This is a genomic window from Vulcanisaeta sp. JCM 16159 (genome assembly GCF_001316265.1).
Classification (GTDB): domain Archaea; phylum Thermoproteota; class Thermoprotei; order Thermoproteales; family Thermocladiaceae; genus Vulcanisaeta.
In genome coordinates this window covers 1-52,111 of record NZ_BBDN01000007.1, presented here as the reverse complement: position 1 = coordinate 52,111, position 52,111 = coordinate 1, and the positions used below count along the sequence as shown (strand labels likewise).

Here is a 52,111-nt window from a genome sequence, read left to right as displayed (position 1 = left end):
ACCATTACAGTTAATGGTTGACACCCTAAACGTGGGTATTGACTTATCAATAACCGCCACACCACTTAATGCCGTATTTACTTCATCCTCCGTGGCAATATCAACCTTATTCACAAGCAAGAGCAGCGGTATACCGCCAAAGCTGTTTCGCACCTCCCTCAACAAGTTTAACTGCCCTGTTAATGAGTAACCACTGTGGCTTGTTGGGTCTAGTATGAATATTATGACCCTCGCCAAGTACTTCAGCGCCAGTACTGCCTGGAGCTCGATCTTATTGCGATCACTTAACGGCCTATCAAGGAGACCTGGCGTATCTATTACTTGGACCTTCACGTCATTGAGAACGGTGAAATGACCAACATGGAGCTCCTTAGTTGTGAATGGATACTCAGCCACCTTAGGCCTACCGCTACTCACGCACCTAACGAAGCTACTCTTCCCAACATTGGGCATTCCAGAGACCACGATCGTGAACAGGCTTGGGTCTATGTTCGGTAACTTATCGAGTTTAGCCGCGGCAGCCTTTAGGAAGTCAAGCTCCGGCTTTAAGTCCGTGAGTAGGTCCTTAATCCTGGCCAGGAAGTTCCTCCTAGCCCTAATTATGTCATTGCCTGTCGTGGCGGACCTAATGGCGATCACGGCATCCTTATAGATTGATGATAGGGCCTTCGTGGCATGACCGACCTTTGCCAGGGAGTGCTTGTACGTGGCTCTATCAATCATTAACTCAATCAATTCCCTATAGAATGGATGCAGGGAATCGAGAAAGGGCATCCCGAGGGCTACATCGCGAAAGGCATCGCTCAGGTACTTCCTAACCTCCCTAACCCTCTTCAACTCAAGTCTCCTTAGCCTATCAATGCCAGGTTCAATGCCTGGGTTCCTGGCCTGAAGGCTAAAGTAAACACCAACCACGGCATTCCACAACTCCTCACTGGTCGGTACATGGGGCGCCCTAATCACGTTAACGACCAACATCAATAAAAGTATCCCCTTAATAAACGTTAGTGAGATAATATATAGAATTTACATAGAGATAGTCATTATTAATTAAAAATAGCTACGAAAACTTGATGAATAACAAGATAAACCAAGTGAAAATAGCGGGTTTGCTAATAGACATAGGTATTGCAGAGTTCCTACTATCAATGCTAGTTGCTGAAGCCATTTACCCAGGGTACTCAGTATCGCGGAACTACATAAGCGACCTGGGTGTAGGCCCTACCGCAATAATATTCAACACATCAATAATAGTGATGGGACTCCTACTAATAATAGCCGCGGTACTCCTCTATAGGCTCAATAAGGTATTCGCAATAACAATAGCCCTAACGGGCATTGGAGCCGCGGGGGTGGCTTCGCCCCAGAGACCGTGCACCCATTCCACCTAATCTTCGCACTAATAGCCTTCCTATTCGCATCAGTATCATCATACCCAACAATAAAGCTCTCAAAAACTCCAGGCAAGATCTTATGGCCGATACTAGGCACCATGGCCTAATCGCCCTAATATTATACATAATGCACGTGTACCTAGCCTAGGCCCAGGCGGGATGGAAAGAATGATAGTATACCCAAACCTAGTCTGGGCACTGGCCTTCGCTGCAGAATTAATGAATCAGTAGTCGCAATAACTTAAATCAAAACCACTAAAAACTTAAAACCCCACAATAAACAGAGACCATGCCCCGGTAGCTCAGCCTGGTGGAGCGCTCGCTTGGTAAGCGAGAGGTCCCGGGTTCGAATCCCGCCGGGGCTCCAGTTATTTTTCCAATTCCTTCATATGTTCTGTAAAAATAATTCTAGGGTTACTTGGCAAAAATGAGAGGTCCTTGCATCACATATTCTTCTTTGGGTTTATATTGGCTTGTGTTTTCATTTCCTTGCGGTATGTTGCGATGCATAGTCATTTATTCAAGATATCATGTGTTCTTTGTTAAATGGTTCTTGGTCTCTTTTTCAATTAAACAATAACTTTTTATATTTCCTAATGTTGATTTTTACTGTGATGAATGCGCAGGGATTGAGCAGAGACGGGGCTCGCCGGGCTACCGTGTGACCAAGTTGCCGTACAGAGTTAAGGTTTACCTGAATAATCAAGTCTTGATCCCTGCAAGTTTGGTTAGAGTTCTGGGTATTTCTGGGCTTAAGTACGCGATCATCACCATTTCCTACAATGGCATCCCAATCACTATTAAGGGCGTTAAGTTACTGAGGACTAGGCACACGGACTCCAGGCAGTTCACGATACCGAGGGACGTCAGGGAGGCCTATGGCATAAGGCCTGGCGATGAGGTTGAGATAATGGACATAAAGCCCTTCAAGTTCTCTTAACCACAGAGCGGCCCGTTTATTATGAATTGTCTAATTAATACTGTCGTGTTTACGACATAATTGGCATACATCGTTATAAAAACGTTCTCGTAATACCTGTTATACATAGTAATTGATACCTGGTCCCTATTCGTTGTTAGGTCTATCATGTGCCCATTAATTTGTAGATACGCCAATGTGGTATTTAATTGTCTCAGGTATTCGGGACCTACCCACGAGTATGTTATTGTCATGTTGTATTGCCCTGGCAATAACGTTACATTTACCGTGAACCAAACACCAGGTGCTTCATTGGGTGTGTGAGCTATTTCCCCGTTTATTACCTGTCCATTAGTTATGGAAACCACGCTTGGCGTTATATTTAGAATTATTGGTTCACATATTATTGGCTTACCCGTGTAGTTTGCCCTTAAGACCAATAATGAATTCCCAATCACCATATAGACCCCGTAGCCCTCCATTAATGCCGTATTCACATACTCATTATATGGCGTACCCCACCAGGTAAACCAGGGACTATCCGGCTGGGCCACTATGTATTCGGGCTTAATCCATGGGTACCACTGCGTGTAGGCGTTTATGTTGTTTGAGAATGGTGGGTATAGGTTGTTCTGGACAAGCACTGTGGCGTTACTTGGTATTAACTTTAGTGCGGTCCAAATCTCGTAATCAGACTTAACCAATTGATACTGGAAGTGGATTAGCGGGCTAACGCCGAGAAACACTATCAGTGTTGATATTAGGACCAGCACAGCAAATTTCTTCTGTTGCTCGGTGGGTATTTTTGACGCGGCGATTAGCGATGCCATTACTATGAACGGTATTGAGAATGAACTGTACTGAAAGAATGGGCTGTAGTAAATGACGTCGCTGGTCAGGAAGGATGCCAGCGGCCACGCGAGTGATGGGAGGACCAGTGGGTCTAGGAAGGCTGTGAATGCCGTGGGTGCGTAAAGCTCCAGGAAGTATAGGAATTTCTCCGTACCATACACCGAGTACAGCCTCGGTATTAATAATGGGTCCTTAATGACTGAGATAAGGATGCCAAAGCTAAATGATGATGCGTATTGCTCGGGCAGTCCCGAGAGTGGCGAGGCCGTTGTTGGGCCGAGTGGGTTAAGTATTGCCTTTGTCCATAGGGCGATTAGTAGGATGGCAATTGATACGGCGATGGTTAAAACACCATGCGTTAGCTCACGCCTCTTCCTAATGTTTGTAATAACGTAGTACAGGCCAAGTAATGCCATGGGTATTGGTGCGAATTCGATTGTGCCAAGTGTGAGTAGCAGTGTTGGGTAGTAAATCCTCCATCTCCTCGTTATTAAGAAGTACGTTGAATACAGGGCTAGGGGCATGAATATAGCCTCCATGTGAAAGTCAAAGGAGTTAATGCCCTGGACCAGTGGGTTAATGAGGTAAATAATTGCGAAGAATGCCCCTAACCAATCCCTGCCCAGGTACTTACCTAGCCAATAAATCGGTAATGCCCCAAGGGCTATGAGTATTGTCTGAGCACAAGCAGCGTGGCTGGGCTTGGGTACGCAGCGTATATAGCAGGAATAGGAATAGCGTTGGTGAGAAGTGGACGTCCAGGAAGCTATAGCCTATTGGCCCTGGCTTGGGTATTATCGCCACGTCAACACTCTCATAAAGCAGCCTATGGTAATACAGCGTCGACGCCAGTGCCTGGGCGAAGATTCCGAGGTCTGCGGCGTGGGTGTGGAATGTTAAGTATTTCAATAATGTATAGTATGACATTAGCACAATATATGCCGCAACACTGAGGTAAACCACCAGACCACTAGCACTAACTAGTCTCCGCATTCACTGAGGACATGGTTAAGGACTTATTAAGTAATTACTTCATGAAATCAAGTATTGAGGGCCCACCACCCCTCTCGTACTTAACCTCCTGACAATCAATACTTATTGACCTTAACCCGTCACTACCGATCTCAAGTACTATCGGCTTCCAAATATTTGTAAATGCTGCATTAACTATATAGGAATTACCAGACCTAACGCACCTAACCACCGAGTTATGGGCATGGCCATGTATTGCAATCACATTATTGCCAAAGACCGTGCTCTCCAAATCCCTAACCCCAAGGCTCGGCCAAATTCTTGGGTCCTCACCCTGGAGTGTCTTAAATGTTGGTGCGTAGTGTATTAGTAGGATTGTTAATTCCCTCGATGAGTTAATGGTTTTCTTAAGCCAATCAACCCTACGCCTATACGTATCCGCTATGTGGGGTATGTGCCTCAACTGCCATGTTGTTGGCCTCTCCAGAGACCCCTTCGAACCAATTATCCTGAGCGTTACATCATTTATCGTTAACTTAATCACCTCATCATCAAGCCACTTAACGACATCGAGCTCCCTGGCCCTTGGCATGACCTCTTCATAATCCTCATTACCTGGTACTGCAATTATCGTATCGCTGAGCCTCCTTAATTCATTGATTAATATTTTCAATCCCTCAATCCTCCCCTCCTCCATCAAGTCACCCGCTATGAAAACAGCATCAAACCTGCCAAGCCCTTAACGGCCTCCCTAAACCTTGGGAAGTACTTCGGCGAGTGAATATCTGCAGTGGCGAGTACCCTAGCAACCATTCAATAAGTGATTAAGGCATATTTTATTAAATTACTTTTCCAGGTCTATGGTAAATGAATAGCGGCTTTGAATTACGGAGGTGCGACCCAGACAATGATATGGACATAATAGTGGGTCTCGAAAGAGAGATATTCAAGCTAAGTGAGCAGTACACCCTCGGCTTCATTAATTGGCTATGCAGAAACTGCACAAATTACTCCTACATAGCATTCATGGATGGTAAGCCCGTGGGCTACATAATATCGTGCATAGAGGGCCTTAGCAGAGGTCACGTAATATCAGTAGGGGTCCTAAAGGAGTACAGGAGGATGGGTATTGGCAACGCATTAATGTGCAGGTCAATATGCTCAATGGCTGAGAGGGGTATTGACCACGTGATACTCGAGGTCAGGGTATCAAACACACCAGCCATAACACTCTATAGGAAGCTCGGCTTTGACGTGCGCGACATATTAAGGAGCTACTACAATGACGGTGAGGATGCATATTTGATGATACTCGAGAATGATAAATTTAAGGCATTAATAAGTAAATGCTGCTCAGTAGCCAAACAATCTTCTTAAGTACGTCTGCATCCAACGATCCTTCTGCACAGTGTAATCCCTCTTAGGCTCAGGATCCTTACTCGGCTTTGGTGGTTGCTGTGTATAGTCAAAGCCGAATTGAACGCTAACGGTCTCCAACCTACCCTCAACATTACCAACATAAGCCCAACCAACAAATGCATACTGCACAGACACCCCCTCATTGCTGCCAAGTCCTCTAGGATCTTATTTGTTGCAAATAATGCACTTTCGAACGCGATCTCCTGGTTCTTTGGATATGGCAGTTTCGCCACATCACCAGCGGCGAGTACATCATCGAACTTAGGACTTCTCAGGTCTGTCGGCGACCTAACCTCAACCCAATCAGTGCCTAGGCCGGTATCCCTAATGAATGACGGGGCCCTGTTGGTTCAAGCATTGCCAGTAGGTCGTACCTATACCTCTCGCCGCTCCTTGTCACGACTTCCCTATCGTTCATTTCAATTATTTCCTGGTTAGTGATTAATTCAATGCCCGCCTTATCATAAATCACCTTAACAACGTCAGCTATTACAGGCGGTTGCGTCTTATCATTCGCATCAATGTGTATTATCCTAACCTTATCCCTAACACCTCTGTACTTGAGTATCGTATGAATAAGCAATGCCGTTTCCGTTGGTGCAGGGGCGCATCTATAAGGAGCCTTTGGTGCGTATACAACCACAGTGCCCTCATTCATGCTCCACACCCTATTTTTAAGCACATGAACCCTGCCTGGGTCGTAAACGTTCGCGTTCACGTACCAGTACTTATCATAGCCGTTTATTGACGAGCCGTCAAAGACCACGCCAGGCGCCAGTACCAGGTAATCATAGCCTATGCTCCTTACTTTATTGCCGAGTAGGGTTTCGGCGTAATTAACGACCCTATTGCCAGGGTCAATACTAACCACGTCACCCGTAACGACATTAACACCCTTCAACCCAACCTCCTCATAACCCCTGATGATCCTGCCATACTCCTCCTCGTTAGTCAGTAGTAATGGTCTCGTGGGTCCACCCACGTAGTGTCTATCCCTAGTTATCACCGTGACCTCGACTAAGTCCTTAGCCCTCTCAACCAGCGTATTCGCGATTGTTAACCCAGCAATCCCACCACCAACAATGACTACCTTCCTACGGGGCGTACTCATCAAGGCATGGCTAAGCCACGTGAATATAAAACAACGCCCTAAGTCAATGGCATTTAGAAGGGAGATACCAGTTCAGTTAAAATATCACTTCCTCGACCTTGAGACGATCAGTTTATTACCCACGGTATCAATAGTTAGTAAACCATCGTCAGTCAGCCAGGCAACGTATGAGAGCAGCGCGGAGCGGTTAAGTAGGTAATTATGTGGTGAATCAATGCTTATACCTAGCAACGAGAATATCTTCACAATTAAGTCCTCAAGCGCCACGGAATCATTAATGCTATTGAGGACAAGTTCCCTCAACCTATTTATTGCATTAATATTTTCATTAATTACGTTAATAGCATCCTGAGCTTCAGTATATCGCCGTGGGCCGGCACGACATATTCATATCTACTCACACCCTCAGAGAGCTTCCTAAGGCTTTTAAGCGCAAGACCAGCATTTAAGTGGTATGGCGCTCCATATTTTCGAATAACGTCTAATGGGAAGAATGCATCGGCCGTGAACAATACATTACCGTAGGATATCCCAGCCATGCCCATCGTATGCCCTGGTAGTGGTATTGCTTCAAATCCCACCTCCTTACGTATGTCATCCAAATCCCTAACCGGCACACCCTCAGCCTCGAGGAGCTTAGTCCTAAGTAACTTGGGTGGGAAGGAGCCGAAGAGGTAGAGTGGCTCAAGCACGGGCCTCTCTATGAAGGTTTATCCTCAGGTGTTGCGTAGACGGCGGCACCGCTCCTTTTAACGATTAATGCATTACCGCCGATGTGGTCTGCATGGTGGTGCGTATTGATTATGGCCCGAACCCTCAGGTTTAGGGGCTTAATGGCATTGAGTATTCTACGCCCTGAGTCCTCATCAATTCCCGTATCAACTATCACGCACTCATTATTGTCTATGACTAGTACACCGGCATTCGTCCTACCAGGTACTACGTATACGTTGTCTGAAAGTTTTTGTAGCCTCTGTGTCTGCATTACTGATAATGCACTGAATGGTTTTTAAGCAATTCAGCGTGCTTATTGGTTATGAGCAATTACCGAAGGTTAATTCATAAAATTCATAATTATAAGCTCTATGGTATTTCACGTTTAACGAGAGAGTCTTAATATTCTTTTGTTAATTTTCTAATAATTCTTATGCCTATTATGGCAGTAATGCGAGCGCTGCTGTTAGGGTTATTAGGGCTGCGGTTGTGAAGGCCCACTGCACGGTCATTGACGTTAAGGGCAATACTAGGAAGGCCCCTGTGAGTCTCCCAGACTCTCCCACAACGGCTTGTGGAGAATACCCCAGGTAATGCATCCCTCCTCCACCTGAGTTGTATGAATGTTGTTATGGCTGTACCGAACATGGCCATGAAGAACCAGCGGGTTAAGGCGAGGGCCCAGGCAATTATGGGATTACTTACAACACCCATTAATCCAGTGGCGGTAGCCATAACAATCACGGAGACGATGGCAATTATTAACTCACGCCCTAGTTTCAATAACCTACGGCCAAGGAGACCGCTGATTACACCACTTACTGGTGGTGCTGAATATATTAGGGCTAACTCGTAGGCGCTGCCCCTGGACCACATGGCCATGAGTGTTGGGGTTAGGCTATAGCTATGCCCAATAGAAATGAGATAAGGTAGACCAACCTAGCCTCGGAAAAGATGAGCCTCTCGCTTCCCTTATACTCAAACCGTGGGAGTAACATCGTCAGCAGGTAGAGGGGTATTGCTAGATAAAGCCAGGTGGGCTTAACAATCAGAGCCATCGCAACACCCACTAAGTCACCCAGCGAGCCCATGATAACCCTCTCCGAGTTTACACGACTAAGTCTCTCCTTATTAATTAGGCCTGGCAGCACTGAGGATATGTGGACGCTTAACATACCCATGAGTAGTGCTGCGATGAATAGTCGTAGATCGAGAAGGTTAATGATAAGAAATAAGGACGTAAAGGAGTAAAGAGCCCTGGCAACCCTGAATCAGCATAAAGGTGGCGAGATTTGATAGTGAGTAGGTAATTGTTAATAGGAATAACCTAAACCCACTGGTACCTGAGGTAAATAATGCCCATAAAAATATGTACGTAAATAAAAACCTACTCAAAAATGATAACAAATAGATTATAGCCATTACATCGTACCTCTCACTTACTGTTTGGTCACGAAAGGCCACAACTAAGAAGTGAATTAACTTTAAACTTTTTATTTAAGCATGATTAAGCGCCTGGCTTAGGTCGTTAATTATGTCCTCGGGGTCCTCAAGGCCAACACTTAGTCTCAGTAGGTTGTCCTTAATGCCCGCCCTGGCCCTATCCTCGGGGCTCCAATGCGCGTGTGTTGTGCTTGCTGGGTGTGTTATTATGCTCTCGGTGCCCCCGAAGCTTACGCTTGGTATTATCATTCTCACATGCTTATAAACGGCCATTGCCTCCTTTAGGCTGCCCTTTACCTCGAAACTCACAATACCACCGCAATTACTGAGTAGTTTCTTGGCTGTTTCGTACGTCTCGTGATTATCGAGGCATGGGTAGTAAACTCTCTCGATCTTTGGGTGATCCATTAGGAACTCGGCGACTGCCTGGCACTCTCCTCGTGGGTCCTCATCCTAATGTGTAGTGTTTTCAGTCCCCTATCGACTAAGAATGCGGTGAAGGGCTCCATGATTGTGCCCAGGAATCTTCTCCACTCCCAAACACCCTTAATTCTATCATCACTGCCGATTATGAAGCCAGCAACAACATCATTATGTCCACCAAGGTATTTAGTGGCACTGTGTATTACGAAATCAACGCCATGGTCTATCGGGGTTAACCCTATTGGTGTGGCTAGGGTGTTGTCGACGATCACGACGGCGCCAACCTCGTGGGAAGCCTTAACTATTTCAGGGATATCATAAACCCTGAGGAGTGGGTTCGAGACGGATTCAATGAATACTACATTGATCCCGCCCCTTAATGATTTAATTACGTTGTCGGTACCCGGGTCTGTAATCACAGTTCTAACGCCAAACTTACTCAACCTCTCCATGAGGACCAGCGTTGAGCCGTAGACGTCGAGGGGCATGAGCACGGTGGAGTCCCTGGAGAGCAGTGACATAATTAGTGTGGTTATTGCAGCCATACCACTGGAGGTCCCTAGAGCGTCCATGCCATGCTCGAGCTCGGCCACCTTGCTCTCCACGGCATGAACAGTCGGGTTATCCTCCCTACTATACTTAAGTGGTACTACGCCGTGTAAGGACGGCCTTTGCTCGGGCTCCCTATAGTCGAAGAGTGATGTTTGGTAGATGGGCTCGATTATGGAGCCAATGCCATCATTAACATGCCTAACACCGCCACGTACGCTCTTTGTGCCCTTCCCCACGGGGTTCATGAATTTTGACAGAGGTATTAAGTATTGCGTACCTACTCACTGATTTTTGACCTAATGCTCATTTCAATCTCCTGACTAATCTCACGTCCCCTCCTCGCGGTCTCCTCAATCATCCTCATAATCAAGCCCCTAAGACCACCCTCCTCGGCAACCCTGATACCCCTAATGGTGACACCGCCTGGTGTCGTAACCTCCTCAACGACCTCCCACGGCTTTCTAAACCTAAGTAATTCGGCACTCGTCTCTAGGGTACCCACGGCCAACTCCCAGGAGATGTCGGTCGGTACGCCAAGCAGGAGCCCAGCCTCCCAGAGAGCCTCGAGTATCAACGCCATGAAGGCAGGCCCTGAACCACTAATGGCCGTTATCGCATCCATATAACGCTCATTAACGACGATGCACCTACCCATGGAACCAAATAAGTCGCATGCCCTCTTAACATCATCATTGGACGTTCTCGAGCCAGGCGCAACGGCGGTCACGCCCCTCTCAATAACAATGCCTATATTCGGCATGGCCCTAATCACCTTAGAAGGCACAATACCCTCAATAACACTGGTGGTAACCCCAGCAACCACGGAAATGAGTAGCTGATCACTACTGAGGACGTTACGTATTGGCATCAAGGCATCGAGGACTTGATACGGCTTAACAGCCAGTATTACAATGTCTGCATCCTTAACAACCTCCGCATTGTTCGTGGACACAAACACGTCGGGTAATTCATGCCTAACCCTACTAACGCTCTCAACTCTCCTAACACTACCACTTATACTAGCAGGATCAACACCAGACTTTATTAGGGACTTGGCTATGGCGGTCCCTATTTTACCAAGCCCGATTATTGCGTACCTGGCAATAAAACCACCCAACGCCTTGCAATGAATTACCTATTTATAAGCATTGCGTGGGTTATAGATAATATAGATTGATCAGCCCGGTGATCCACTTCATCATATCCAACGGCTAGGATCTCATCACTAAAGCCTTAAAACTAAAGCCCACTTTAAACAATTATTGGTGATGAGGTTCAAGGGCCACGAGCGATGAGGATAAACGGCGGAGTACTGACCATTAAATATTAAATAATGCACGTTAAATAAACGCATCATGAACCAAGTGGTAATTACGGCATTACTAACACTGGGACTAATCATTGCATTGATGATTTACGAAATGCCATTCACGTACAGCAATGCCCACGTGGCAACTATGGAGTTGAACAATGACCCATTAATAATCGCCATATCAGACCTACACCTAGAATCAAATAGGAGAGACCTGGGCTGCATTGGTAATTACCTAAGGAGCTTAGGTAAGGATGGCATTTACCTTGTTATTAATGGAGACCTATTTGACAGAGCGCATGGGCAAGTACTAAGTCAGAACCATATTCATGAATTGATACATCGCCTAAACCTGGCGGGCATTAATGGATTGAGGGAGGTGATCTATGTGATAGCTATGTATGATCACGACCCGAGAATTAATCATAAGGAGGTTAGGTACGGTATTGATGGCGTTAGCGTTAGGGTAATTCATGGAGTAATGAAGCTGGTCATAGGCAGTAGGGCCTTCTGGTTCCTGCATGGCGATTACGTTGTTAAGAACGGATTAATTGCATCACTAATGAATAAACTACTTAATGGTTCATACGACAAGTTGGTTAGGTTCATACTGAGGGCTGGGAGGGATGATTGGGTCGTGATTGGGCACACGCATGTACCTAACATAAATAATGGACTACGCATAGCCAACATGGGTTCGTGGATAGACCGGTTCATAAACGCCACAGACACCGCAATAATGATTAATGGATTGGGTAACGTGGAACTAATAAGTATTAAGTGCAATTCCTAATCGCATCACGGCTAAGTGAAACCATAGATTTAAATTTAAGGATGTGAAGCATGACCCGTAGTGTCGCTGGCCGAGGAGATCAAGAGGGTTTTGCTGGAGAACCCAAATATCTTAGTTGAGGTTCTCGTTTCAAGGCCCGAGATTATTTACCAAGCCCTCGCCAAATTAACGCCATGGCAAAACCTAGCTACGAAGCACGATATCGAGGAATTGAGGAAGTACGTAGATGATAAATTCGAAGAATTAAGGAAGGAGGTACAGATGATTAAGGACACGATGGTTACTAAAAGGGATGTCGAGGAACTGAGGAGGTATGTTGATAGTCAGATTAAGTTCCTATCCATTAAACTTGATGCCCTTGGTGCCCGTTGGGGCGTGGTTAATGAGGACGCCTTTAGGGATGGCGTGAGGGAGATCCTTAGGGATGCAGACTACACAGTTGAGAAGTGGCTGTACTACGACGCAGACGGCTACGTCTATGGTACCCAAGCGAAATAGAGCTTGACGTAATTGTTAAGGATAATATCACCATGATTATGGAAATATCATCAGTAATAATGAGGAGTGACTTAATAATCATTAAGCGCAAGGCCGAGCTCTACATGAAGGCCACGGGCAAAACAGTTGATAGGGTACTGGCAATAACGCCATACATAGGCGATAAGAACCCTGACTACGTAAGGGTCATGGCGGAGAGGATGGGGATAAAGGTAATAACGCCAGAGGGCATGGCGGGGCAAGGGCAGTAATCATGGATTCTTAACCTCAGTAGTTAATAATCCAATATTAAAGAGATCCTTCGACCAGGGTCATAGTCATTAATGACTACAGTGTCTATTGTTTATCACGGTTCATTACCAGTCTTATGTGAATTAGGAAATCCAATAATCATGACAATCAGTTCATCACACTATTAGTGAACTGTACATAATTATACCTCCTCAATTAACGCTGTTAAAATATCCTACGGGTATGTCATATTAAACACAAGTATTGGAAATATAGCAATACCACTATCTAATTATAGCTAGTTTTTCTTCCCTGATTCCTAGGCATTATATAATGCTTAATTTAGAATTCCTAGCCTTTTACCATTGATATTAATTCATTAAACGCCGTTGTGTTGAAGTAATTCAGTGTGTAGTTTATTAGTTCAGATCTGCCTGCATAGTTGTATACGTGACTACGTTTGGTGATAACTTCGTTATTGCTGTCTCATTAAATATCGTAATGGCTGGCAAACCATTAGGTAATATGCATGTTAATGAGGTTAAAATAGCAATATTACGATAACCCTGTGCCGCACTTTGTGCTAAAGTTATGTTGCTAATTACCTGGAAGCAGTAGATTGTTTGGCCGCTCCATTTAGTGGTATTTACATAGTGAATATGCGTAATCACTGAGTAATTAGCGCTGTACCCGCTGGTGACTAGGTTGAATGTGGCATTGCCCAGCAACTCGTTAAACGGCATGAAAACCCTAAGCAGTGGGTATGTCCCAGGAGGGTAGCAATTGATGATTTCCTCACTACGGTTATTCACCATTGAGTATACTGCAAAGCACATGCTCGTTCCGTTAGTCCAATAAGCCGATTCCGCCGTGGGTAGAATGGGTATGTTAGAGGGCGTGCATGAAGTCTCCTCGGTGTTGATGAAGACCCTATCGCCATTAATTGACCCAATGCCATATTGCGTAGTTTCATTGCACTGCGCGGTTCGCTGATAGCCATAACTTGTTTTTATCGTCTCCATAAAGCTTCTATTATACGTTGCAGTGAAGGAGCCATTAATCAGTAGCTCCTTGAGATTATTAACGTAACTCATAGGCGATGCAGATTGCATTGATAATCTTAATACGGCAATTGCTACAGCTATGATAATCACGGTAATGACTAGTGCGGTTATCACAAATGCTCTTTTCATCACTAAGAATGCTTTTATTAATTTTATAAGCCTTTGTTATAAATCTTTGTCAATTTCATCACGGCACTATAGGAAATTCCTGGTTTAATATTTTTCGTAAATTCACACAACTTATATCTTTATTTCTATCCTTAATGATAGGTTTGGGCATTGATGATTCTTTGGAAAAGCATGGAAGTATGAGGTAATACTAAGTAATTCATAAGGATGATAGTCACCTAGGCTTAAATTATAACTTTAGGTATTATAGGTATTAATTGCTGTAATGCGAGTATTCCTGTCTATGCGTGACTGAAATAGAGTCCTGCGTGAGCGGGTGCGGGCGCGCGCATTGGGCTATGGCATAAATACTATATGTATAATTATTGATTAATTAAATAGTTTATTTATTAATTAAATACTCGATGACCTGAACCGTAATTTTCACGGGATATATAGACCGCAGCCAGATGCAGTGATTTAGGCACTCTTAGCTTGCTTACACTGTGTTAGGTCTATGAATTCCTCCTTAACTAGTTCCCGATATATGGTTGCCATGTCACTTAGAAATTTACAAATGAATTCCCTGGCATCATCATCGTTTCTAAATACACTGAATACGCCCTCCCTGTCAGGCCCATTATACTGGTACCTATGCAATTCAAGGGACGCCAGGGTTAGGTATGGTATCATGGGATTGAGGGTGCTAAGTATCTTTGATACTTCAAACATCCTAGTCGTTGGCATGAAGCAATAACATACAGCGCCTCATTAATCCTTTCCCTCAATCCCCTAACCTTAACCCTACGCCTATACACCTTGCTCAATTCATTAATTTCGCCTGTGGATATTGCCGCGAGGAATGATTTCCATGCCTGAAACGCCTTACCAGCGGCGTTTCTAACTAATCCCTCTCTAAGCATGTTAATCGCTATCTCAGCCTCGTACCTAGTCTCAAGAAGTCTCGTCCTCCTATAACCATCAATGTCAAACCAGGGCTTTGGAAGCTCCATGGCTAGGCATTAATTAACTTCATGAACTAATAAACTCTATGCAATGCCAGCACCAGTTATAGTGTCTGGTCACTCAATCCGCGTTTATAACCAGGTCCGTAGAAGCCATGAATAATGCACTATAGAGTCCTGGGTAGTACTGGCATTAAGGTTTCGGAGGTTAGCTTCGGCGCTTGGGTTATTGGTACGGGCATGTATGGAGTGCATGACCGCGACCACGACATGGCCCTAATAAGGAGGGCTTTAGACCTAGGCATTAATACGTTCGATACCGCGGACATGTATGGCGATGGGCTTAGTGAGAAAATACTTGGTGAAGTCCTCAGGGGTTATGACGTTAATGTATTCACTAAGGTTGGTTATGAGATTAGTAAAATAATTAATGGTAGACATGTCCAGAACTTCAGCGTTAATTACATCGTTAATGCTGTCAGGGAATCCTTCAATAGGCTGGGTAGGAAAATAACACTCCTTCAACTCCACAACCCACCAATCAATGTAATTAGGGACAAGGAATTACACAAAGCCTTACTAAAGCTTGTGGAGGATGGGTACGTCGAGCACTTGGGCGTGGCCCTCGGTCCAGAGACAAACGTTCTCGGTGAGGGTCTGGCCGCCATTGATGAGGGTTATGAGTCAATAATGTTCGTGTTCAACATTCTGGAGCAGGAGCCTGGCAGGTCATTGATAAGGCGTGGTGTTGATAGGTCAGTCGGCTTGATAACCAGGGTTCCACATGCATCAAACGTACTAACGAGTAGGCAGGACATAAACTTCGGACCAAATGACCACAGAAACCTAAGGGATAGGAACTGGTTAATTAAGGCACTTGATTTCACGAATACGAGGATTAAGCCCATAGCCCAGTCCCTCGGCATGGACCTTGAGACCCTAGCCATTAAGTACGTGCTTTCCTACCCAATTAGCACGGTAATGATTACAGCAACAAGCATTGAGGAATTAACGAAGTACGCCGGCGCCGCTGACGGCAATTACCTAAATGACAATGCTATAAAGACCCTGGAAAAATTATATGTACAATTCACGGAATCGTTAACAACAAAGTAGATCAAGAACCCAAGTTCCTCATCATTTACGGTCAGTCATGGCGGTCATCTTCACACAGGATAATAATCACGACCGCATTTATATCCATTTCTAGCTAATGCCGTGAATTATCACGCGCCACGGCATCAACAAACTCCTTAAAACTAATGGCGCTACTCGTTGACTTAAGTATTTGTTTATCCTCAGTTACCAGTGTCATTCCCATACTCTCCGCGGCATATACATAACTTGCATCGTAAAATGTCAATCCCTTACTTAACGATAATCTCAACACCTCAGCGAGTGGTGGGTCAGCGAGCATGTTAATCTGCTTAAGTATTTCCTGGACTATTTCGGCGGTTCTGTGGGGGTCCCTAATACGTTTGAGCACGTGCGCCTCCTTCCACAGTACATTACCTATTTCATATATTGTTAAATGTAGTATATAGATGTCCTTGATAACCGCCGTCCTAGTGATGATGTCACCTCGTTGGAGCAGTAAAAGTAGGGCTGATGCGTCGAATAAGTACTTACCTCGCATCCCTATCCTCCCTTATCAACCTAACAACCTCCTCCCCACTAATGCCACCAAGTAATTCCTTAAGTTCATTCGCCATCTCCCTAAGTTTCTCCATTTCCCTCTCCTCAATTGCCTCCTCAAGTGCCCTCTCGACAACCTCCCTAATATTTATACCTAGTTGCTCGGCTTTCTCCTTCAATTCTCTCCTAACCCTAACGGTAAGGATTACGGTAGAGCCCATATACGTAATACTGAATAACATAATATAAATTTTTCGTAATATTAAATCACGTAATACAAATTCATTACCATCACTCCTCCTCAGAGCCACAGACCTCATCAATAACCTCGTTAATACTGCCAACAGCCTCGATACTAATTACCTCGGGCTTATCGCCATTAAGCAGGGCGTATGCCATGCCGTCATTACTCAGTAGTATGTATGTGCAGGACTTGATGAGAATATAATCACCAAGCTCGACATAACCCATTGTATAGAGGACCTTCCTATAATTATCCTCAACAAACCTAATAAGCTTCATGAAGGACTCTGCATCACCATCCTCAATACCAATCAACAAATCCTCAATCGAATCCTCCACAGGCTAAGCTCTATGTGGTCAAATAAAAAAACTCACCTTGCGCTGTTAAGTAATGAAATTAAGGGCGCAAAACATTCTTAGGGTTTATTGATTAATGTTTTTCAAAATAATATCCAAGGAAAATAAAATTAATAGATAACCATGATCAATCCTGCTCGCTTCATTATTAAGAACATCCGAAGTAAAAAAAGCCTAGACCAGAGATTCGTTAATATATGAAATTAATGAAAATACATCGATGGTTACCCATAGCAGCACTAATTATTACCATACTAATACTAACTCACGTGAATTACGCCTTTGCGATACAGCCCACTGATTTTGGTTGGGTATGTGAGCGGGGACCATGGCTGCTGAGGGTGTTTTATGGACACCGATAATACTACTCAATTCTCCATACGCCGGGTATGCGAGTGCCACCCAGGGCCTCACTTACACAGCGACTTACACGTTCACTTCAGGCCCGGTCACTCTGACAAGCCAGGTCTTAACACAGTTATCTCAAACCATCTACGCAAACAACGGTCAGGCAGTCGGTCTCTTTAGGCTCGATGTTTGGGCGATTTACAGCACAGAGATGGTTGCAGTTCCTTACCCGGCTTATGAGCCGTGCACTCAGTCATACGTGGCCCAAGATCTAGGTCCAGCATTGGTGAACAACGCGCCGTATTATAAGGTCATACAGATATTACCACCGGGGACGACCACGGACCAAAACGAACCTAATCAAGTGTATGCAACGATTTATAATGGGACTGGTTACTACTCCGTAACCTTTAATAATGGCTTTAGCAATAATTTAGTGGGGACATACGATATGTGCAGCGCTAACGCACTTATGACTTTGTTTGTTTCAAGCACATCAACAACATTACTAACCACTGGCGTAGGCATTTCGATAAATGGCTATAGCAGTAGCGGTTCTGCCACAATACAGACAACCACAACAAATGCCTGGACCTACACATTGGAGCCAGGTTATATATACATGATATCTAAGGCAGGCGGTCAGGGGCCGGCATACGCCTTTGAGGCTCAGCCTGTAATGGTTAAGGGGTGAGTGATCATGCCACGTACAATTAAAATCGAAGTTAGCCTTGATCTCTTTCTCGTCGTTCTATTTGGCGTCCTTATTATTGCTGGCCTACTAATTTATGTTGTGAATACGTACTACATGGATGATGTAGTGAAGATGCTTGGTTATGTACCTTGTAAGGCTCCATCACTTCCAGAAAGTATTACCTTTTACCCAATACCGGGTAATGAGGATTGGTTATCCCGCAGTGTGGCTGGTCTCGGTATTTCTGACATGAGTGTATTTGTCCTCAACGGTACTTATTATATAACCAGCGAGTTTTACCTTGAACCCGGCATATACGTGTGCATAGCCCCCAGGGCCGCGGCCGATATATTATTTCTCGGCGCCACAAATGAGAGCTTCATCCCCAAGAATGGCTACGGCTATATAAAGTGCGTAACGGGTAATGGACCAACATGGCTTAACGTAACGTTAGGACCTGGGGCATACGCATTCGTAATTGCGGTATACGGTACAAATCAGACGGGTAAGATATTAACTGTAAAATTGTTAAGGCCTGCCGTTGCCGTTTTAGTGACGAATTTTGAGTATTACCCGCAATGCGGATACCCGGCATTTGGCAATATATCGGCGTATATACCTAGGGAAAAGCGGTTTGGTTCCATAACTAATAAGCCTAGCCTAGGGTAATTATCGGGGTTAAGTTAAAAATAACGGTGCATTAAACCTTACTCGGTTAATGGATTCCTCAAGGTTCACAGGGCTTGTGTTGGACTTGCACAATAGGTACGGTAGTGCATTGGGCATTAGTGATGTATATGCCTACAGCGCCCTGGGCAGGGTGATTAAGGCGGTGGGCACGGTAATAATATCCCCAAACTCACCAATGCTCCTCACCAAGACCCCAAGGACAATATCCATATACCTACTGGGCAATGGCTCAATCCTCGCGTTGGCCGACCTACCAATAAGCACCTCCGCACTTAGGGATTGCGTGGGCGAGAGGGTTGAGGTTACGAACGACTTGTATAAACCACCAAGCACCTTAACGTCCATCAACATTACCAAGTGTCAGAACGCCATATACAGGGCTGTTAAGGATGTTGGTAGGAAGTACGGCATCAACCTAGAGGTTTGGATTACGAGCGAATTGGGGATGGAGGGAATTAAGGTGGTTTATAGAGGTGGTATCAAGGATCTGAAGCACTTGGTTAGGCTTATCATTTTAATGGCTGCCATAACGAATGTGAAGGGTGACGGTGATATTGAACCCGTGACTAAATTAATAGGTGATTTAATGAGGAAGTACTGAATCACCAAACCTCCTTCTCCCTGAGTATATCCTCGATGTTAACTATTGTCGAGCCATCAGGCCATAGAGTGGGCTCAGGGCTGGCGGCGCCTTTAGGTAGTTGGGCATTTGCTCCATGATCCTCTCCTCATACGTGGGCACATACTCATTCTGGTAGAATATGCCAATGGGTATCTTGTCACCCCACTCCATGCCCCTAAGGAAGGCCTGCGTGAGCTTCTTCGTAACCTCCTCCTCACTTGGGCTCCTGACCACTGGGTCCCAACCCTGCTCATTCTCAAGCTTGTAAATCCTAGCTTCATACCACTCCTTGGTGTTCACGTCGTTATACGTTGGGCACGGCTGCAGTATATCAATGAATGCGGAGCCCTTATGCCTAATGGCCTCCCTAATTAGGTATGCGAGGTGCTTAACATCGTAGGCGTAGCCCCTGGCCACGAACGTGAACCCCACGGAAAGGGCCAAAACCACCGGGTTAATCGCATCATAAATATTAGGCCTAGCAAGGGCCTTTGTCTTAACACCCCTCCTAAGCGTTGGGCTCGCCTGGCCCTTAGTCAGGCCGTAGACGCCATTATCGAACATTAGGACCGTCAAATCCACATTACGCCTACCGGCATGCACGAGGTGCTCAGCGCCAATACCCATCAAATCGCCATCACCACCAATAACAATAACCTCGAGGTTCGGATTAGCCAACTTAATGCCGGTCGCGTATGGTATGGGCCTACCATGGAGTGTATGAGCTCCATTGGCATTAACGTAGTGTATTGCTTGGCAGAACAACCAATCCCGGAGACCAGGAAGACACTGCGCGGATCAAGGTTCAGGTCAGCAAGGGCTTGGTAAAGGGCCTGGAGTATTCCATAATCACCACAGCCAGGGCACCAATCCGGTCGACGCCTCTTCTCAACGTAGTCCATCGGCGTCCTCTTGACCGTGATCTTGACGGTGTTAGACACGGTACAAATGTCAAATGAACCACTTTATAAAGCTATCCCGCCTATTACTGCAAAAGCATTTTTACTGAGGCAGGCCTTGGGAACCCGTGGGTTACTTCTACGGCATTTTCATCAAGGAATTGAACATAACACCATTGATTAAGACACTGCCCGTAATACCCGTGGAGAGGGAAAACCTGCATGTGACCATTACGTACATCGGTGAGCAAAGGCCGAGCCAGGAGGTAGACGATAAAATCGGAATAAGCATAGGCTCAATACCCTGCTTCAGGGTTAGGCTTGGGCAGTTAGTACTATTGCCGAATACCCTGAGACCCAGGTACTGGCGGTGGAGGTTATTAATAATGAGCAGTTGGGTAGGTTGAGGTCCACGATAATGAGCATACTAAGGGATTCAGGCGTATCAATTAGCGATAAGTACTCAGGCGAGTTTAGGCCGCACATAACGATTGCCTACATAAGATCGAAGAAGCCAGACCCGCAGAGCATACTCGAAATGGCCCACGAGATTGGTATCGAGAAGGAACTTCAGGGCAAACCACTATTAATAAGCAACGTTTCCTTAATACTGGCGAAGGAAAACAACTACAGAGAGTTGTCAAGGCACGAATTGCAATGCCAATTTTAAGTCGAGTCACGAAAACCTAATCACAGGGTCAGCACCGCGAAACCCCACAACCCTAACCACAAGGCGCGTATGGCCAGCGGACCCAATAAATAACGGCAGTCCCTGAAGGGACAAACACTGGACTTATGCCTCCTCAATTTATTATCACCATAACTCTCAGTCCTAATGAGTAATAAGTCCCCATCACGCGTATAAATAACCTTATACGGGTAGTGAATAAAGACACCACTCACAAGATCCCTAATCACCAACTCCACGTAGTCGGCCATGGATAAATCAACAAATAACGAAGTATTGCTACCCTCAACCTCGTCCACGCGGTATTCCCTAATCACTAGATTACAGTTATCGGCCCCCGACCAACTGCATGATTATTCACCAGGGAGGCCCTAAATGATTCCCAACCCCTCAACAACTCATTGAATTCCGCGATCAAGTTCCTAAGTCTAGCCCTTCGGTAAGCCCTCAACTCATACCTCAAGTCCTCACTTAGGTAATCTATCCTAGCCCTTATCGAATTAATTATCGAATCCACGATGCGCAGGGCATCATTGACGCTCACGTGTATTGGGTAAACACGAATGAAGGCATTGCCATACCTCGAAAATACCTCCCTCCACCCATCCACGTTAAAGCACACCTCACGGCCAATCCACGCATTGCCATACTTCGCAAAGCACCTCCTAACCTCCCTATGAAACTTCACGGATATACCCACGTCATTAGGAACCCTAAACTCAAGGATATACAGCACAACACTACCACCATTACCAGGAGACACCCTACCAATCAATTGATTAAATAAGGCGGGCAGGAACCTGGCGCCATCACCATTAACACTGACATCCACGATGTACGGCCTAGAACTAACGAAGTAACCCTTAACAACGGCATAATCACCGCCCACCACCTGAGCCCTAACAACATTACCACCCTCAACAACCCTGACACCTTTGACTTCATAAATCGCGATAAACGGCTTGTAAGAACTAAGATAGGGCAGGACAAACTCTACATACTGACCACTCTCCGAACCAACGAGCCCCGACTCCATAGTAAACACAGAGGAAAGGAGTAATTTAAGCGTAACAAATCGTGCGCGCACGTGCAAAAATACCGTGCGCGGAAAATGCACCAAAAAGGCGCAATAATAGTTCACAGCAAAAGGTCATCATTAATACACCAGGTTTGGCGTACCGAAAAAGTGACGGTAAACATCACTTAAAGAATAAAAATCAAGATTTGTAACCACGGTGATTTAGACATGTAGGTTTGCCATGATTAATGCCGGTACATGAACCGCGAGGGAAATCCCTCAGGGTTAAGCCCTGGGGAAATCCTCGTAGGCGATTTAGGCAGTGGGTCAGTCCCAGGCCGGGAGATGAGTATTGATAAAAAGTTGGCCAGGATATTGATTGATTTAGGCGATAAACCGTTAATAGTGATTGGACCGCCAGGTTCGGGCAAGACGACCATAGTCACCACACTGGGCTTAATGAGACTTAGGTTAATGGGTTCATCCATTACATACGTAACGCATAAACCAAGTGATGTGCTTGGAGCTGTCATGAAGCCACTAATACCCTGGAAATGCATACGCGATAACCTATTCCTAATACTCGACTTATATGAGGAGTTGAGTGCCAGGCTAGGAATATCACTGTTGGTATCCATGGCTTATAGGTATAAAACCTATAATAACTACATTAAGTACCTAAGATACCTCAGTAGGAACCCACGCAACGTCCACGCACTATGGCTCCTAGGACGAATGATGCCGCTGCGCGATATCGTGACCGACCAAGACCTTAATGGTGAAGTTAGCAAGGTAACCACAATACTTATTGGTAAGGACATTAAGGGAACATACATAACAACGGCGCTAATAATCAACAGCATGTGCCAACAAGGAACCAACAACCTATTAATACTAGACGACATAACAATACTACATAAGGGAGGACGCACTACTAAGGATTATCAGAATGACGAGAGGGATTACAAACACATGGATAATACTACATAGCATCGGTAAGTTAAGCATCGAGGACCTAAACACACCAACAATAATAACAAGCCACAGCGGCCCTGCCAAATCATCATCAAGACTAAGAGATATACTAAGCAGAATAAAGCCAGGCGAGGCGCTTTACATGGGTATTAATGAGGAATTGAAAATAAAAATAAACGAAACAAGAGAACTACGCAACAAACTACTCAACGAAACAAAAACCTAGCTCATCACGGTCACGTCCACTGCAGGCAAACCCGTTAAAATCCCCTTCCTCTTTTCAATTCCCCAACCAGGGGAAGGAGGAAGGGGAATATGATGGATACCAAGAGACCGAGCCGATGGCTTGGTCCTCGGATATCTTGAGAAGCACCATGATGAATTCCCATGAAATGACTGGTGACTGAAAGAAAAGGCTGATCAAAAAACGCCCGTCACCCGAACACCGCGGGGTGGGCCGCCCCGCCATGGTCTAACAACGAGGGGCGGTACTATGGGTCTCTCCCGCAATCCCGCCCTGCGGGTGTTCGGGTGACGGGTATGGGTAAATATGGGAAAAGCAGGGACGGGCGTGTACCTGCCGTGGACGTGACCATGGTGGGCATCGATGTTGGTGTTAGGCATTCAGTTATGGCTTTTGTTGGCAAATGGGCTAAGTTGCTTAGTGATTTGGCCGTGATATATGCTAGGCAGAATGGTGTTTCGTTAGTGCCGTTGGGTATGTATGATGCCATGACTAGGGCATACGTGGTTGAGGTTAATTATCCCGGAGTTGATAGATATAGAGGCAATGAATTGACAAGCAGCGTAATTAGTAAGGCATTGAGCGCCGTGGTTAGGGCTGCCCACAGTGTTCAAAGGTTCATAATGCATTGGTTGGCTTGGCGTTTGAGGACCTTAGGCGGTTTAGTGGGCATAAGCGTGGCCTTGCCAGGGCTAGGGCGGTTTGGGAATTTATGGTTAATAGGTTTGGCGAAGTTGTGAGTAAGTGCTCTGCTGTTGAGGTTTCCTGGTTCTGGATAAGTTATAAGGCGAGGTGATGATGCCTATTAGGGATTCAATACCTGTAATACTTGTTGAGCCTGAGTACACCAGTAGTGTGTGCCCAAGGTGCGGTAATTACCTGGGTAGGGCTAGGGGTAAGGTGACGTGTAATTACTGCGGCTTTGAGGGTGATAGGGATGTCATTGGCGCCATAAATATAGCACTACGTGGCTTCTTAATACTAATGAAGTGCGTCAGGGAGGGCGTGATCAGGGGTGGCCCGAGAGCCTCGGGACCGGCCCACCGCCGGGTTAAGTTCTTTTGTTTAATCCCTCATGCGCCCTGCCTGTATATGCTTCATACGCCTTAATTAGTGTGTTGTGTATTGCGTGGACCACGGCTTTGCCTATCGCTGTTGCTGGCCCTGCATAGGGTTCTTTATCGCCGTTTGTTGGCGTTAGTATTGCTATTGCGTCTGTGGTTGTTCCGTGCATCCCGTTACCGGTTAGCTCGGCTAGTGTTAGTGCCTTTGTCTGGGCTGCGAGTGTTATTGCATCTATCATTGCCTGTATTGTCAATGGTTTGTTTACGATTATTGCCATGTTTATTGTCGACTCGCCAATTTCCCTGGACTCTATGTGGCCTTTGCTTATTCTATACGAATTCGTTAATCCGAGAGTTATTGATACCTCGACCTCCACGTCGTTCGTGGTTTCCCTGTGTATTGCGTGGTTTCTTGGCAACTCGGTGGCTGTTAGGAAGGTTATTGCCTCTTCGCCTCTTATTGCTAATTCCCTGTGGGTCTTTTCAATCTCTCTGGTTGGTTCCTCGTTGAAGTTCTTTGGGACCTGGTGATGTATTATGTATTTGATGCCGCTTCTTAGTCCTCCGTCTACCGTGCTTGCCAGGGCTGTGGCTTTCTGGCTTAGCATGATTATTATGTTTCCACTTAAGTGCTTCACATTGCTTATCATGTTGTTTGGGTAGTTGTCTTTGGTGAATTAATTTGTTTGTGTTGTTGCTGTGTGGCTGTTTGCGTTGGGTGCTACTTTCGCGGTTCAGTAAAATTTAAAAATATTTCAGTATAATTTTTATTTGATAATGAACTCGGGCGATGCTGTAGTTTGGGTTGAGGGTTTGTGGAAGTCCTTTGGTTCGTTAGTTGTTAATGAGGATGTTAATATGCGTGTTGGTTATGGTGAGGTTGTTTCGGTGCTTGGTCCTAATGGTGCTGGTAAGACTACGTTGCTTAGGCAGGTCTATGGTGAGTTGAGACCGGATAGGGGTAAGATTTCTGTAATGGGTATGAGCCTGGGAAGGCCAGGGAAAGTGGTGTGATGAGTGTTGTTCCTCAGGAGGCTGTGCCGTTTAGTTTGCTTAGGGTTGTGGAGCATGTGGAGATGCTTGTTAGGCTTAGGGGTGTGCCTAGGGGCAGGGTTAGGCAGTGCGTTGATGAGGCTATTGATGTTGTTGGGCTTGGGGATTATAGGAATAGCCTCATTGATGAGTTGTCGGGAGGCATGAAGAGGCTAGTTCTTGTGGCTTCGGCAATTGCCTGTAGGCCTAGGTTGATAATCCTTGATGAGCCGACGGTTGGTATTGAGCGCAGAATAGGAGGAGGATTTGGGATGTGATTAGGGGTGCTAGGGATGGTGGATCCGCGGTTATACTAACTACGCACTACCTTCATGAGGCTGAGGAGCTTAGTGATAGGGTTTATCTTATGAATAGGAGGATACTCATGGAGGGTTCTCCAGGTGAGTTGAGGAGGAGATTGCCGTGGGTTGAGGTTAGGAGCGATGATAGTGACAAGCCAATTAGGGTGACTTGGGATGAGGCAGTTAATGTGATTAATGACCTGGTTAGGAGGAGGGTTAGGTTTGAGGTTAGGGAGCCTTCCTTGGAGGATGTCTTCATGGAGGTGTTGAACCATGAGGCTGAGTAACGTCTACACCGTGGCTAAGTACATGGTCCTAAGTAGTAGGAACTGGATCTACGCAGCCTGGGCTTTACCCTGATGTTCCCCATACTGTGGCTAGTCCTACTCAGGATAGTGGGTAACCCAGCCTACATGGGTTACTTCATAATCGGTACCGTGGTTAATACAAGCTTCGTAATACCCTTCGTAGCGACAGCCCAGGACATCTCATCGTTCAAGAGGGAGACTATATACAGCCTAATGTTCGCCAATGGGGCTGACCACTGGGATATAGCCCTGGGCTATATACTACAATTAATGTTCCTCAGCATACCTTCAGTAGTAGCCTTACTGGTACTGGCAATATTCATAGTTGGTGAGTCCTACGGGATTATCGAAATCGTCCTAACCATAGTGGTGGCCATCGCCATATCCTTAGCATCAGCCCTACTGGGCTATGCCCTGGGTATTGGGATTAGGAACTATAGGGTTGTTAACCAAGTCTCTCAGGTAGTCCCATGGCCCCTATTGCTTTTAGCCCCGGTTTATTACCCAATCACTGTTTTACCTCCGGTGTTGAGGTACGCCAGTCTAGCCCTCCCGACAACATACATGGCTTTAGCCATTGATGGTTCGCTGAGCCTGAATTTAAATGAGTTGTTGGTGGGCTTGGCAGGTATATTTGTTTATTCCTTGGCGTCAATTTTAATAGTTAGGTATGCTATAGTTAGGGGTGAGGTGAATGGCTGATTTTAAAAGTGGAGTCTCCGGAGGATTTAGTAAAGGTTGGGAGGGCCTTGGCGAATCCATTGAGGGTGAGGATACTGCTCATGCTGGCCCTGGAGCCAACCTTCATACAGGACATAGCTCAGAGACTCCACATACCCTACGCCTTAGCCCACATGCACTTAAAAATCCTGGAGGAGGCTGGCTTAATAGAGGGGTCCTACGTGGTGGAGGAGAAGCCAAGGCCCCACCTGAGGAAGGTTTACAGGGTGAGGGACTTCAGGCTAGTCATAGACAGGCAGTTGCTGGAGCGGTTGGCGGAGTCCCTGGGCTGAGGATGCCGTATGCGTCAATATCCGTGATGCTATTAGCAGGCTTGGTAATGGGTACAGGCGTTCCAATAGCCGTGTTCTACATGGCGTTTAAAGTCGGTACATGGCCATTCCTTGTGGCCGCAACTGTAATTAGCGTCTTCGCCATATTCTGGGGCGCCGTGTTGGCCATACTTTCCTTCGTGCCCATACTCGATAATGTTGATGGGCAGTTGAGGGCCATGAATAATCAATTGAATGTCTATAAGGCGTTCATAAGGAGTTTGTTGGAGGAGCTTGATGAGGTTAATACGGTGCTTAGGGATATTAGGGATGAGTTGAGGAGGGTTAGTGGTGAGGTATGAGGTATGAGTGAGTTAAAGTATTCCGATGTTAGTGATGAGGAGGTCATGAGGATGATAATGGAGAGGATTAGGGAGATGAAGCAGCTGCTCAGCGAGATTAGGGACATGCTGAGGGTGGAGTAATGGCTGAGAAGTTCGATAGGTACTACGAGTACTTCGTTAATAGGACTAGGGCAGGCCTTAAACCGAGGAGGATAAGGCTTGGTTTAATATCGATAGACCTGGATAGGAGGGTCACGGAATTAAGGTTCATCAGGAAGGGTGAAGACGAGGCGAGTCGTGATTGAGGGTAATGTGGTTGAGGGCGATCAGATAGACCTGGTGAGACCACCTGAGGAGGTTAGGGTGATTAAGGGTAAGCGCGTTAAGGTTCAGGATGCAAGTCTTGAGGCGGTTGAGGGCGAGGATGTGACGTTAATAAATGTGGATGCAAAGAGGGTGATTGGTAGGCATGTTAGGGTTGTTAATTGCGATATTGGGCGTGTTGAGGGTGAGGAGGTCACCATGGTTAATACGGATGCCGATGAGGTCGTTGCTAGGCGTGGTGAGTTTGTGAACTGCGACATAAATAGGCTTGTTTATGAGGAGTTTTACAGGGCCGTGAACACGGACATAAAGAGCGTAAGTAGGAAGTAGGTCTGAAGGGGCGCGAGGTTAAACATAGTTTTCTAGGCGTTATCTGTTCATGAATGGTTCATCACTTCCTCAGCTAACTCTGACCTCTTCACTTGGTTTTGTTGCCGGGGCACTTCTTTAAAGGGGTTTTGCCATTAATGCTCTGTGCTCTTGATCAGAGAATTTGAGGTTGATGAGTTGGTTTCGTTTGATGATGCCATTAGGGCTGTGGAGGATGGCTTTAGGTTGTTGGGTAGTGGTGGTGCGGTTAACCTGCCTAGGCGTAGGGCAATTGCAAGCGGTGCCGTGCTCCATGTGCTCCAGGGAATTGTCCTCGGTGACTATAAAGTAGCCGGTCTAAAGACTTACCTGAGTACTAGGTATGGTACTAGGTTTGTGGTTGTTTTGTTTAGTCTTGATAGTGGTGAGTTGTTGGCGGTCATTGAGGCTGATAGGCTTGGTCAGCTTAGGACTGGGGCTGCCAGTGCCGTGGCCACCAAGTACATGGCCAGGAGGGACTCGTCGGTGTTGGGTATTGTTGGTGCTGGCGTTCAGGCCAGGGCTCAGTTTGAGGCGTTGAGTAGGGTCTTGAACCTTAGGTTGGTTAAGGTCTTTAGTAGGACTCGCGGGCATGCCGAGGAGTTCGCCAGTTTTATTAGGTCCAGGGGCTTTGATGCGGTGGTTGCTGGTGATTATGGCGAGGTTTGCAAGGGCGTTGATGTTTTGGTCACGGCGACGAACTCGAGGGACCCATTCATACGCAGCAACCACATAGCGCCTGGGATGCACATTAATGCCATTGGTAGTAATTGGGCTAATAGGGCTGAGTTGGCGCCTGACGCGGTGCTTAGGCCGATGTCATTGCGGTTGATGATGTGGGTCAGGCCAGGGAGGAGCTGGGGACTTGATAATGGCTGGCGATGCCGTTTGGTCTAGGGTTGTTCCGCTGGCCGACGTTGTGGTTGGTAGGGTTAGGGGTAGGCAGGGTGATGACTCGGTAACCATCTTTAAATCCCTTGGCATTGCGGTTGAGGATTTAGTGCTTGCTAAGTTGATTTATGACAGGGCTGTTAGGGAGAGGAGGGGCGTTGAGGTTGAGTTTAGGGGTGTCTTTAGGTAGGAGTGGTTATGTGGCTTATGGGCACTTGCTAGTGCCGTATATCACATTGTATGTGCCACCTGAGGGGTAATTAATCGATAACTCCTTGACCGTCCAGGGCGTGCCCGGTTGGTACTCGAGTACGAAGTAAACGACACTGCTGAACGCGTTCTCATAGGAACCGTAGCACACGACACCTCTCTCCCAATAGACCGGCGAGACCGCCGTATTGAGTTTATTGGCACCCTGGACTAGTGTCCATACGTCACCATCATCCTCAAAGCCAACTGGGTACCACGCCCAGGCGCTTGTTGATTGTGGTAGGCAGGTCCATTGGTTGAGGAATGCGAACCACCAAACTAGGTTGTTGAGTGCTACCGTGGGGGTCCACTGAGTGTCTGTTATGAAGTTCCTATCGGTTGTGCTTGTACTAGATGCCGTTGATTGGAACTGGAAATTGACGGTGATCCCTAGTGGTAGGGGCACTGATATGCTGATATAACTCAGTATACCGGGTGGCAGGTTATCGTGCCTGGCTGTATGCCTGTACCACCTACGTAACCCATGTATGAGTTGATGCCGTTGAGTACGCTGTAATAATCGTTCCACGCAGTGGTCATGTTAATGCCGGCCCTGTAATAGGCAATGGAACCACCGCTGAAGCTTGGTGCGTAATTCATGAACCCGAGGTATGTAACGGGGATCTGAGGCGTGGTTCCCGTGGTCATGGAATTGGTAACTACGATACAGTAATCAAATTGGTACAAGGACTGTAGCCCATTATAGTACGCATTTATATATTGAAGACCTGTGCCGAAGAACCAGCCGTACTGTCCATTAAGTTGTCCACCATAGTTATTCTGTATATATTCACATGGATCTAAACTAGTAGGGTCGAAGTTCATGGTGGCGGTTACTGGTATCTTATGTATCATATCATACCAGTGTTCTATCGACCATTTTAATTGCTGTGCCTGACTAATTGGTACGACAGTGATTGTTAAGCCTGCATTGCCAAAGCCTATTATGTACGATGATTCGTTAGTTGAGAAGACCGGGAACCCAATGACCTTGCTGTGGTATTGGTTGCCCCCAGGCTACTGCCATGGTTTCCTCTAGCATGAGTGTTTCACTTGGGTTTTCGTTGACGATTATCACTAGGTCGTTCTTACCCATTGGGGTCTCTAGTGTCCTTGCCAGTTCATTATAGTTCATGTGTAGTGTCTTATTTGCATAGTTCCAGTCAATTATTGTAATCGAACCATTAGGCGTAGAGGATAGTTTGTTGGGACTAATGAGATTGATCGCGCTTGATGGCACTCCCAGTTCTGTTAGGTTGTTAATTAATGATTGAGGACCTACCACAAAGATGTGAATGCTTGGTGGCAGTGAGAGGTAGGTTGATTGGTACCTAGAGGATTGGCTATGCCTGAGTATGGGTATGTACTGATTAATGAGGAGGAATATTGATATTGACAAGGTAAGTATTAATAGGGTTAAGGCCTATGGCTTGAGTTTCAAGTCCATGTGCATTATGTCTCCCAACTACGGGTTTCTTACTCAAGTCCTTTAAAGGGTTATTTTAAAGCTGAAACGCGAGGATTTTGGTTTTAATTGCCTTTAGTCCTGTTGTTAGCTTATTGATGCGTATATGTACGTGGCTGGTATGTAGTAATTGCCTGAGCCCCATTGGTACTTTATCGGTGTGTAGTAGTAATTAGCATAGATCGTGCCTGTGTTTGGATTCTTAAGCATAACCGTAACATCCGTTATTGTTAGTTGCTGGTTCTCTGATGAAAGACCGATAGATGCGGCTATGTACGGGCTCACGGGTACGGACTTCAGCAGTGGTATTGCGGCCGCGAGTAGGTCTATGCCGTTGACCTCACGAACCATGTTATAAGAGTAATACGAAATACCTGATGTGCTTGTTGCTGTGGATGATGGTTTCCAGTTCCTAGCAACCACGTTGAATATTGGGTCGAGACCGTAGCCATCGCTTGGGTTCGTATCATTATAATTCCACCTAATCATGCGTTATTCCTCAGTATGGGGACGGCAATCGCCATAGTTGCGTTCTCATTAGCATAATAGCAATAAGGTATGATGGAGAAAACACAGTAGTAAAGCTTGTACCTCGCAATCGTATAATTACCCACAAAGCCAATTGCGTATATTGATGGTGATGAGGGGTATACATACATTACGTAGTCTAGGTATACGTAGCTCTTCCTTAGCGTGAATGTGTAAATGTCGGCCTCATAGTTCGTGGATATTGAGGAACCGCTCTTAACATCAACCTCAGCACCGCCCGCGAAGTTCACGTAAATGCCCGATGATTCCTGGGCCTCAATATGCTCATGAAGTAACCCGTTCACCTTATATACGTTGCCGGTCACGTAGAGCATTGCCGTGGGTACTCCGGTGAACGTGGCGCTGTAAAATACTTTATCAAGCTCCCAGATGAAGCATGCAGTGACACCCGTGTATGGGTCTGTGAAGCATGAGCTCAGTATTTCACTTGGCGGCCAGGTCTGCATCGCCACTGGCGCGTGGTACTGAGGCTCATTGATGCGGTGCTGGTTAGTTTTGTAAGCTCGTTCCTCGGGATAATCGGTAGCTCGGTGGTGTTTAACCTAATGCTCAAATCCACCGAGTAACTCCTGGTTATCAGGGTTGTGTTTATTGGCACGCCCTTAATGAATGACCTAATTCCGTTGCTATAGACAACCACCCCAAGCATTATTAGGCCTGGCTCGGCAATGTCTGGGTCATTGCCCATAGCCCTCAGGGAGTCCCTCCAGGACTTCGCGAAGTCCCTAATTACCGTGTAGTTAAGGCTCACGGAACCCCTACCACACCTGAAGTCTATGGGACCTATTGAGCCGTTGGGCATCAGCCCATAAACGCTGAGGCAGGTAATCACTGGCTGGCCGCTCTCATTATATATGTGAACCACGAAGCTAGGTCCCGACAATAGGCTAGGCACGTACCTTGCAGTAACGTTGAAGGTTGGATCCTCAACAACAGTGTTGAAAACCACGTAGGCATAGACACCAAGAACAGAGGCAAGTACAGCGATGACGAGCACAGTTATGACCAACCACCCCAATCTCAAACCCATACTCATCAAGTTTTTTTCATCCAACAGATTTTTTTTACTTCGGGTGTTCAGAGAAAGTGAGTTAAGCAGTATTGATGATTAACCCTGATCAGGCTTTACTAATGCTTGGCGTCTTAGCTGGTAAGTGTGCATTAGGCAGGGGCGTTTAGCGAATTAAACCAGGTAGCTCCCTCCGGCCCTATTTTCTCGAGCTCTCCAGTCCTTGGATTTACCTTAAACCCAAGTGATTCTAGGGCGTACATGCTAAGTAGTGGTGTTGGTGTTCTTAGGGCGGCGATTATTACCGGCCCCCTCCTTCCCTTGGCCTCGGCCTCGCCGATATATACCCTGGCCCTCTCCCTAGTGCCATTGGCCATTGTTAACTCCACGGTGTATGGGGTTTCAATTAGGCCGAGTTCCTTAGCCGTGTCTGGGTCCAGGACTATGTATGTTGAGCCTGTGTCTACGAGCATCTTGAGCGTTCTTGAGCTTGCCTGGCCCTTGATTGTTACATCGACGTAAACGTGATCCACATTACATGGTTGAGAATGCCGAATATAAACCTTCACGTCCTTGCTCTCTTTGGCTGTTTCTATTCCCTATGCCTTTTAAACTGGCGCGTTTAATTATTACCATGCTTAACCGTGTACCTATTAGGTTTGGGCTTATTCTGGAGTTCATAGCTGAGTTTCTGTACTTCATGCTCATCCTATGCCCGAGGTACTTTGGCCTTATTTTCATTCTGCCTATAATGCTGACTTACTTATTATCGTCAATAATGATGTACCTGGGCTTCAATGAGTATTCCCTCTCATCAGGTGTTGGGTCTATTGGCGCTGCCTTGTTAATGCTTGGGTCATTAATAATATTATTAACGCATGTAATCTCGATGTCTTACTTGATCTCCATAATTGGTATGGGCATTGCCTTCCTTGGGGACATCTCCATTTCTCTATTCTTCTGGAGGGCTGCACAGCGGGGTTTCCTTGTTAGGGTTGGTGCAGTGCTTAATGCAATACCGATAATCACGTTCATTGGAAGCCTATTACTGGCTATTGGTATTGACCATGTTGAGGATCCTGGCTAGGTCATTCACTGTGTCTATGTCGATGAGAACCTCGGGACCGCACTCCACGACGCACACGTCAGCCCTACCCCTCAATATCTCCCTTGCACCAACATCACCGCTTAACCTCATTAATTCTGAGAATAGGCCCTATGGATGAGCACTGGATTCCCCCTGACGCCATTGTGCGTTGGCACAACAGCGCTGCACCCATCGCGGTACGCACCAACTATCCTTGATACCACCTCGTTGGTTATTAGGGGCATGTCCGCGAGTACCACGAGGACTGCGTCGTAGTCCTGGAAGAAGCGTAGGCCAAGCCTTATCGATGTGCTCATTCCATCTCTGTAATGTGGGTTGTAAATAACGATCTCATTGGATAGGTAGGGCATTAACTCGCTGGCGTAGGCTCCAACAATGACTACTCTCTCAAACCCGCTTAATGCCTTCAAAACCCTCAGTATGACTGGTTCACCACCAATCTTGACCAGTAGTTTATTACCGCCAAACCTCCTACCTTCACCTGCGGCAAGTACTATGGCACCAATCCTCATTATTTAATCAATATCATTAATAAGAGGACAGATATTAATTTCGCCATAACTAACGTTTACGAACCCATCATTTACATCAAAATCACCATAATTAACCATGGCAGTGTTGCCCACACCCTCAGTATCTATGTTAGTATTGTTATTAGGCATTAGGTATTTCGTAAATATGCCCATGGCAACCATAACGACAACCGTCGCGAGCATGGCGATGATTATGGCCTTAAGATAAAGGGTATTGGGGTGCCGATTAATGGTTACTGGGCGAGCTTCCCTGCTTATTATTGATTCTAGGTTAACCCTGTCCAAAGTACCTATGTAGTGCCAGACCCTGCCATGCCTGACATAGACATAGGGTCTCGAGCCGCCAACCCTGAGTATTACCGTACCCTCCATCCCACATTTAGGGCATTTTCCTCTACCTACTACGTAGTGTTTACTCATAATTGATATAAAGAAAAATAAAAATGATGATTTTTAAGGGTTCTTTCAACGAACACACTCATTAGTCTTCCACTGACGTCTCGTACTCAAACTCATCCTCATACTGATAAGGTAATCCATTGGTCACGTTATGAGCCGTTACATTAGCCTGAACGCCAACCTGCTCACCGCATTGAAACTCCCCCTGAAACTCACCATATTGCGTGCAATTGACTACCTGCATGGTGTTGGTTACATTATGCGTGTTCATGGCGGATTGGGCATTGCCGTATTGCGACTGTGCCATTACCACCAGTACAGCTATTGCCATGACGAGCGCCGCGGCAGTGATTATGTACCTTATTGGTCCCATACCAATCACGACACATGCGGCATGCCACAAATAGGGGTTCCCCGTGAAATGCATCGTCGACTTACCTGGAACTTTGTACGCACGAATAATACCCAGCACACTCCGCATAACCCTTATTAGGGTCCTGCTGGTCTCGTTAACGATGTTTGAGTACGTGTTTAAGGGACTACACGGCTATGCCTGGTGTTTGCACTGATGGTTCTTGAGGGTATGTCGCTACCAATACCCAGCGAGGTTGTTATGCCCCTGGTTGGTTACTACGCATCGCTGGGCATCATAGACCCTGTGCTCGGTATATTAATCGGCACATTCGGTAGTCTCGTTGGTTCATTAATTGATTACTACATAGCCTACTACCTCGGAATACCGTTCCTACTCAGGTATGGCAGGTTATTCGGTCTTGATAAGAGGAGACTTAATTCATTGAATAGGTGGTTCAGTAAGTACGGTGCAATGGCCGTATTTAGCTTTAGGTTTCTGCCTGGCTTTAGGGCGCTCATATCATTCCCGGCGGGTCTGGCTGGTATGAGGATTGCGAGTTTCGTTGTCGTTAAATTCCTTGGGCACTTAGTATGGGACTCAATCCTTGTGTATATTGGTTATGCGTTTGCGGCTCAGTGGTCGTTAATCATGGGATTAATCGATAGGTATTTGTACGTTGTTACCGTTGTGGTGACGATTGTAATAATAATGTACATAGTGCTGAAGCTTCGTGTAAAGCCAGGGCGTGGTGATTCCGCCGAGGTATAACTTGTCATCACAACCGTTACTCACCTGACGTTCCAATACTCTCCTCTTTACCATGCCTCACAATCCTTATCCTGGTCCTCAATGGTACGTGGAGCCCAACCCTCTCGAGTATTTGGTAGAGTTCATAGTCCTGGAGTTCACCCAGCCTACCGCCCAGGTAAAGCTCAACTAATTGCCTAAATATTTGAACCGCAGTGTCGCCATATAGCTGCAGGGCATTGTCTATTATTTCGCCAGCCCTCTCCCCCTTCGTTATTTGCCTAATTAATCGAATAACCTCCTCACGGGTTAATTCACGCTTGGTGCTGGTTTTCTGTTGGGCCTTGTTGATTATTTCCATCATCATCTTCATCATTATTTTCCTCCTCTCGATTTCATCAATGTTTTCGCTCATGGTGTATTTATAATTATTTATTGGGCTTAAAAAGCTTGGTTCCCTGTTCATTGTCGATAGTTTTATTAATTAATTCCACATTGTCGATGTTGTGGAGTTACTCATTAGTGTTAAGCCATTAGGGACCTGCCCAAATTGAATGTGCAGGCGGAGCTCGACGTTAGGGCTTCCCAGACGCTGATAAGTTCCTGCCAGCCCTCGCGGTGGAGCTTGAGGATCTTGGGCTTAGGATTGGCCAGGTTAGGGTTGGTTACCTAAGGAGGAGGGGTGATGCGGAGAGGTTCATGGCGTTGCTCGATTACCTTAATGCGGATTTCATGGTGGCTAAGCCCGGCATTAATGATGCCAATACCCTGGCAGAATTGCTTGATGAGGCTTCGATGTATGGTGTCAGGGTCATTTGGGAGTTTGGTGTTGGGGACTTCCTGAGGAGCCCCGGCGAGGTCGCTGAGCTTGCTAATGAGGTTTCACCACATAGGCTCGGTCTCGCCCTTCACGTGGCTAGGGAGAGGGGTTTGAGGGATTTCGTTAGGAGGTTTGTTGAGTTGAGTGGTTATGTTAAGGCTATTTACTTCAGTAATAAGCGGGGTGGTTCCTTTGGCCTGCCCATATTCGAGGGTTCGATAGACTTCCTGAAACTAATGAAGGTTCTCCAGGTGCTTAGGTATGACGAGAACGTAGTCCTCCACTACCTACCGAGTTACTACGGCAGATACGGCGTGGACCTTGAGGTTCTGAACTCCTTCATTAACTCCTTGGGTGGTGGCGGTGCTGATAGGAGGTTGATTAGGTCGATAGAGAGGATAGTCACTGAGGTGCTTGGTCAGGGGCAGGGGTAATTCTATCCTCGCTACCATGACCTGCATAAGCGCCTTATCTCGCGTTGCACCTAATTATTCCTTGTTCATACTGCTTGATTAAAGGCTTAGTAACTAATGGGGGGTTAGTCATGCTATTTAGCGTAGAGCCCAAGGCGACTAGAAGGGATCTTTATGATAGGAAGGTTGAACTCAATGAACTAAGGAATAACGTGCGTAGGGGGCGATAAGCTCATCGCTGTTTATGGTATTAGGAGGATTGGTAAGACATCAGTGATTAATGTGGCATTGAATGAAGTTGGCATACCCTATGTATTAATTGACTGTAGATCATTGAGGGATAATTATGGTAGATCTGATCTTTATCGATTAATATCCAATGCTCTATTATCGAGTCTTGATAAACTTATTGATATTCTGAGAAGGGTTAGGGGTATTTCAATCATGGGTAATGTTGTCGAGGTTAGGTGGAGGGGTAGGGAACAGATTAGCCTTGACGAGCTATTTGATAGGCTTAATGAGAAGAGAATTGTGATAGCACTTGATGAGGCCCAGAGGTTAAGGGTCCATTGTCGGGTGAGGTTCTTAATGCCTTAGCCCATGCCTATGACTTTGATAGGAATATAACGTTTATACTCACGGGTTCCGAGGTTAGCTTGCTTTATGACTTCATTGGTATTGAGGACCCAGACTCACCATTGTTTGGTAAGTATTTCCATGAGGTGAGGATTGATAGGTTCACTCATGATGAGTCCATTGACTTCCTGAGGAGGGGATTTAGGGAGTTAGGCATTGAAGTTCCTATGAGTATTATTGAGGAGATCGCGAACGTGTTTGACGGCGTACCTGGTTGGCTTGTCTATGCAGCCAACGCCTACATTAGGGGCGCTGGGGCCTATCCATGATTAGGGAGGCCGCAATTAATGAGACTTTAAACGAGCTTGAGGGACTCATAAGGGCTAAGGCGAATTATTCAGTCATTAACGCTAAGAGGACAGTGCTGATGCTTAGGTGTATTGCTAATGGCGGCAATACGTGGTCTAAGGTGGCCAAGTGCGTGGAGGATTTTGAGGGTATAACGGTGTCATTAACATCACTGAGTAATGTAATAAGGACCCTGAAGAGGCTAGGCGTAATCAGGGATTACGAATTCCTTGACACAATGTATAGGGAGGCAGCCATTAGATTAGGCATCCCCAATTACTCAAGGCTTTTTTTAAATCCACAATGATGTGAGTGGGTGAGGCGGCGGATGGGTCACGTACTTGTTAGCGTTCACTTTAGGGGTAGGGATGAGTTTGCAATGGAGGGGGTACTAGTGGATACAGGTGCATCATTCACGGTAATGCCCCTGGAATGAACTAAGGAACACTTCATAGAGACTCCCTTCGAGGTTGAGGTTAGGCTGGGTGATGGTAGGGTGGCGAGGGCTAGGGTGTTCATTGTTGAGGCTGAGATTGAGGTAGGAGGGCCCCAGTCAGGATACTCGCGTTCAGCGGCGCAATGCCCGTGATCAGTGTTAATACATTGGAGACCCTTGGGCTCAGGGTCGACCCAGTGAATGGTAAAATCGAGAAGACGGAGTACTACATGCTCTTTGTATGATGATTTACGTGAGTGCTAGGGTCATCACCATCTAATTTAGGCATTACTTAGGAAGTCCTCCTCGGAGAGAACGTTATTGATTGGTTCGCCCTCACGCATTAGGAATTGTATGAGGTCTTTATCCCTGGTTAATAACTTTAAATCCCTTGTGACGGCTGTGGCGTATAGAAGCAAGTCTATTAAGTCATTGAATCCCCTGCGCTTAAGACTGAGGGCTTTAATGTAACCATCAATTGTTGGTTCAGTGAGTATGAATTCATCATTTATGATTTTTAACCCCCTCATCACGGTATCCTCATCATAATTAAGCCTGGAGAGTTTGCCCAGGATTTCAATAATGTTGTACTGCGTATAATAGAACTCAGCCCTAAACCTCTTCCTAACCCTTGATAGTGCAATTAATGCCTCATCCACGCCCTTAACATTAACACCCATAATAGGTAAGAGATAAGTCGTATCAAGAAGTATCCGAATTCCCGCCCCAATACTCATTCTGCATCTCCTCGGACTCCCTTTCAAACTCCTCAAAGGTCACCTCAGCGAACTTTTTTAACCTTCAACGCATACTCAAATGGATCCTCAACACGTTCAATAACTATCCTACTGCCCTCAACTCTTAAAATTACATAGTCACCCTCAGAAATGCCAACAGCCTCAGAGATAGCCTTAGGTATATAAATAGTATTTTTCTTAGAGACTCTCACCTTAACTTCCAACATACCTTAATTTATTAACAATCTGAGCTTATAAATATTTCTGGGAAATGATTAAGTCTCAGATATTCATTAAGCCCTGCACTGCCTAAGCAACCTCTTCAGCTCGTCCTCCTCCCTCTCTAATCTATCATCCCAAACATCCCTGAACAACTCCCTAATTGTTAAGACCCAGCTAACAACCTCAATGATGTCTCCCCTAACTTCATCAGCATCCCTATAATCGACCAGGTTTGGGTCGAAGCCATTATAGGAGAATCTATGAAGCGGCAACGCCGTTTTCACGACAGCCTCCACGTCTATGCCCAGCTTCTTCAAGTCCTTAGAAATACCTATTAACCCAGTGGTTGGCGCTGAATAGCACATGTCCTCATATCAAGCCCTCCTCCTCTCATCCACGCCCTCTATGATTTTAGCAAAATTCTTAACGACTAATGCGCTGACTATGGACTTAACACGCATGAACGCCTTAGCTGAGGCATTTTGAACCAAGCCCCCTACCCAGCATCTCCAGGGCTAACCTAGCCTCGGTTAATCCATCAAGGACCTTGGCGTAGACATAAGCCTAGGGTACTTCCTATAATCCAAGTAACAAATCTCCACATTAAAAGCGTCTCGAATTACTTAATAACGCTTTTTAGAAATTCTACCCTAAACACCCTAATGCATGTAATCAAGGACAGCCTAATTGATTAATCATCATCGTATTGCATGAACCATCAACGAGCATACAAGCACTGGAAACTTAAGAGCACAGCATGAATTAGTGAGTAGCAGTAACATTACTGAGTATGTTCTTCAGTAATTCCTCGTGCACCTCCTCATCCTTCACTATACCCCTAACCTCCTTAATATCCAGACCCAACTTACTGCAGGTCTCAATCACAAGCTTCGCATAAACCCTCATCATAACCTCCTCAGCAATGAATATAAGCCTACCCAAGTCTCCACCATAATCCCCGGCCCTAATTACGTTAATTACATGGGGCCTAGTCCACCCACAATACACCCCCTCCACAGACAACCCCCTCAAGCGCCTAAGCGACCCAAGGAGCCTTGAGTAAATCTCAGCATGCCTCGCCGAGTCCTCGGCAATCCTCCTAAGCACCTCCGAGTACTCCCCATGCACCTCGGCAAGCCTGAAGTAATGCGCAGCAATGATCCTCTCCAGCTGTATACCGCAAGTGAGCAGCTGCAGTGCATGATGCTCAAGACCCTCGTAAGACTGGGAAACCCTCCTAACGGCATTCTCCGGCACAGGAAGGGCAAGGCTAATGTAAAAACCAAGCAATGCCATAACCAACCACCAGCTGGCCCAGAACAGGTTAATCACGTAGGCATAGAATAAATCACCGCTTGTGTGAATTGCATTAAACGCCCCAATGACTATAGCCGCCGTCAAGAGGGCGATGATGACCAGGTAGTATGTGTGGTAAATAGTGAAGTGCGATACGCCAACGCCCTTCGGCGTGACCCTAAAACCCTTCCTCCTCCTCAGGACCCACCAGATGAATGCTATGGTGACCGGTAGGGATGCCACGAATTGAATGCCTTGATGATACATGAACTCCCTAAGTCCATAACCATACCTACCCATTATGGCTAGGTAAAACATCAATGAGAATAGGAATACCGGGATATACATGACCAGATAGAGTATTGGGTTTATACTAAGGAAGAATACCCTGAACATGAGGAATATGCTCGGCGCCAGGATGCCCACTATGGTCAAGATGCTCACGAAGAACCAGTAATAAGCGCCATTAATGTAATCCAACAACTGCGAAACACCCAACCTAGCGTCAAGTAACCTCCCAATTAATTGAAGGTGCCGAGGGACCACCTACTCTGCTGCGTTATATAGCTCGGCAAGTCCTTGGGGGCCTCACCACCCCACACAAATGGTAAATCAACATAGACACTCCTGAAACCCCCCTCATGAAGCATCACCGACGTGTATATATCCTCAGTCACACTACCCTCATAAAGACCGCCAATCGATAACAAATGCCTAACCCTGTAAATAGTACTACTGCCCAGGCTAAACGCCGAGTTCCTCATGTGCCTACCCCTCATTATGACCCTCAGGAAGGGTATTTGCTGAATCCAGGCAGAGAGGGCAATCGCCGTATCAAGCCCCGAGTAATACTGCGGAACCTGCACAAAGGCGACCCTCGGGTCATCGAAGAACTGCATAACATGCTCAAAGACACCAGGCAAAAGTCTCTGATCAGCATCCATGATGATCACGTAGTCATAATCCCCACCAAAGGCCCTGAGCCAGTCATTAATGGCGCCAGCTTAAACCCCCTCCTACTACCCCTCCTGAAGACCTTGAAACCAAGCTCCTCCGCATAGTAATCAAGTTCCCTCCTCACATCATCCCTAGTCGAGTCATCAAGCACATAAACATCCCCCAATTTACCAAGCGCCGCCTTGGATATTGTGGCGGTCTCTGCAACGAGCTCCGGAGGCTCATTAAATACTGGTATTACCACGGCAATCCTATAATTACCTGCACCACCAACCCTCCAGGCCCTACTGAGCACGGTCCCCTCATAATCCCTACCCCTAAGCCAATAAACAATGAACAAGCCCATGGACAGGAAGGAGATAACCATCATGAGCACTATAAAGTAAGCCAAGGCAATACCCCAACCCCTAACGCCAATAAAGTAAGTAATAACAAGTGCAATGATGAACGGCAAAAACGCAACAAGCACATTAACAAGTCTCATTTAAGGCAAGAGTCTCATTGGCTTAATTTAAACCTTACCATAACATATTACTAACCATAATTTAATACAGGGTAACCACTGCAATAATGTTATAGGGCTCAGACTTTGAGCTGCATTTTAACGATAAATTCAACAATGCACCATTAAGTCCTAAAGTCACGACAATACCAAGACTGCCATAAGTATAACAACAGCAAAAGTAAGTTCACGAACAATAGAAACTCCAAACCACGTAAAGTCAATGGCTGAGAAAACAATAAGCCAAGATAATAATCTCAGAGGAAGCACTTGAGTAACGATAAATCCTGGATTAACCCTGGTAGTTAACGTAGACGATGCCCCAATTAGCTTGTCCAGCACCATTTGTCCCCGCCACACCAAATACGTAGGCGCCACTACCCGGTGGTGTAAAGTAACCATTTAAACTCAACGTGAAACTCGCCGACTGTCCAGTGTTTAGGTCATATGCCGTACCAGTTAATGTATTGGTGCTAGGATTATAACTCACCGTAATACATATGTAGTCACCAGGACTAGGCTGGAAATAGCCGGTTCCAATACCATCCCAACCAGCATAGGAATTACCCAGATTCGGGGATGGACTTGGCCCAACACTCACAAAAGATCCTTTACGATTTGAGGCTATCCAAACATCCCACTGGCCCGGTGCGCCACTCGTCGTGTATGCGTATTGCCAGAGTGGGTTCCACTCAATGACTAGGTAGGGTGATGGACTTTGCGGGAACATTACGTCGCCTTGCACGGGTGATATTACGAATGTGTATTCATTAGATGAGATGTAGGGTATTGAGTAATTGTAACTGTTACTGATTTGCCATTGGGTGGGTTTTAGGAATAGGTAAATTATGTAACCATCACCAACGTAGGGATATGCCGGCGAAGTCTGGGACGCCCCATTATTGGAGTACACGCCTATCATTGTTATGGTGACGGTACCGCCGCTATAGCTTTCCTGCCAGAACATGGCGCCTGAGGACCAGCCATAGGCTGAGCTAACCATCTTAAGGACGGCTGATTAATGCTTGTTGATATGTAATACCAGTAATTATTCGGTGAGCTTGAGGGGCCGTAATACACGGGCCAGGAGCTTGTAGGATAGTACCCAGTAAATGGATTACCAAGGTCACCCTGATAAACATGGGTACATACCACGCTTGTAAACCATTTAACAAGTTCATCACGTCTGATGAAGGTGGGTTTATGGTTTCCGTGAATCCGTAGTAATACGTTACCCCAGTGGTTGGTGAGTAGCTGTACTGGCCGTTGAGCGTAATGGTGCTCGTTACGGGACTACTTAGCACGAGCTTCTGCATTAATAGGTTTTGACCGGCCCCTAGGCTTATGCTTCCCTGGCCTGGGTATATCTGTGTGCCGTTTATGTAGTCGTAGCTCACAACCGTATTTGTGCTGAGGGTCATGGTTATCGTGCCTGCCGTACTTGCATTCAGTAGCACAAGTGGCGTGGTCAGTACATAACCACTCGTTGTGCTCATGGTATACGCGGTTAATGCGGAGGAGAAACCACTCGGTGTTGGGCCCCACGATGCACAACCACATGGGCATGAACCACTTAAGGCTGTTATTGGAGATTTTATGGGAATTGCACGTACGGAGCCATTGTATAGTATAATTACGTCAGCAAACACAATTGTTGAAATAATCAATGCGGGCAATAACACTGTAAATAACAACATGATAATAGGCATTAGGTGATGGTTACTCCTCGACGTACTCAACCACCTCGCATTACCTTTCAAGGCCTCCTTAATAGCCTCATAAATCACGTAAGCCACGGCCTCAGCATTGACTTTAAGGCTTTCATTGAGCGTGACCTCGCCTCTAGCTTTCGATAATAACAGGATTTCATCACCCATAGGCCTAATGAGTAGGTCACCTACGGTAATACCGTCCGGAGTCTTCGTGTATGGAATACCGAGTCTGTTAAGTGCCTGTTCAATCACCGTGAGTACGCCGTGTTCCTTAACGGCCACGGCAAGCGACCACTCCCTAAGCCTTAACCACCTGGCCCTGGTTAACATATTGAGTAGGGCTATTGCCGTAGCCATAATCAGTAGGTAGGTTGGTAAGCCAATGAATGAGTTATGCGGCAGTTCAATGTAGGCGTAACCGTTTGGCGTGGGCACTATTATAAAGCTCCTCACCTGTAGGTACCTCTGCTGGAATAGTACTGTGTCTATGAGCATGGTTAGTGAGAGTACGGCTAATAAGGCCGATAAATAGAGCGCGTAGGCACTCCTCCTCCAGATAATGGGGATCAGGCTGAGTCCAGGGCGAAGAAGGGCACTAGGAATACCGTGGGCGGTGGCACTACGTAGGTCACCCCAAAGAACGTGACCACGAAACCCCAGGCATCAGTCTCAGGTTGTAATTACGGCCGGAAATGCCCCAGGCGGGTATGAATAGCCAGGAAACCACGAAGGCAAGGACCAAGCCAAGAAGCACTAACACCTCAGGTCTCACGCCTTAACCACCCTTGGCCATCTTTATAAATATTGTGAATTGGGTTGTGTTTCCCATGGGGTATACGTACGTTATTTCCATGGGCATATAAAGTGTGTAGTATGTTCCAGGTTCTATGCCGCATCCATATACGTAGGTATAACCCTCATTAGTCGGTTTAATAGGTATCTCGAGCTTAATGACGTGATTACCGGGCGGTATGATTAGGCTGATGTTGAATGGTTGATTCACCGTACTGAAGACGTAGGTGTGCGTGTATGCCGCGAATAATGAGACATTAATGGCGTAGTTAATGACTGCGGGTACCACGAGTGAGGCATTCAGGTAAACGGTCAGTAGGCAATTACTGTATGTGAAGTTGATAATGCCTATGGAGTTAACCACGTGTATGGGCACTATATCGAAAAAGGCTATGTAGGCCGTACTACCATTTAAGTACCCATAAATAATACCCTTAACACCAACACTATTTAAACCAACATACTGCGGAGTCAGGGGTAACACCGCGAGCAATCCACCACTCACATTCGCTGACTGCCCAGTATCCACAACCTCGACCCAACCACCTAATGGCGTAAAGCTAAGTGAACCCTGCTTAATAATTGTTAACTTTACGAAAACGCCAACACTCGTCACATTTATTGATGAGACCTTTACATACGGTACATTACTTAATGACGCCTGCCTAACAATGGATGGGGCAAGTAGGCACTGCCCCAAATAGCAATTATGGCCAAGAGGATGAGGGGTATAGAGATAAGGAGAAATATTTTGAGTGATATTGAAGCCACAATGGTACCACCCTTGTTATGGCACTGGGATCGATGTATAGCCCGACTGAGAGCCGACTACGTTGTAGCCGAAGTTGACTGTAACAGTCTCGCTATACGTGCTATGTATCGGCGTGTTTGGGACAACGTAAATATTTATGTAATACGTGCCGGTGCTCAAACTGCATGATGAGCTAGGCGTTGTGGCTGGGTTGCCATTACTGAGCACGGGGATTGTGCATACCGTCGAACCGCTACTGCTCATGATGTATATGGTCATTGTATTAATCATTGACGAGCCTGATGTGATGACGCTATTTACGTATATACCACCTGCCGTGTTGACGGTTAAAGTACCGGCTTGGTAGAAGTACGCAGCGCTGGAGTTTGTTAGGGCTATTGTTGCGGTAAAGCCCGTACCCGTATTAGTTCCAGTGAAGTTTATGAATGGTTCAGCCGCCGTATCTGACGGGCCGGCGTTCGGGCCTGTGGAAAATACGAGTGGTGTGGTGGTATACGGCATGGCATTTATCGTGCCTGTATACACGTATATCACGTCAGCAAGCGCTATGGTGGCAACGGCAGCCAGTGCTATTGCCACCAGTGTTAGTACTTTCCTTCTTTTGTTACTTCTCGTAGCGGTAATGCTCATACTTCATCGGCTTCTAGTAGGATCTTAAAAACCTTTCTTTCAATTTTAAGGTTAATATTGATTTAATTTAGTTGAATTATGTAAAAAGAGATTTTTCGTGGCTATTTATTATGTATACTTTAGTCCGAGGTTAAATTTAACTTTTTTATATTTAGAATGTCGATATATGTATTTTATATTTTTAATTCATCATTTCTATAATCCTCTCTTTTAATGATTTTAGCATAATTCTTTTATTTTTGGAGTTGAATTTAATTATATGAGTAGAGGATTACCTATTAATAATCTTCCCTACAGGGCCAGGATTTACATTAATAATCAAGTTCTCATTCCGGCAAATTTAGTTAGGACCCTCGGCATTGAGAGGGTTAAGTACGCGGATATAGTGATTTCATTCAATGGATTTGTTATTGAGTTGAGAAATGTATTGTTGCTTAGGACTAGGCATACGGTTAGTAGGCAGTTTACGATACCAAGGAGGGTCAGGGAGTTATACGGGATTAGGCCCATGGATCAAATTGAGATACTTCAGATAAGCCGAGGGCTGTGAGGGTATCTGGAACCGAACTTGCTAACCTGGTATGATTTTATATGCTGTATTAAGAGAGATTGAAATTTAACCTTAAAATAATGTTTTATATTTTATTACCGATGTATTGATCATTTTACATTATTAATGAATTGACAACCCTTTTTAATTCATTATTTATAACATTTGGGGAATGGGATATCATATTCAATATAGTCAATATAGTATTATCTTAATTTTATCTAATTTATATAGAGCCTAATCAGGTTAAGGTTTCTCAGTTATTCTATTGAGGATATCGTGGAGTCGATTAGTATGTATGTTACGTATCCCATCGCTGGCGAGTATATGAGTGTCGTTATTAGTAGGGCGAGTGTTGGCTCAGGATTATTGGCCTAGGTATATGGGTCCTAATGGTGATAGGGTAATTACAATGAGCACGAGCAGTATTGGTAGGAGTAGTGCTATGACCAGGTAAATCTCCATGATCAGACCAAGCGCTTGGTCGTGCTCCTCAACCTATTGTACTTATTCCTGACTAGATACTCGAGCTTGAGCATTAGTATATCGGCTAAGTTGGCACTGATTAGGTAGGTCTCGGCTATAAGGCTGAAGATCTCGCTGTAGGTCCTTGACGGCACCCTGTTAAGGCTTGCCCTAAGCGCGGTTAGTATGTCCATGCCCCCCTCCCTGGTATCCCTGAGTATTAACCTAAACTCTCTGGCTATGTATGGGTCCCTCTCAATGTTGGCCAGGGTACTTATTAATTCCTCGAGTGTTAAACCACTGGCTATTAATGGTATCATAACCATAAGTGTATTTGTTAGATACCTCTCGAAATGGCTTGACCTTACATAGACCTTTGCATTAGCGTAAATAAGCACTGATAAGTAATCAACGAGCAATACAATTACTGCAAGAAGCAGTAGGCTCCTTACCACACTTATTGGTGCGAGTACGTAGGCCGCAATTAACGTAACAATCACCATCGGCGTGTACATGACTACTGCAACCGTGAAGTCCCTATTGAAGTCGTAACCGCTAAGCAAGTAAAGCCTATTGACGTAATCATACACCCAACGCCTATAGGCAGCCAACGGATTAATCAAGGCAGTTCACCGCTAATCACGGTCCTATAGGTCCTCTCTGGATCCACGTAGTAATTCCTAGTGACCCTAAACACTGCGTCGGGTGACCTAAACCCGTACTTAGCCATGGCAGTCACAATCTCGGTCCTCCTCCTTAGCTCCTTATCAACCTCCTCCTGGGGTATCCTACCCATCCTCACGAGATCAGCGATCAAGGCACTATCACCCAACCTGACAAGTTCATCCTTATCCCTACTCCACCTAAACAGGGTGTTAACCCTTAAGCCACTCTTCATCACACCCAATAGCTCACTGATATCCATGACACGCCTGGCAATCCTATCGCCAACCCTCACCCTATTAATTAATATGAATATGTTGGCCAGGGGTATCAGGCTGGAGGAACACTCATGGGCTTAGACAACAGCCTCCTCACAGCCGCATTTAATGAGCTGGCATGTATCGTGGTAAGGCCGGTATGCCCACTGGCCAGTCCCTGGAAGAAGACGTAGGCCTCCTCACCCCTCAACTCACCGACGACCATGTAATCGGGTCTAATCCTCATCGAGACCTTGACTAGGTCGTAAGCCGTGACACTCTGCACATTGGGTGTCTCAGACTCTCTAACAACCAGTGGTACCCACTGCTCATGGGGTATATTAATCTCCCTGGCGTCCTCAATCGTCACTATCCTAGCCTCAGGCCTTATGAGGAACAGCAACGCATTGAGTAATGTGGTCTTACCCGCACCTGTTGGTCCAATGATGACCATGCTAATGCCATTCTCAAGCATAAACCATAGGGTCGCTAAGGCCTCGGCTCTAATAACACCGTCAGTTATTAAGTCAATGATGGTTATGGGATTAGTCCTAAACTTCCTAATGGTCACTATGCCCATGGGGCGAGACATCCCTAAGCCCAAGCTCAACCCTGAGGCCCTCGGGTAGTAATCCCTCTAGTATTGGGTATGCAGAGCTAACGTTCTTACCAACCCTCTGGCTAATCTTCACAACGAGGCTATTCAACTCATCATTGCTAAGGACAATGTTAGTCCTTAAGTGCTCATACCTACTATGCCACACATAGACGGGCTTATTTGGACCATTAATATTGACATCCTCAATATAGTCATCCCTAACCAATGGGTCAATTTTACCATAACCCACCGTATCCCGCATTAGGTAATACATGACGTTCCTCAACTCATCATCACTTAACCTAACCCTTAATCTACTCATTGCCTCGTCAACCACTGATTTCAAATAACTCTCGACACTATTATCACCAGGTAATGAACTACTCATCCTGAGCAATTCCCGGGCCCTAGCAAGCACCTTGCCCGCACTATCGCTAAGTACCGGCTCAACCACGTTATATAAATAGAGCCCAGTAATCCTGTCCCTAACAATGAGTACACCAATCAATCCCTTAACAATCTCATATTCATCAATTAATTCAGCACCCTTATTATCCACAGTATAATTCCTAACTTTAGGCTATAAATTTTTAAATTTTAAAAGTTTAGTTTTATAATTTGAAGCAAATGCATTCCTGGAAGACACTAATATGCGTAAGGAAGTAACACTGCAGTTAATAACTATAGGGGTTGTGGTCATCACGATTGCATCATCATACGTGTTATTACCAAAGACCTACGTCCAGGTCAGCATCGGTAGATTAGCACTAAGTGTTCCAATACCCTACGGCATACTTGGGGTAACGTTAACCGCCATAGCCATTGCCATCGAGTTACTGCCGCTATCAATCACCGAGTATAGACTATGGAAGGTGAATAACGATATACTCATGGACATGCCCGCCGTAATCAGGGTGCTAAGGGATGGCTTAAGCTCAGGCCAACCCCTAAGTGGCATTGCTGAAACGCTCGCCAGGGCTGGTAAGGGTAGGCTTGGCAGGATAATAGCCGAGTCCATTAGGAAGGAGAGCATGGGTATAACAACGATGAAGGAAGACCTAACCAGTGTATCTAAAGAACTCGGTAACAACTACCTGGCAATGCTGGCTGTAATACTCGACACCGCTGTAAAATCAGGGGCGAAACTTCAGGAAACACTAGATACTGCCTACAAATCCTTTGAAGACTTGGTAAGCTATTACCTAGAAAGGGCAAACCAGGTTAAGCCTTACCTAGCCTTGATTTACGTGGTCATGGTAATATACATAGTACTCGCTGGAATAATCATCTACCTAATGATGCCAAGTATAAGCAGGATAACGATAACCACATCAACGGGCACAATCACAGCACCAACAATACCCATCGTCGACACCCAGTTATTCTCATCAATAATAGTAATGAGCGGTGTAATCCAATCTATAATTGCCGGCGTAATAGTTGGGAGGATTGTCTATGGAAGACCAATCGTTGGGCTGCTACATGCGTCTATATTGATAATAACGCTCACACTGATTAATTACATAATGTACTTAACAATATACCTAAGTATAATATGAAACTTGGGTAAATGTACAACCATAATTAAGAGAAAGATTTATAAAAGATTGAAAATAAACAAGGAATTGATGACCAGAAATAGAAATAACAGGAAGAGCGTGGGTATAGAGCCAATCGTCGCAGCCATACTACTAATAGTCATTACCGTGGTAGCCGCAGTACTACTCTACATGTGGTTCAGCGGGTACCTATCAGCAACAACGAGTAAGGTAAGCTCAATGGCAACACCAGAACAATTCCAGGTAGTTGCAGCAAGCCTATCAGCAACTAGTGGATTAACGGCCTACGTCCAAAACACAGGCTCAGTAACAGTAACAATAACGGGCATTTACCTATTAAATTCAACAAATGGCGGTTTAATATGTGAATTGGTAAACTCATCAGGATTTACCCCCGTTCAAATAAACCCTGGAACAACAAGGGAAGTAACAATAGCAGCTCCAATAGCAGGATGCAGTATAAGTTCTGGAACAACTTATGAACTACTATTTGTCACGTCAGAAGGCACCAAGTACACCACATCTGTGGTGGCATCATCTTAATCAGGTGGGCACATTAAACATTTTAAGTCAAAATCACACCATAAGTGGTCTTCCATGGTTTCCCCCGGCATCAGTGAGGTTGTAGGTGCAATAATACTGCTCGTTATAGCCGTGGCCTTAAGCTTATGATATTCGGGTACTTCTACGGATACCTGGAGTCACTTGGCTACTCACTGGCAAATGCGCTTAGTGGTTCCTGCGAGTTTTCTATAATGAATACGGCATTCAACACCACGGGCTCCTCAATAACATCAATAAGCATAGCCCTATACAACTACGGCGACAAGCAATGCGGAATATCCGGCATATACATACTCAATGAATCGACTGCGTACCAAGTTGCCGTATCAAGCAACTGTATAACGAACCCACTGGCTAGGCTGGGCCCCGGCCAAGTGCTTATGCTCAATTACTCAAATTTAAATATCCCATATAATACTAATTACTTGATTAAGGTGGTCTCCTGTGATGGGTTCACAGCCGAGGAGGGGCTTGGGCAGTAGGGGCTTGGGGGAGCTTTACGTAATGGCCATAATAATCATGATAATCATTGTATCACTTGCCGTAATTTACTCCGTACTCAACGGCTTTAGTAAGTACGTGGCTGAGGAGAAAGAGTCATTGCAATCCCTTAGAGGTACTGAGGTGAGTGCCTCATTAAACGGCTTTAATACTGTGGGTGGTAATTACGTAATTGCCATGAAACTAAGCGGTGCTGCACCGCTTGGTAATGCAGAGGCTATATGTAAGTATGATATGGGTGGTGTGCAGTATATGCAGTATTGCAGTTATGTGATTAGTGATGGCGTGGTGTATGTAACGGTACCGAGCACGTTAGTAAATGGAGGAGTGGGCAACCTAGTGGTGCTGGTACCAACGAGCGTGGGTCTAACGCCGGGCATAAGCCTCTACAGAGGGCCGATAGAGGTCAGTGTAATAGCACCACCCGTTGTTTACCAGGGATCGGTAAGCACCGTTAATGTCATTGTCCTGCTTACGAATAACTCCACGGGGTGGGTGAACGCCACGGTAATAACCAACGTGAATGGGAATACCATTGTCAACAGCACAATAATGCCGCCAAGCGGTGTGGCAGCGATATCAATACCGGTTAGTACAACGAGTGCTGGAACCATATCAATGCCAATGACGGTACTTGTGAATAATTATACAGAGACCGTACCCACGATACAAATAAGCGTACAGCAATCACCAACATCCACAACAGCGTCATTACCAGCCACATGCCAGAACATGGCGTTCGGGTACATAGGAAACGCAACAACAAATGGACTACAGAGCTATGTTTATCCTGGAGTTGGTCCAGGGCTTAGTTACGGCGATGAGACACTCCAAAACAGCGTAATAGACGGCCTTCCAAACCCAATATACACCTATGCCGTGGCAACAGCTCCTCCACCACCAAACGGGTACACAATCATGTACTACTACAACGTATTCCCCCTGAGCATTAAGGTTGGTAATTACCCAAGTGCTTCAGTCTACATATATCCTGAACAATTCACAACGGGCGTTATACCCTTCTTCTTCATGGTAACGAACAACCACTATGCAGTAGTCGTCTACTGGCAAGTGGGGACGCAAAGCCCCGGCTCCTCGGCCATAAACAATATAGACAGTGCGGTGGGGAGCCTGACGGTGTCAAGCGGAGGCAATGTAAAGAAATTCTACAATATTTTTGGAGGTACGATACCCACGGGTACGTGGACTGACTACTCACTTAATAATGTGGCTAATTACGTTGGTGGTAACGTGGATTATCAATACGTGGGTATTGGAATATACATACCAAATACGTCTCAGTCCCAGGGACAGGCATACTGGGACTACATATGTATTGGTGGATGATCTCTTCTTATCCTAGAACCTTAAGTACATTGAGGTAAATACTATATGGGTCCTGTTTTTGATGCATTAGTTAGTTTACTATGGTCTCCTATTGGTTTTGATATTGTGGATAATTTGATTCGTTATTTGATTTATTGTTTTTAATAATTTTGTGCTAGGGTTTAAATATTCCTGTTTCAGTTACTCTTTGTT

At 45.7% G+C, this 52,111-nt stretch carries 78 protein-coding genes, 1 tRNA gene and 7 pseudogenes (1 of these 86 cut by a window edge); 38 read left to right on the top strand and 48 right to left on the bottom strand.

Annotated features, from left to right (window positions below):
- A protein-coding gene (locus JCM16159_RS07840) for a GTPase (protein WP_054857469.1) crosses the window boundary here: on the bottom strand, positions 1-978 show its 5' portion. The gene continues 75 nt to the left of window position 1, outside the view; the window shows 978 of its 1,053 coding nt (coding positions 1-978); it begins with the start codon at positions 976-978; the stop codon falls past the left edge of the window.
- A 95-nt stretch (positions 979-1,073) separates the two neighbouring features.
- Here JCM16159_RS07840 and JCM16159_RS19080 point away from each other — a divergent pair.
- The 3 genes and pseudogenes from JCM16159_RS19080 to JCM16159_RS07825 all read left to right on the top strand — a co-directional run bounded on the left by JCM16159_RS19080 (position 1,074) and on the right by JCM16159_RS07825 (position 2,334).
- A pseudogene (locus JCM16159_RS19080) lies at positions 1,074-1,625 on the top strand (DUF998 domain-containing protein).
- Between the two features lie 60 nt (positions 1,626-1,685).
- Positions 1,686-1,761, top strand: a tRNA-Thr gene (locus JCM16159_RS07830).
- A gap of 261 nt (positions 1,762-2,022) precedes the next feature.
- The gene (locus JCM16159_RS07825) at positions 2,023-2,334 is read left to right on the top strand and encodes an AbrB/MazE/SpoVT family DNA-binding domain-containing protein (RefSeq protein ID WP_054857468.1); all 312 of its coding nucleotides are present in this window, start codon (positions 2,023-2,025) and stop codon (positions 2,332-2,334) included.
- Here JCM16159_RS07825 and JCM16159_RS07820 read toward each other — a convergent pair.
- The 3 genes from JCM16159_RS07820 to JCM16159_RS07815 are packed head-to-tail and all read right to left on the bottom strand — an operon-like array spanning position 2,331 to position 4,834.
- Entirely contained in the window at positions 2,331-3,791 is a 1,461-nt protein-coding gene (locus JCM16159_RS07820) for a DUF2079 domain-containing protein (RefSeq protein WP_243666410.1), read from the bottom strand. The two genes, JCM16159_RS07825 and JCM16159_RS07820, sit on opposite strands and share 4 nt — an antisense overlap.
- 4 nt (positions 3,792-3,795) lie before the next feature.
- Positions 3,796-4,158, bottom strand: coding sequence for a hypothetical protein (locus tag JCM16159_RS16145; protein ID WP_243666343.1), 363 nt, complete (start codon positions 4,156-4,158; stop codon positions 3,796-3,798).
- Between the two features lie 34 nt (positions 4,159-4,192).
- Positions 4,193-4,834 (bottom strand): metallophosphoesterase, encoded by a 642-nt coding sequence (locus JCM16159_RS07815; protein WP_243666342.1) that lies wholly within the window; start codon positions 4,832-4,834, stop codon positions 4,193-4,195.
- Positions 4,835-5,004: 170 nt separating this feature from the next.
- Between JCM16159_RS07815 and rimI the strand changes: the two genes are divergently transcribed.
- Positions 5,005-5,514, top strand: coding sequence for a ribosomal protein S18-alanine N-acetyltransferase (rimI, locus tag JCM16159_RS07810; RefSeq protein WP_054857467.1), 510 nt, complete (start codon positions 5,005-5,007; stop codon positions 5,512-5,514).
- Here the strand turns inward: rimI and JCM16159_RS07805 are convergent.
- The 5 genes and pseudogenes from JCM16159_RS07805 to JCM16159_RS16135 all read right to left on the bottom strand — a co-directional run bounded on the left by JCM16159_RS07805 (position 5,491) and on the right by JCM16159_RS16135 (position 7,980).
- Positions 5,491-6,667 (bottom strand): annotated as a pseudogene (locus tag JCM16159_RS07805) (NAD(P)/FAD-dependent oxidoreductase). The gene rimI and the pseudogene JCM16159_RS07805 overlap by 24 nt on opposite strands.
- Positions 6,668-6,751: 84 nt before the next feature.
- Positions 6,752-6,970 carry a hypothetical protein gene (locus tag JCM16159_RS16140; protein ID WP_243666341.1) on the bottom strand — a complete coding sequence of 73 codons (219 nt, stop codon included), beginning with the start codon at positions 6,968-6,970 and terminating at the stop codon, positions 6,752-6,754.
- 29 nt (positions 6,971-6,999) lie between these two features.
- Entirely contained in the window at positions 7,000-7,359 is a 360-nt protein-coding gene (locus JCM16159_RS19075; RefSeq protein ID WP_367834393.1) for an MBL fold metallo-hydrolase, read from the bottom strand.
- A gap of 8 nt (positions 7,360-7,367) precedes the next feature.
- Complete coding sequence (locus JCM16159_RS19070) at positions 7,368-7,652, bottom strand: MBL fold metallo-hydrolase (protein ID WP_367834392.1); 285 nt, start codon at positions 7,650-7,652, stop codon at positions 7,368-7,370.
- Positions 7,653-7,821: 169 nt separating this feature from the next.
- A complete protein-coding gene (locus JCM16159_RS16135; RefSeq protein WP_243666340.1) occupies positions 7,822-7,980 on the bottom strand; it encodes a hypothetical protein in 159 nt (52 codons plus the stop codon).
- 20 nt (positions 7,981-8,000) lie between these two features.
- On the opposite strand from JCM16159_RS16135, the gene JCM16159_RS16130 reads away from it, so the two are divergent.
- Positions 8,001-8,237 (top strand): hypothetical protein, encoded by a 237-nt coding sequence (locus JCM16159_RS16130; RefSeq protein ID WP_243666339.1) that lies wholly within the window; start codon positions 8,001-8,003, stop codon positions 8,235-8,237.
- A gap of 37 nt (positions 8,238-8,274) precedes the next feature.
- On the opposite strand, the gene JCM16159_RS07790 is transcribed toward JCM16159_RS16130, so the two are convergent.
- The 3 genes and pseudogenes from JCM16159_RS07790 to proC form a co-directional block, all read right to left on the bottom strand.
- Complete coding sequence (locus JCM16159_RS07790; RefSeq protein ID WP_243666338.1) at positions 8,275-8,562, bottom strand: hypothetical protein; 288 nt, start codon at positions 8,560-8,562, stop codon at positions 8,275-8,277.
- Between the two features lie 316 nt (positions 8,563-8,878).
- Positions 8,879-10,044, bottom strand: a pseudogene (locus JCM16159_RS07780) (PLP-dependent aspartate aminotransferase family protein).
- A 32-nt stretch (positions 10,045-10,076) separates the two neighbouring features.
- Positions 10,077-10,916, bottom strand: coding sequence for a pyrroline-5-carboxylate reductase (gene proC / locus JCM16159_RS07775; protein ID WP_054857462.1), 840 nt, complete (start codon positions 10,914-10,916; stop codon positions 10,077-10,079).
- Between the two features lie 238 nt (positions 10,917-11,154).
- On the opposite strand from proC, the gene JCM16159_RS07770 reads away from it, so the two are divergent.
- Positions 11,155-11,904, top strand: a complete 750-nt coding sequence (locus tag JCM16159_RS07770; RefSeq protein WP_054857461.1) for a hypothetical protein — start codon at positions 11,155-11,157, stop codon at positions 11,902-11,904.
- A gap of 60 nt (positions 11,905-11,964) precedes the next feature.
- A pseudogene (locus JCM16159_RS07765) lies at positions 11,965-12,653 on the top strand (PD-(D/E)XK nuclease family protein).
- A gap of 399 nt (positions 12,654-13,052) precedes the next feature.
- Here JCM16159_RS07765 and JCM16159_RS07760 read toward each other — a convergent pair.
- The 3 genes from JCM16159_RS07760 to JCM16159_RS19060 form a co-directional block, all read right to left on the bottom strand.
- Complete coding sequence (locus tag JCM16159_RS07760) at positions 13,053-13,826, bottom strand: hypothetical protein (protein ID WP_243666337.1); 774 nt, start codon at positions 13,824-13,826, stop codon at positions 13,053-13,055.
- A 459-nt stretch (positions 13,827-14,285) separates the two neighbouring features.
- The gene (locus JCM16159_RS19065; protein WP_367834391.1) at positions 14,286-14,498 is read right to left on the bottom strand and encodes a hypothetical protein; all 213 of its coding nucleotides are present in this window, start codon (positions 14,496-14,498) and stop codon (positions 14,286-14,288) included.
- Positions 14,495-14,818 (bottom strand): PaREP1 family protein, encoded by a 324-nt coding sequence (locus JCM16159_RS19060; protein ID WP_367834390.1) that lies wholly within the window; start codon positions 14,816-14,818, stop codon positions 14,495-14,497. Before JCM16159_RS19060 ends, JCM16159_RS19065 begins: the two co-directional genes overlap by 4 nt.
- A gap of 114 nt (positions 14,819-14,932) precedes the next feature.
- Here JCM16159_RS19060 and JCM16159_RS07750 point away from each other — a divergent pair, with 114 nt between their 5' ends.
- A complete protein-coding gene (locus tag JCM16159_RS07750) occupies positions 14,933-15,886 on the top strand; it encodes an aldo/keto reductase (RefSeq protein ID WP_054857459.1) in 954 nt (317 codons plus the stop codon).
- Between the two features lie 94 nt (positions 15,887-15,980).
- Here the strand turns inward: JCM16159_RS07750 and JCM16159_RS07745 are convergent, their stop codons facing one another.
- The 3 genes from JCM16159_RS07745 to JCM16159_RS07735 all read right to left on the bottom strand — a co-directional run bounded on the left by JCM16159_RS07745 (position 15,981) and on the right by JCM16159_RS07735 (position 16,987).
- Complete coding sequence (locus tag JCM16159_RS07745) at positions 15,981-16,406, bottom strand: type II toxin-antitoxin system VapC family toxin (protein WP_054857458.1); 426 nt, start codon at positions 16,404-16,406, stop codon at positions 15,981-15,983.
- Entirely contained in the window at positions 16,396-16,626 is a 231-nt protein-coding gene (locus JCM16159_RS07740) for a type II toxin-antitoxin system CcdA family antitoxin (protein ID WP_054857519.1), read from the bottom strand. Before JCM16159_RS07740 ends, JCM16159_RS07745 begins: the two co-directional genes overlap by 11 nt.
- A gap of 70 nt (positions 16,627-16,696) precedes the next feature.
- Positions 16,697-16,987: a hypothetical protein gene (locus JCM16159_RS07735; RefSeq protein ID WP_054857457.1), complete on the bottom strand. Its 291-nt coding sequence runs from the start codon at positions 16,985-16,987 to the stop codon at positions 16,697-16,699.
- Between the two features lie 346 nt (positions 16,988-17,333).
- On the opposite strand from JCM16159_RS07735, the gene JCM16159_RS07730 reads away from it, so the two are divergent.
- From JCM16159_RS07730 to JCM16159_RS07720, 3 genes are read left to right on the top strand one after another with little or no spacing between them, the layout of a single operon-like run.
- Positions 17,334-18,047, top strand: coding sequence for a hypothetical protein (locus JCM16159_RS07730; protein ID WP_054857456.1), 714 nt, complete (start codon positions 17,334-17,336; stop codon positions 18,045-18,047).
- Between the two features lie 6 nt (positions 18,048-18,053).
- The gene (locus JCM16159_RS07725; protein ID WP_243666336.1) at positions 18,054-18,716 is read left to right on the top strand and encodes a hypothetical protein; all 663 of its coding nucleotides are present in this window, start codon (positions 18,054-18,056) and stop codon (positions 18,714-18,716) included.
- A gap of 49 nt (positions 18,717-18,765) precedes the next feature.
- Complete coding sequence (locus JCM16159_RS07720) at positions 18,766-19,338, top strand: hypothetical protein (protein WP_054857454.1); 573 nt, start codon at positions 18,766-18,768, stop codon at positions 19,336-19,338.
- Position 19,339: 1 nt separating this feature from the next.
- Here the strand turns inward: JCM16159_RS07720 and JCM16159_RS07715 are convergent.
- Positions 19,340-20,261 (bottom strand): annotated as a pseudogene (locus JCM16159_RS07715) (2-oxoacid:ferredoxin oxidoreductase subunit beta).
- Between the two features lie 125 nt (positions 20,262-20,386).
- Between JCM16159_RS07715 and JCM16159_RS07710 the strand changes: the two are divergent.
- Together JCM16159_RS07710 and JCM16159_RS07705 are read left to right on the top strand one after the other, a co-directional pair.
- Positions 20,387-20,665 carry a hypothetical protein gene (locus tag JCM16159_RS07710; RefSeq protein ID WP_054857453.1) on the top strand — a complete coding sequence of 93 codons (279 nt, stop codon included), beginning with the start codon at positions 20,387-20,389 and terminating at the stop codon, positions 20,663-20,665.
- Positions 20,629-20,928 carry a 2'-5' RNA ligase family protein gene (locus tag JCM16159_RS07705; protein WP_243666335.1) on the top strand — a complete coding sequence of 100 codons (300 nt, stop codon included), beginning with the start codon at positions 20,629-20,631 and terminating at the stop codon, positions 20,926-20,928. The genes JCM16159_RS07710 and JCM16159_RS07705 overlap by 37 nt, the downstream gene beginning before the upstream one ends.
- A gap of 20 nt (positions 20,929-20,948) precedes the next feature.
- Here the strand turns inward: JCM16159_RS07705 and JCM16159_RS07700 are convergent, their stop codons facing one another.
- Positions 20,949-21,263, bottom strand: a complete 315-nt coding sequence (locus tag JCM16159_RS07700; protein WP_054857451.1) for a hypothetical protein — start codon at positions 21,261-21,263, stop codon at positions 20,949-20,951.
- Positions 21,263-21,982 carry a hypothetical protein gene (locus JCM16159_RS07695; RefSeq protein WP_054857450.1) on the bottom strand — a complete coding sequence of 240 codons (720 nt, stop codon included), beginning with the start codon at positions 21,980-21,982 and terminating at the stop codon, positions 21,263-21,265. The genes JCM16159_RS07700 and JCM16159_RS07695 overlap by 1 nt, the downstream gene beginning before the upstream one ends.
- A 240-nt stretch (positions 21,983-22,222) precedes the next feature.
- Between JCM16159_RS07695 and JCM16159_RS07690 the strand changes: the two genes are divergently transcribed.
- The 4 genes from JCM16159_RS07690 (at position 22,223) to JCM16159_RS07680 (ending at position 24,293) form a co-directional block, all read left to right on the top strand.
- Complete coding sequence (locus JCM16159_RS07690) at positions 22,223-22,954, top strand: hypothetical protein (protein WP_243666334.1); 732 nt, start codon at positions 22,223-22,225, stop codon at positions 22,952-22,954.
- Positions 22,914-23,165 carry a hypothetical protein gene (locus JCM16159_RS16125; protein ID WP_243666333.1) on the top strand — a complete coding sequence of 84 codons (252 nt, stop codon included), beginning with the start codon at positions 22,914-22,916 and terminating at the stop codon, positions 23,163-23,165. Before JCM16159_RS07690 ends, JCM16159_RS16125 begins: the two co-directional genes overlap by 41 nt.
- A 314-nt stretch (positions 23,166-23,479) precedes the next feature.
- Entirely contained in the window at positions 23,480-23,923 is a 444-nt protein-coding gene (locus tag JCM16159_RS07685; protein WP_243666332.1) for a hypothetical protein, read from the top strand.
- A 55-nt stretch (positions 23,924-23,978) separates the two neighbouring features.
- Positions 23,979-24,293: a zinc ribbon domain-containing protein gene (locus tag JCM16159_RS07680; protein WP_054857448.1), complete on the top strand. Its 315-nt coding sequence runs from the start codon at positions 23,979-23,981 to the stop codon at positions 24,291-24,293.
- Here JCM16159_RS07680 and JCM16159_RS07675 read toward each other — a convergent pair.
- Positions 24,235-24,897 carry an adenosylcobinamide amidohydrolase gene (locus tag JCM16159_RS07675; protein WP_054857447.1) on the bottom strand — a complete coding sequence of 221 codons (663 nt, stop codon included), beginning with the start codon at positions 24,895-24,897 and terminating at the stop codon, positions 24,235-24,237. The two genes, JCM16159_RS07680 and JCM16159_RS07675, sit on opposite strands and share 59 nt — an antisense overlap.
- Positions 24,898-25,024: 127 nt before the next feature.
- Between JCM16159_RS07675 and JCM16159_RS19055 the strand changes: the two genes are divergently transcribed.
- The 10 genes from JCM16159_RS19055 (at position 25,025) to JCM16159_RS19050 (ending at position 28,978) form a co-directional block, all read left to right on the top strand.
- Entirely contained in the window at positions 25,025-25,261 is a 237-nt protein-coding gene (locus tag JCM16159_RS19055; protein ID WP_367834389.1) for an ATP-binding cassette domain-containing protein, read from the top strand.
- Positions 25,261-25,557, top strand: coding sequence for an ATP-binding cassette domain-containing protein (locus tag JCM16159_RS16120; protein WP_367834388.1), 297 nt, complete (start codon positions 25,261-25,263; stop codon positions 25,555-25,557). The genes JCM16159_RS19055 and JCM16159_RS16120 overlap by 1 nt, the downstream gene beginning before the upstream one ends.
- Positions 25,554-25,868 (top strand): hypothetical protein, encoded by a 315-nt coding sequence (locus JCM16159_RS16115; RefSeq protein WP_243666331.1) that lies wholly within the window; start codon positions 25,554-25,556, stop codon positions 25,866-25,868. Before JCM16159_RS16120 ends, JCM16159_RS16115 begins: the two co-directional genes overlap by 4 nt.
- Positions 25,869-25,940: 72 nt before the next feature.
- On the top strand, positions 25,941-26,591 hold the full coding sequence (locus JCM16159_RS07665) for an ABC transporter permease (RefSeq protein WP_243666330.1): 651 nt from the start codon (positions 25,941-25,943) through the stop codon (positions 26,589-26,591).
- An 8-nt stretch (positions 26,592-26,599) separates the two neighbouring features.
- Entirely contained in the window at positions 26,600-26,902 is a 303-nt protein-coding gene (locus JCM16159_RS07660; RefSeq protein WP_054857446.1) for a winged helix-turn-helix domain-containing protein, read from the top strand.
- A 2-nt stretch (positions 26,903-26,904) separates the two neighbouring features.
- A complete protein-coding gene (locus JCM16159_RS07655; RefSeq protein WP_054857445.1) occupies positions 26,905-27,243 on the top strand; it encodes a hypothetical protein in 339 nt (112 codons plus the stop codon).
- A 122-nt stretch (positions 27,244-27,365) separates the two neighbouring features.
- Positions 27,366-27,530 carry a hypothetical protein gene (locus JCM16159_RS16110; protein WP_243666329.1) on the top strand — a complete coding sequence of 55 codons (165 nt, stop codon included), beginning with the start codon at positions 27,366-27,368 and terminating at the stop codon, positions 27,528-27,530.
- On the top strand, positions 27,505-27,879 hold the full coding sequence (locus tag JCM16159_RS07650) for a hypothetical protein (protein ID WP_243666328.1): 375 nt from the start codon (positions 27,505-27,507) through the stop codon (positions 27,877-27,879). Before JCM16159_RS16110 ends, JCM16159_RS07650 begins: the two co-directional genes overlap by 26 nt.
- A 144-nt stretch (positions 27,880-28,023) precedes the next feature.
- Positions 28,024-28,794, top strand: a complete 771-nt coding sequence (locus JCM16159_RS07645) for an ornithine cyclodeaminase family protein (protein WP_367834387.1) — start codon at positions 28,024-28,026, stop codon at positions 28,792-28,794.
- Complete coding sequence (locus tag JCM16159_RS19050) at positions 28,769-28,978, top strand: hypothetical protein (protein ID WP_367834386.1); 210 nt, start codon at positions 28,769-28,771, stop codon at positions 28,976-28,978. Before JCM16159_RS07645 ends, JCM16159_RS19050 begins: the two co-directional genes overlap by 26 nt.
- A gap of 15 nt (positions 28,979-28,993) precedes the next feature.
- On the opposite strand, the gene JCM16159_RS07640 is transcribed toward JCM16159_RS19050, so the two are convergent.
- The 7 genes from JCM16159_RS07640 to JCM16159_RS07610 all read right to left on the bottom strand — a co-directional run bounded on the left by JCM16159_RS07640 (position 28,994) and on the right by JCM16159_RS07610 (position 32,593).
- Entirely contained in the window at positions 28,994-29,443 is a 450-nt protein-coding gene (locus JCM16159_RS07640; RefSeq protein ID WP_054857443.1) for a hypothetical protein, read from the bottom strand.
- A 17-nt stretch (positions 29,444-29,460) separates the two neighbouring features.
- Positions 29,461-29,892, bottom strand: a complete 432-nt coding sequence (locus JCM16159_RS07635) for a hypothetical protein (protein WP_054857442.1) — start codon at positions 29,890-29,892, stop codon at positions 29,461-29,463.
- A gap of 106 nt (positions 29,893-29,998) precedes the next feature.
- Complete coding sequence (locus JCM16159_RS07630; RefSeq protein WP_054857441.1) at positions 29,999-30,436, bottom strand: hypothetical protein; 438 nt, start codon at positions 30,434-30,436, stop codon at positions 29,999-30,001.
- Positions 30,437-30,589: 153 nt separating this feature from the next.
- On the bottom strand, positions 30,590-30,991 hold the full coding sequence (locus JCM16159_RS07625; RefSeq protein WP_054857440.1) for a hypothetical protein: 402 nt from the start codon (positions 30,989-30,991) through the stop codon (positions 30,590-30,592).
- A complete protein-coding gene (locus JCM16159_RS07620) occupies positions 30,988-31,503 on the bottom strand; it encodes a hypothetical protein (protein ID WP_243666327.1) in 516 nt (171 codons plus the stop codon). Before JCM16159_RS07620 ends, JCM16159_RS07625 begins: the two co-directional genes overlap by 4 nt.
- Positions 31,467-32,087 (bottom strand): hypothetical protein, encoded by a 621-nt coding sequence (locus JCM16159_RS07615; RefSeq protein ID WP_054857438.1) that lies wholly within the window; start codon positions 32,085-32,087, stop codon positions 31,467-31,469. Before JCM16159_RS07615 ends, JCM16159_RS07620 begins: the two co-directional genes overlap by 37 nt.
- Before the next feature lie 125 nt (positions 32,088-32,212).
- Positions 32,213-32,593, bottom strand: a complete 381-nt coding sequence (locus JCM16159_RS07610) for an aspartyl protease family protein (RefSeq protein WP_243666326.1) — start codon at positions 32,591-32,593, stop codon at positions 32,213-32,215.
- A gap of 101 nt (positions 32,594-32,694) precedes the next feature.
- Between JCM16159_RS07610 and JCM16159_RS07605 the strand changes: the two genes are divergently transcribed.
- Complete coding sequence (locus JCM16159_RS07605; RefSeq protein ID WP_054857437.1) at positions 32,695-33,147, top strand: hypothetical protein; 453 nt, start codon at positions 32,695-32,697, stop codon at positions 33,145-33,147.
- On the opposite strand, the pseudogene JCM16159_RS07600 reads toward JCM16159_RS07605, so the two are convergent.
- The 3 genes and pseudogenes from JCM16159_RS07600 to JCM16159_RS07590 all read right to left on the bottom strand — a co-directional run bounded on the left by JCM16159_RS07600 (position 33,106) and on the right by JCM16159_RS07590 (position 34,473).
- A pseudogene (locus tag JCM16159_RS07600) lies at positions 33,106-33,680 on the bottom strand (NTP transferase domain-containing protein). The gene JCM16159_RS07605 and the pseudogene JCM16159_RS07600 overlap by 42 nt on opposite strands.
- 3 nt (positions 33,681-33,683) lie before the next feature.
- Entirely contained in the window at positions 33,684-34,073 is a 390-nt protein-coding gene (locus JCM16159_RS07595) for a hypothetical protein (protein WP_054857436.1), read from the bottom strand.
- A 109-nt stretch (positions 34,074-34,182) separates the two neighbouring features.
- Entirely contained in the window at positions 34,183-34,473 is a 291-nt protein-coding gene (locus JCM16159_RS07590) for a hypothetical protein (RefSeq protein ID WP_243666323.1), read from the bottom strand.
- Between the two features lie 183 nt (positions 34,474-34,656).
- On the opposite strand from JCM16159_RS07590, the gene JCM16159_RS07585 reads away from it, so the two are divergent.
- On the top strand, positions 34,657-35,223 hold the full coding sequence (locus tag JCM16159_RS07585) for a DedA family protein (protein WP_243666322.1): 567 nt from the start codon (positions 34,657-34,659) through the stop codon (positions 35,221-35,223).
- Between the two features lie 16 nt (positions 35,224-35,239).
- Here the strand turns inward: JCM16159_RS07585 and JCM16159_RS07580 are convergent, their stop codons facing one another.
- A complete protein-coding gene (locus JCM16159_RS07580) occupies positions 35,240-35,617 on the bottom strand; it encodes a hypothetical protein (RefSeq protein ID WP_054857517.1) in 378 nt (125 codons plus the stop codon).
- A 203-nt stretch (positions 35,618-35,820) separates the two neighbouring features.
- On the opposite strand from JCM16159_RS07580, the gene JCM16159_RS07575 reads away from it, so the two are divergent.
- The 4 genes from JCM16159_RS07575 to JCM16159_RS16090 all read left to right on the top strand — a co-directional run bounded on the left by JCM16159_RS07575 (position 35,821) and on the right by JCM16159_RS16090 (position 37,666).
- Positions 35,821-36,456 (top strand): sugar phosphate isomerase/epimerase, encoded by a 636-nt coding sequence (locus JCM16159_RS07575; protein ID WP_243666321.1) that lies wholly within the window; start codon positions 35,821-35,823, stop codon positions 36,454-36,456.
- A gap of 252 nt (positions 36,457-36,708) precedes the next feature.
- Positions 36,709-37,032, top strand: coding sequence for a hypothetical protein (locus JCM16159_RS16100; RefSeq protein WP_243666320.1), 324 nt, complete (start codon positions 36,709-36,711; stop codon positions 37,030-37,032).
- A complete protein-coding gene (locus tag JCM16159_RS16095) occupies positions 37,005-37,340 on the top strand; it encodes an ATP-binding protein (RefSeq protein ID WP_243666319.1) in 336 nt (111 codons plus the stop codon). Before JCM16159_RS16100 ends, JCM16159_RS16095 begins: the two co-directional genes overlap by 28 nt.
- A complete protein-coding gene (locus JCM16159_RS16090) occupies positions 37,337-37,666 on the top strand; it encodes a hypothetical protein (RefSeq protein ID WP_243666318.1) in 330 nt (109 codons plus the stop codon). The genes JCM16159_RS16095 and JCM16159_RS16090 overlap by 4 nt, the downstream gene beginning before the upstream one ends.
- A gap of 410 nt (positions 37,667-38,076) precedes the next feature.
- Here JCM16159_RS16090 and JCM16159_RS07560 read toward each other — a convergent pair whose 3' ends face one another.
- The 11 genes and pseudogenes from JCM16159_RS07560 to JCM16159_RS07515 form a co-directional block, all read right to left on the bottom strand.
- On the bottom strand, positions 38,077-38,475 hold the full coding sequence (locus JCM16159_RS07560) for a PIN domain-containing protein (protein ID WP_243666317.1): 399 nt from the start codon (positions 38,473-38,475) through the stop codon (positions 38,077-38,079).
- 101 nt (positions 38,476-38,576) lie between these two features.
- Positions 38,577-38,759 (bottom strand): AbrB/MazE/SpoVT family DNA-binding domain-containing protein, encoded by a 183-nt coding sequence (locus JCM16159_RS07555; RefSeq protein ID WP_243666316.1) that lies wholly within the window; start codon positions 38,757-38,759, stop codon positions 38,577-38,579.
- 66 nt (positions 38,760-38,825) lie between these two features.
- Positions 38,826-39,356 (bottom strand): annotated as a pseudogene (locus tag JCM16159_RS19045) (PaREP1 family protein).
- A gap of 160 nt (positions 39,357-39,516) precedes the next feature.
- Positions 39,517-40,596 carry a hypothetical protein gene (locus JCM16159_RS07545; RefSeq protein ID WP_243666313.1) on the bottom strand — a complete coding sequence of 360 codons (1,080 nt, stop codon included), beginning with the start codon at positions 40,594-40,596 and terminating at the stop codon, positions 39,517-39,519.
- A complete protein-coding gene (locus JCM16159_RS19040; protein WP_367834401.1) occupies positions 40,572-40,994 on the bottom strand; it encodes a glycosyltransferase family 2 protein in 423 nt (140 codons plus the stop codon). The genes JCM16159_RS07545 and JCM16159_RS19040 overlap by 25 nt, the downstream gene beginning before the upstream one ends.
- Before the next feature lie 5 nt (positions 40,995-40,999).
- The gene (locus JCM16159_RS19035) at positions 41,000-41,491 is read right to left on the bottom strand and encodes a glycosyltransferase (RefSeq protein ID WP_054857430.1); all 492 of its coding nucleotides are present in this window, start codon (positions 41,489-41,491) and stop codon (positions 41,000-41,002) included.
- A 310-nt stretch (positions 41,492-41,801) separates the two neighbouring features.
- Positions 41,802-42,512 (bottom strand): hypothetical protein, encoded by a 711-nt coding sequence (locus JCM16159_RS07530; protein WP_054857429.1) that lies wholly within the window; start codon positions 42,510-42,512, stop codon positions 41,802-41,804.
- A gap of 1 nt (position 42,513) precedes the next feature.
- The gene (locus JCM16159_RS07525) at positions 42,514-43,716 is read right to left on the bottom strand and encodes a hypothetical protein (protein WP_054857428.1); all 1,203 of its coding nucleotides are present in this window, start codon (positions 43,714-43,716) and stop codon (positions 42,514-42,516) included.
- 133 nt (positions 43,717-43,849) lie between these two features.
- Positions 43,850-43,993, bottom strand: coding sequence for a hypothetical protein (locus JCM16159_RS16075; protein ID WP_243666312.1), 144 nt, complete (start codon positions 43,991-43,993; stop codon positions 43,850-43,852).
- A gap of 3 nt (positions 43,994-43,996) precedes the next feature.
- Complete coding sequence (locus JCM16159_RS07520) at positions 43,997-44,713, bottom strand: hypothetical protein (RefSeq protein WP_054857427.1); 717 nt, start codon at positions 44,711-44,713, stop codon at positions 43,997-43,999.
- Positions 44,714-44,800: 87 nt separating this feature from the next.
- Positions 44,801-45,415, bottom strand: coding sequence for a hypothetical protein (locus JCM16159_RS07515; RefSeq protein WP_054857426.1), 615 nt, complete (start codon positions 45,413-45,415; stop codon positions 44,801-44,803).
- Between the two features lie 259 nt (positions 45,416-45,674).
- Here JCM16159_RS07515 and JCM16159_RS07510 point away from each other — a divergent pair, with 259 nt between their 5' ends.
- A complete protein-coding gene (locus tag JCM16159_RS07510; protein ID WP_054857425.1) occupies positions 45,675-45,965 on the top strand; it encodes a hypothetical protein in 291 nt (96 codons plus the stop codon).
- Positions 45,966-46,432: 467 nt separating this feature from the next.
- Here JCM16159_RS07510 and JCM16159_RS07505 read toward each other — a convergent pair whose 3' ends face one another.
- From JCM16159_RS07505 to JCM16159_RS16060, 4 genes are read right to left on the bottom strand one after another with little or no spacing between them, the layout of a single operon-like run.
- On the bottom strand, positions 46,433-47,053 hold the full coding sequence (locus JCM16159_RS07505; protein ID WP_243666311.1) for a type II secretion system F family protein: 621 nt from the start codon (positions 47,051-47,053) through the stop codon (positions 46,433-46,435).
- The gene (locus JCM16159_RS16070; protein ID WP_243666310.1) at positions 47,050-47,388 is read right to left on the bottom strand and encodes a hypothetical protein; all 339 of its coding nucleotides are present in this window, start codon (positions 47,386-47,388) and stop codon (positions 47,050-47,052) included. The genes JCM16159_RS07505 and JCM16159_RS16070 overlap by 4 nt, the downstream gene beginning before the upstream one ends.
- A 35-nt stretch (positions 47,389-47,423) precedes the next feature.
- Positions 47,424-47,942, bottom strand: a complete 519-nt coding sequence (locus JCM16159_RS16065; protein WP_243666309.1) for a type II/IV secretion system ATPase subunit — start codon at positions 47,940-47,942, stop codon at positions 47,424-47,426.
- Entirely contained in the window at positions 47,911-48,507 is a 597-nt protein-coding gene (locus JCM16159_RS16060) for a hypothetical protein (protein ID WP_243666308.1), read from the bottom strand. Before JCM16159_RS16060 ends, JCM16159_RS16065 begins: the two co-directional genes overlap by 32 nt.
- A gap of 91 nt (positions 48,508-48,598) precedes the next feature.
- Between JCM16159_RS16060 and JCM16159_RS07495 the strand changes: the two genes are divergently transcribed.
- The 4 genes from JCM16159_RS07495 (at position 48,599) to JCM16159_RS07480 (ending at position 51,919) form a co-directional block, all read left to right on the top strand.
- Positions 48,599-49,507 carry a type II secretion system F family protein gene (locus JCM16159_RS07495; protein WP_054857424.1) on the top strand — a complete coding sequence of 303 codons (909 nt, stop codon included), beginning with the start codon at positions 48,599-48,601 and terminating at the stop codon, positions 49,505-49,507.
- Between the two features lie 69 nt (positions 49,508-49,576).
- Positions 49,577-50,050 carry an archaellin/type IV pilin N-terminal domain-containing protein gene (locus tag JCM16159_RS07490; RefSeq protein ID WP_054857423.1) on the top strand — a complete coding sequence of 158 codons (474 nt, stop codon included), beginning with the start codon at positions 49,577-49,579 and terminating at the stop codon, positions 50,048-50,050.
- 125 nt (positions 50,051-50,175) lie between these two features.
- Positions 50,176-50,553, top strand: coding sequence for a hypothetical protein (locus JCM16159_RS07485; RefSeq protein ID WP_243666307.1), 378 nt, complete (start codon positions 50,176-50,178; stop codon positions 50,551-50,553).
- Positions 50,519-51,919, top strand: a complete 1,401-nt coding sequence (locus JCM16159_RS07480; RefSeq protein ID WP_054857422.1) for a hypothetical protein — start codon at positions 50,519-50,521, stop codon at positions 51,917-51,919. The genes JCM16159_RS07485 and JCM16159_RS07480 overlap by 35 nt, the downstream gene beginning before the upstream one ends.
- Positions 51,920-52,111: the final 192 nt, after the last annotated feature.

Bases quoted from the DNA above. Each gene is read 5' to 3' on its own strand.
- JCM16159_RS16145 (WP_243666343.1), bottom strand. From the start codon at position 4,158: ATGCGGAGACTAGTTAGTGCTAGTGGTCTGGTGGTTTACCTCAGTGTT.
- JCM16159_RS07815 (WP_243666342.1), bottom strand. From the start codon at position 4,834: ATGGAGGAGGGGAGGATTGAGGGATTGAAAATATTAATCAATGAATTA.
- rimI (WP_054857467.1), top strand. From the start codon at position 5,005: ATGAATAGCGGCTTTGAATTACGGAGGTGCGACCCAGACAATGATATG.
- JCM16159_RS19070 (WP_367834392.1), bottom strand. From the start codon at position 7,652: ATGCAGACACAGAGGCTACAAAAACTTTCAGACAACGTATACGTAGTA.
- JCM16159_RS16135 (WP_243666340.1), bottom strand. From the start codon at position 7,980: ATGCATTACCTGGGGTATTCTCCACAAGCCGTTGTGGGAGAGTCTGGG.
- JCM16159_RS16130 (WP_243666339.1), top strand. From the start codon at position 8,001: ATGAATGTTGTTATGGCTGTACCGAACATGGCCATGAAGAACCAGCGG.
- JCM16159_RS07790 (WP_243666338.1), bottom strand. From the start codon at position 8,562: ATGGGTATGTTAAGCGTCCACATATCCTCAGTGCTGCCAGGCCTAATT.
- JCM16159_RS07770 (WP_054857461.1), top strand. From the start codon at position 11,155: ATGAACCAAGTGGTAATTACGGCATTACTAACACTGGGACTAATCATT.
- JCM16159_RS07760 (WP_243666337.1), bottom strand. From the start codon at position 13,826: ATGAAAAGAGCATTTGTGATAACCGCACTAGTCATTACCGTGATTATC.
- JCM16159_RS19065 (WP_367834391.1), bottom strand. From the start codon at position 14,498: ATGATACCATACCTAACCCTGGCGTCCCTTGAATTGCATAGGTACCAG.
- JCM16159_RS19060 (WP_367834390.1), bottom strand. From the start codon at position 14,818: ATGGAGCTTCCAAAGCCCTGGTTTGACATTGATGGTTATAGGAGGACG.
- JCM16159_RS07750 (WP_054857459.1), top strand. From the start codon at position 14,933: ATGCACTATAGAGTCCTGGGTAGTACTGGCATTAAGGTTTCGGAGGTT.
- JCM16159_RS07745 (WP_054857458.1), bottom strand. From the start codon at position 16,406: ATGCGAGGTAAGTACTTATTCGACGCATCAGCCCTACTTTTACTGCTC.
- JCM16159_RS07740 (WP_054857519.1), bottom strand. From the start codon at position 16,626: ATGGGCTCTACCGTAATCCTTACCGTTAGGGTTAGGAGAGAATTGAAG.
- JCM16159_RS07730 (WP_054857456.1), top strand. From the start codon at position 17,334: ATGGCTGCTGAGGGTGTTTTATGGACACCGATAATACTACTCAATTCT.
- JCM16159_RS07725 (WP_243666336.1), top strand. From the start codon at position 18,054: ATGCCACGTACAATTAAAATCGAAGTTAGCCTTGATCTCTTTCTCGTC.
- JCM16159_RS07720 (WP_054857454.1), top strand. From the start codon at position 18,766: ATGGATTCCTCAAGGTTCACAGGGCTTGTGTTGGACTTGCACAATAGG.
- JCM16159_RS07695 (WP_054857450.1), bottom strand. From the start codon at position 21,982: ATGGAGTCGGGGCTCGTTGGTTCGGAGAGTGGTCAGTATGTAGAGTTT.
- JCM16159_RS07690 (WP_243666334.1), top strand. From the start codon at position 22,223: ATGAACCGCGAGGGAAATCCCTCAGGGTTAAGCCCTGGGGAAATCCTC.
- JCM16159_RS16125 (WP_243666333.1), top strand. From the start codon at position 22,914: ATGACGAGAGGGATTACAAACACATGGATAATACTACATAGCATCGGT.
- JCM16159_RS07685 (WP_243666332.1), top strand. From the start codon at position 23,480: ATGGGTAAATATGGGAAAAGCAGGGACGGGCGTGTACCTGCCGTGGAC.
- JCM16159_RS07680 (WP_054857448.1), top strand. From the start codon at position 23,979: ATGATGCCTATTAGGGATTCAATACCTGTAATACTTGTTGAGCCTGAG.
- JCM16159_RS07675 (WP_054857447.1), bottom strand. From the start codon at position 24,897: ATGATAAGCAATGTGAAGCACTTAAGTGGAAACATAATAATCATGCTA.
- JCM16159_RS19055 (WP_367834389.1), top strand. From the start codon at position 25,025: ATGAACTCGGGCGATGCTGTAGTTTGGGTTGAGGGTTTGTGGAAGTCC.
- JCM16159_RS16120 (WP_367834388.1), top strand. From the start codon at position 25,261: ATGAGTGTTGTTCCTCAGGAGGCTGTGCCGTTTAGTTTGCTTAGGGTT.
- JCM16159_RS07665 (WP_243666330.1), top strand. From the start codon at position 25,941: ATGTTCCCCATACTGTGGCTAGTCCTACTCAGGATAGTGGGTAACCCA.
- JCM16159_RS07655 (WP_054857445.1), top strand. From the start codon at position 26,905: ATGCCGTATGCGTCAATATCCGTGATGCTATTAGCAGGCTTGGTAATG.
- JCM16159_RS16110 (WP_243666329.1), top strand. From the start codon at position 27,366: ATGGCTGAGAAGTTCGATAGGTACTACGAGTACTTCGTTAATAGGACT.
- JCM16159_RS19050 (WP_367834386.1), top strand. From the start codon at position 28,769: ATGGCTGGCGATGCCGTTTGGTCTAGGGTTGTTCCGCTGGCCGACGTT.
- JCM16159_RS07635 (WP_054857442.1), bottom strand. From the start codon at position 29,892: ATGATACATAAGATACCAGTAACCGCCACCATGAACTTCGACCCTACT.
- JCM16159_RS07625 (WP_054857440.1), bottom strand. From the start codon at position 30,991: ATGATTAGGTGGAATTATAATGATACGAACCCAAGCGATGGCTACGGT.
- JCM16159_RS07615 (WP_054857438.1), bottom strand. From the start codon at position 32,087: ATGAGTATGGGTTTGAGATTGGGGTGGTTGGTCATAACTGTGCTCGTC.
- JCM16159_RS07605 (WP_054857437.1), top strand. From the start codon at position 32,695: ATGCTTAACCGTGTACCTATTAGGTTTGGGCTTATTCTGGAGTTCATA.
- JCM16159_RS07595 (WP_054857436.1), bottom strand. From the start codon at position 34,073: ATGGAGGGTACGGTAATACTCAGGGTTGGCGGCTCGAGACCCTATGTC.
- JCM16159_RS07590 (WP_243666323.1), bottom strand. From the start codon at position 34,473: ATGGGACCAATAAGGTACATAATCACTGCCGCGGCGCTCGTCATGGCA.
- JCM16159_RS07580 (WP_054857517.1), bottom strand. From the start codon at position 35,617: ATGAGCGAAAACATTGATGAAATCGAGAGGAGGAAAATAATGATGAAG.
- JCM16159_RS16090 (WP_243666318.1), top strand. From the start codon at position 37,337: ATGATTAGGGAGGCCGCAATTAATGAGACTTTAAACGAGCTTGAGGGA.
- JCM16159_RS07560 (WP_243666317.1), bottom strand. From the start codon at position 38,475: ATGGGTGTTAATGTTAAGGGCGTGGATGAGGCATTAATTGCACTATCA.
- JCM16159_RS07555 (WP_243666316.1), bottom strand. From the start codon at position 38,759: ATGTTGGAAGTTAAGGTGAGAGTCTCTAAGAAAAATACTATTTATATA.
- JCM16159_RS19040 (WP_367834401.1), bottom strand. From the start codon at position 40,994: ATGGATGCTGATCAGAGACTTTTGCCTGGTGTCTTTGAGCATGTTATG.
- JCM16159_RS19035 (WP_054857430.1), bottom strand. From the start codon at position 41,491: ATGAGACTTGTTAATGTGCTTGTTGCGTTTTTGCCGTTCATCATTGCA.
- JCM16159_RS07530 (WP_054857429.1), bottom strand. From the start codon at position 42,512: ATGGTTAGCTCAGCCTATGGCTGGTCCTCAGGCGCCATGTTCTGGCAG.
- JCM16159_RS07525 (WP_054857428.1), bottom strand. From the start codon at position 43,716: ATGCTCATAGACACAGTACTATTCCAGCAGAGGTACCTACAGGTGAGG.
- JCM16159_RS07515 (WP_054857426.1), bottom strand. From the start codon at position 45,415: ATGAGCATTACCGCTACGAGAAGTAACAAAAGAAGGAAAGTACTAACA.
- JCM16159_RS07510 (WP_054857425.1), top strand. From the start codon at position 45,675: ATGAGTAGAGGATTACCTATTAATAATCTTCCCTACAGGGCCAGGATT.
- JCM16159_RS16065 (WP_243666309.1), bottom strand. From the start codon at position 47,942: ATGTCTCGCCCCATGGGCATAGTGACCATTAGGAAGTTTAGGACTAAT.
- JCM16159_RS07495 (WP_054857424.1), top strand. From the start codon at position 48,599: ATGCGTAAGGAAGTAACACTGCAGTTAATAACTATAGGGGTTGTGGTC.
- JCM16159_RS07490 (WP_054857423.1), top strand. From the start codon at position 49,577: ATGACCAGAAATAGAAATAACAGGAAGAGCGTGGGTATAGAGCCAATC.
- JCM16159_RS07485 (WP_243666307.1), top strand. From the start codon at position 50,176: ATGATATTCGGGTACTTCTACGGATACCTGGAGTCACTTGGCTACTCA.
- JCM16159_RS07480 (WP_054857422.1), top strand. From the start codon at position 50,519: ATGGGTTCACAGCCGAGGAGGGGCTTGGGCAGTAGGGGCTTGGGGGAG.